This is a genomic window from Streptomyces doebereineriae, assembly GCF_031845645.1.
GTDB classification, from domain to species: domain Bacteria; phylum Actinomycetota; class Actinomycetes; order Streptomycetales; family Streptomycetaceae; genus Streptomyces; species Streptomyces canus.
In genome coordinates, this window is the sequence record NZ_JAVREZ010000008.1 from 337,520 (window position 1) to 393,476 (window position 55,957).

Here is a 55,957-nt window from a genome sequence, read left to right on the forward strand (position 1 = left end):
GGGCCGGCGGGCGGGCGTTGGGCCAGGGCGAAGGCTCGGCGCAGCGCCAGGGGGAGGTCTCGGGCGTGCTGGATGTCGTACGTCGCCTTCACGGCGGATGCCGCGAGGCCGATCAGGTCCCCGGAGAGCATGGGGTCCTGCTGGAGGTGGCGGCGGTCCTGTTGGCCTGCTGTGACGACCAGGGGGGTGCGGGAGCGGCGGGCGTTGAGGAGGCCGATGAGACCGTTGGCGAGGCCTGCGGCGATGTGGAGACTGACGAAGGCAGGGCGGCGGGTGGCCCTGGCGTAACCGTCCGCCATGGCCACGACCGAGCCTTCGTGGACGCCGAGGACGTATGCGGGAGCATCTTCTGCTTGTGCGAGTGCTGCCAGGAAGGGGAGTTCCGTGGTGCCCGGGTTGCCGAAGATGCGGTCCACGCCCTCGTCTCGGAGGATGTCCAGAACGGCGAGGGCGGGGCGCTGACCCATGGGGGGCTCCTCGTGGGGGCGGGGACCGTGGCGGGTACGCGGATCAGCGTCGGGGAGTCGGGGGGTGAGGGGCAAGGGGGGCGTGTCGCTCAGCGGTATGGCTCGCCTTGGAGCGGTTGCGCTACAGGGATTCGACGCCGGGCAAGCCGTGATGGCCTGCCCGGCGTTCAGAGCGTCCGGGTCACGGTCACGCGTCCCCGAACCGCTCCCCCCTCTCCGCCTTCTCCACCAGCAGTGCCGGCGGTGTGAATCGCTCCCCGTATCGGTCCGCCAGTTCACGTGCGCGGGCCACGAAGCCCGGCAGACCGCCCTCGTAGCCGTTGATGTACTGCAGGACTCCGCCCGTCCAGCCGGGGAAGCCGATGCCGAAGATGGAGCCGATGTTGGCGTCGGCGACCGAGGTCAGCACTCCCTCCTCCAGGAGTTTGACCGTGTCCAGGGCCTCGGAGAAGAGCATGCGTTCCTGCATGTCCTTGAACGGCACCGTCCCGAAGGGGCTCTCCGAACCCGCGCGCGTGAAGTGTTCCCGCAGGCCCGGCCACAGGGAGGTGCGCCTGCCGTCGTCGCCGTAGTCGTAGAAGCCGCCGCCCCCGCTGCGACCCGTGCGGCCGAACTCGTCGACCATGCGGTCGATGACCGCCTCCGCGGGGTGGGGTGTCCAGGTTCCGCCCGACTCCTCCACCGCCTGCTTCGTCTCCTTGCGGATCTTGCGCGGGAGCGTGAGCGTCAACTCGTCCATCAGCGACAGGACCTTCGCCGGATAACCCGCCTGCGCCGCCGCCTGCTCGATCGACGCGGGCTCGATGCCCTCGCCGACCATGGCCACACCCTCGTTGAGGAAGTGGCCGATGACGCGGGAGGTGAAGAAGCCCCGGGAGTCGTTCACGACGATCGGCGTCTTCTTGATCTGCCGGACCAGGTCGAAGGCCCGGGCCAGCGCCTCCTCGCCCGTCCTCTCCCCCTTGATGATCTCGACCAGCGGCATCTTGTCGACCGGGGAGAAGAAGTGCAGGCCGATGAAGTCCGTCTGGCGCTCCACCCCCTCGGCCAGCGCGGTGATCGGCAGGGTCGAGGTGTTGGAGCAGAGCAGCGCGTCCGGCTCGACGATGTGCTCGATCTCCTGGAAGACCTTGTGCTTCAGCGCCGAGTCCTCGAAGACGGCCTCGATGACCGCGTCGCAGCCCGCCAGGTCCTGGGGGTCCGCCGTCGCAGTGATGCGGGCCAGGAGCGCGTCCGCCTTCTCCTGGGTCGTCCGGCCGCGGGAGACCGCCTTCGCGCAGAGCTTCTCCGAGTAGGCCTTGCCCTTGGCCGCCGCCTGCGGGGACACGTCCTTCAGGACCACGTCGATGCCCGCGCGGGCGCACGAGTACGCGATGCCCGCGCCCATCATCCCGGCGCCGAGTACGGCCACCTTGCGGACCTGCCGGGGGGCCACGCCCTTGGGGCGGTTCGCGCCGGAGTTCACCGCCTGGAGGTCGAAGAAGAACGCCTGGATCATGTTCTTGGACGTCTGGCCGGCGGCCAGCTCGACGAAGTAGCGCGCCTCGATGACCTGTGCCGTCTCGAAGTCGACCTGGGCGCCTTCCACCGCTGCCGCGAGGATGTTGCGCGGGGCCGGGTAGGGCGCGCCGTTGGTCTGCTTGCGGAGGGTCGCCGGGAAGGCGGGGAGGTTCGCCGCGAACTTGGGGTTGGCGGGCGTGCCGCCGGGGATGCGGTAGCCCGGCTTGTCCCAGGGCTGCTGCGACTCGGGGTTGGCGTCGATGAAGGCGCGCGCCTTGGCCAGGAGTTCGTCCTGTGTGGTGGCCACGTCGTCGACCAGGCCGTTCTGCAGGGCGCGCTGCGGGGCGTACTGCGTGCCCTGGAGCAGAACCTTCAGGAGGGCGTCGGCAATGCCCAGGAGACGGACCGTACGGACGACTCCGCCGCCTCCGGGGAGCAGGCCGAGGGTGACCTCGGGACAGCCGATCTTGGAGCCGGGTGCATCGAGGGCGATGCGGTGGTGGCAGGCGAGGGCGATCTCGTAACCGCCGCCCAGGGCCGCGCCGTTGATCGCGGCGACGACCGGCTTGCCCAGGGTCTCGATGCGGCGCAGGTCGCGCTTGATCGCGAGGCCGCCGTCGAAGAGTTCCTGCGCGGTTTCGGGCGTGACCCGGATGAGGTCGCGCAGGTCGCCGCCCGCGAAGAAGGTCTTCTTGGCGGAGGTGATGATGACACCGCGGACGGTGTCCTTCTCGGCCTCCAGACGGTCGGTGATCACCGCGAGGGAGTCGCGGAACGCCTGGTTCATGGTGTTCGCGGACTGGTCGGGGTCGTCGATGACGAGGGTGACGACGCCGGTGCGGTCCTGTTCCCAGCGGATGGTCGTGGACTGAGTGCTCATGTGGAAGTGCTCCGTGTGATCCGTCGTGTCCGTGGGAGGGGGTCAGATGCGCTCGACGATGGTGGCGATGCCCATGCCGCCGCCCACACAGAGCGTGGCGAGGCCGTACCGCTTGTCCTGGCGCTCCAGTTCGTCGATCAGGCTGCCCAGGATCATGGCGCCGGTGGCACCGAGCGGGTGGCCGAGCGCGATCGCGCCGCCGTTGACGTTGACCTTGTCCAGTGACAGGCCCATGTCCCGCACGAAGCGCAGGACGACCGCCGCGAAGGCCTCGTTGATCTCGACGAGGTCGATGTCGTCGATGGTCAGCCCGGCCTTGGCGAGTGCCTTGCGGGTGGCGGGCGCGGGGCCGGTGAGCATGATGGTGGGTTCGGATCCGGAGACCGCCGCGGACACGATCCGCGCGCGCGGGGTGAGGCCGTAGCGCTCGCCGACCTCCTGGGAGCCGATCGCGACCAGCGAGGCGCCGTCCACGATGCCGGAGGAGTTGCCCGCGTGGTGGACGTGGTCGATCTTCTCGACCCAGTGGTACTTCTGCAGGGCCACGGCGTCGAAGCCGCCGAGGTCGCCGATGTCCGCGAAGGACGGCTTGAGCTTGCCGAGGGAGTCGGCGGTCGTGCCCGGTCGCAGGTGCTCGTCGCGGTCGAGGACGGTCAGGCCCGCGCGGTCCTTCACCGGGACGACGGACCGGTCGAAGCGGCCCTCTTTCCAGGCCGTGGCCGCGCGCTCCTGCGAGAGGGCCGCGTACTCGTCGACGTCACGGCGGGAGAATCCCTCGATCGTGGCGATCAGGTCGGCGCCGATGCCCTGCGGCACGAAGTTGACGGCCAGGTTGGTCATCGGGTCGTTGAACCAGGCGCCGCCGTCCGAGGCCATCGGCACCCGGGACATCGACTCGACGCCGCCCGCGAGGACCAGGTCCTCCCAGCCCGAACGCACCTTGGCGGCCGCCATGTTGACGGCCTCCAGGCCCGAGGCGCAGAAGCGGTTCTCCTGTACGCCCGCGACCGTGTCCGGCAGCCCCGCGGCGACGGCGGCGATCCGGGCGATGTCGGAGCCCTGGTCGCCGACCGGGCCGACGACGCCGAGCACGATGTCGTCGACCGCGGCCGGGTCCAGGTCCGGGAAGCGGGCGCGGATCTCGTGGATGAGTCCGACGACCAGGTCGATGGGCTTGGTGCCGTGCAGGGCGCCGTTCGCCTTGCCGCGGCCGCGCGGGGTGCGGATCGCGTCGTACACGTACGCTTCGGTGCTCACGGGGAAGCCTTTCGGGAGAGTCAGCTCAGGAGGGAACGGCCGATGATCTCTTTCATGATCTCGGTCGTGCCGCCGTAGATGGTCTGGATACGGCCGTCGGTGAAGGCCTTGGCGACCGGGTACTCGCTCATGTAGCCGTACCCGCCGTGCAGTTGGAGACAGCGGTCGGCGACCCGCTTCTGGAGCTCGGTCGCCCACCACTTGGCCATGGAGGCGTGGACGGCGTCCAGTGCCCCGTCGGAGTGGTCCTCGACGCAACGGTCGACGAACGTCCGCGTGACCGCGCACTCCGTGGCCATCTCGGCTATCTCGAACCGGATGTGCTGCTTGGTGGCGAGTGGCCGGCCGAAGGCCTCGCGCTCCTTGACGTACTCGGTGGTGATCTCCAGGAGGTGTTCGGCGGCGGCGATCGCGGAGACGGCGATGCTCAGCCGCTCCTGCGCGAGGTTGGTCATCAGGTGCCCGAAGGCGCCGTTGCGTTCGCCTAGGAGGTTCTCCTTCGGCACGCGCACGTCGTGAAAGAACAACTCGGCCGTGTCCTGGGCCTTCTGGCCGATCTTGTCGAGATTGCGGCCGCGCTCGAAACCCTCCATGCCGCGCTCGACGACCAGCAACGACAGTCCGCGGGCACCGCCCTCGGGCGTCGTCCTGGCGACCACGATCACCAGGTCGGCGATGATCCCGTTGGAGATGAACGTCTTGGAGCCGTTCAGCAGCCAGTGGTCGCCCCGGTCCTGCGCGTGCGTGCGGATGCCCTGGAGGTCGGAGCCCGCGCCGGGCTCGGTCATGGCGATGGCGGTGACGAGCGAACCGTCACAGAAGCCGGGCAGCCAGCGGCGCTTCTGCTCCTCGGTGGCGAGGGCGGTGAGGTACGGGCCGATGACGTCGTTGTGCAGCCCCAGGGCGAGGCCGGGAGCACCCGCGCGCGTGAACTCCTCGGCCAGGACGGTGGCGTAGCGGAAGTCGGTCGTGCCGCCGCCCCCGAACTCCTCGGGCACGGCGAGCCCGAGCAGGCCCTGCTTGCCGGCCGCCCGCCAGGCCTCGCGCGAGACGATGCCGTCCTTCTCCCACTGCTCGTAGTGCGGCAGCACCTCCCTGGCCAGGAAGGCGCGCACGGTCTCGCGGAACGCGTCGTGCTCGGGGGCGAAGAGCTGCCGCTTCATTCGGGGCCTTTCATTCGGGGCCTTTCAGAAGATCCGGTACGTCCCAGTCGCGTGCCACGTCCGCGGTGTCGGCGCCGGCCGTGGCGGGCCCCGTGCGGACGGCCGTGGGGGTTGCCGAGAAACGGGGCGCGGGCACGGGCTGGGTGATGCCGCCGTGGTCGGTGAAGGTGCCGCGGGCGGCGAGGTGCGGGTGGTGCGGGGCCTCGCGCAGCGACAGGACGGGCGCCACGCACGCGTCGGTGCCCTCGAAGACGGCCGTCCACTCGTCTCTCGTACGGGTCTTGAAGCGGGCGGTGACCGCCTCGCGCAGTTCGCCCCAGCGGGTCCAGTCCTTGCGTGCGTCCTCGAAGTCCGGCAGGCCGAGCAGGTCCAGGAACAGGTCGTAGAACTGCGGTTCCAGCGCGCCCACCGCCATGTACTTGCCGTCGGCCGTCTCATAGGTGCCGTAGTACGGGCAGCCGCCGTCCAGGAGGTTGGCGCCGCGCCGGTCCTGCCAGCCGCCGGCGGCGGTCATGGCGTGGATCATCGCGGCGAGGTGGGAGGTCCCGTCGACGATGGCGGCGTCGACGACCTGACCGGTGCCGGTCGCGCGGGCGTGGTGCAGGGCGGCGAGGACGCCGACGACGAGGTACAGGGAGCCGCCCGCGTAGTCGCCGAGGAGGTTGGCGGGGACGGCGGGGGGCCGGCCCGGTTCGCCGATCATGCCGAGGGTGCCGGTGAGCGCGATGTACGCGATGTCGTGCCCGGCGCGCTGGGCGAGCGGCCCTTCCTGGCCCCAGCCGGTCATCCGGCCGTAGACGAGGGCCGGGTTGCGCGCCTGGCAGTCTTCGGGGCCGACGCCGAGGCGCTCGGCGACTCCGGGACGGTTGCCCTCGATCAGGATGTCGGCGCGGGCGGCGAGGTCGAGCACGCGCGCGGGGCCGTCCGGGGCCTTGAGGTCGACGACCACCGAGCGTTTGTTGCGGTTGGTGATGTCGTAGGCGGGGTTGATCGACAGGGAGACGCCACCCGGGCGGGACACGTGGACGACGTCGGCCCCCAGGTCGGCGAGGAGCATGGCGGCGAACGGGCCGGGCCCGATACCGGCCAGCTCGACCACGCGTACGCCGGCGAGCGGGCCGGGCCCGGGCGTCGTTGCCGTTGTCATCCAGCCCCCATTGGCGTGACACAACTGATGTAACACCAGCGATGCTATGAACGCGTTCCAGTGGACACAAGACCTGAGCGAGCAAGCGCTTAGCCAATTATGGGCCCGGTCATCGGGCGTCGAGCTCCGCTATCAGCCGTTTCGGCGCGATCGCGCGGTAGCTCTCCTCGATCCAGTCGCACAGCAGGTCGGTCGCCGGGGAGCCCTTCTCCGCGAGCGGGACGCGCACCCAGCCGGCCTTGCCCAGGCCGTACCCGGCGGGCTCGGCGCCCGGGGAGGTCAGCGCGTGGGCGTGGGCCTCCGCGTCCTTGAGCTTCACCGTGACGCCCATCGGGTAGCTGCCGTCGCTCACACCCAGGAAGACGAAGACCTTCTTGTTGACCTTGGCGACGGTCTCGCCCCAGGGGAACTCCTCCGCGGCACCCGGCAGCCCCAGCGCGAACTCGCGCACTTTGTCCCACGTCTTCAGGGCGTTCCTGGGCACGGCCACCGTCCCACCTCCGGCCTCGTCGTCGGGCTCCATACTCTTCACGCTAGCCTCGGCCACCGACAACGGCGCGCGGCGGGATCCAGGAGTGTCATGAGCAGGCTGAAAAGGGCGGACCGTCCCTACGACATCGTGCTCTTCGGAGCGACCAGCTTCGCGGGAGCGCTCACCACGGAGTACCTCGCCGCACACGGCCCGGACGATCTGCGCTGGGCGATCGCCGGCCGCAGCGAGGACAAGCTCCGGGCGCTGCGCGAGAAGCTGCCGGAGGGCACGGACGTCGGCGTGCTCACGGCCGACGTCTCGGACCCGGAGTCGCTGCGCGCCCTCGCCGGGCACGCGCGCGTGGTCGCCACCACGGTCGGCCCCTATCTGACGTACGGCGAGGAGCTCGTCGCCGCCTGCGCGGACGCGGGTACGGACTATCTCGACCTCTCGGGCGAGCCGGAGTTCGTGGACCTGATGTACGTCAGGCACGACGCACGCGCGCGCGAGACCGGCGCACGGCTGGTGCACGCGTGCGGGTTCGACTCGATCCCGCACGACCTGGGGGCGTACTTCACGGTCCGGCAGCTGCCGGAGGGCGTGCCGCTGACCGTCGACGGTTTCGTGACCGCCGACGCCACCTTCTCCGGCGGAACGTTCGCCTCGGCGTTGAACCAGTTCGCGCGCGGCCGGCAGATGATCGCCGCCGCCCGGGACCGCGGACGGCACGAACCGCGCCTGGTGGGCCGACGGGCCACCGCACCGACCGGCACCCCGCGGTACGCCCAGGAGATCGGCGCCTGGGCCCTGCCCCTGCCGACCATCGACGCGCAGATCGTGCGCCGCTCCGCGAAGGCTCTTGAGCGCTACGGGCCCGACTTCCGCTACCGCCACTACGCGGCGGTACGGCGGCTGCCCATGGCGGTGGGCGGGGTCGCGGCCATGGGCGCGCTGTTCGCGGCGGCGCAGGTGCCACCCGCGCGGCGCTGGCTGTCCGACCGGGTCAAGCCGGGTGACGGGCCGAGTCCCGAGAAACGGGCGAAGAGCTGGTTCACCGTGCGCTTCGTCGGCGAGGGCGGTGGGCGCCGGGTGTTCACCGAGGTCGCGGGCGGCGATCCCGGATACGACGAGACGGCGAAGATGTTCGCCGAGTCGGCGCTGTCCCTGGCCTTCGACGACCTGCCGGAGACCGCCGGTCAGGTCACGACGGCGGTGGCGATGGGGGACGCGCTGATCGAGCGGCTGCGACGGGCCGGAATCACCTTCCGGGTGGCGTCGAGCCGGTGAGCCCGCGTCAGAAGGACCAGCCCGCCACCGTGTAGATCATCCCCGCGATCCAGCCGAGTCCCGCGAGCACACCGAGGACCAGCGCGGCGGTCACCGCGCGCTCGACGGGCCGGTTGGGGTCGGCGAGGGGCTTGGGAGAACGGTGGGTCATGCGGTGCGTCGTCATGCGGGACAGCCTGCCGATCGCACCGGGGTGCGCACATCCGTACAGGTACTCAGACGACGTACTCAGTCCCCCCTGGCTCCGTCCCCTCCTGGAGCGCGGTCAGGCGGTCGCCTCCCGCAGCGCCTTCCGGCACAGCGCGTCCGCCCTGCGGGTCGTCTCCGGGAGCCGATACGCGGGCGTGAGGGCGAGGGTGTGGGCGCAGGCGTTGTCGAGGCTCACGCGGTGGCCGACCGAGACGAAGACCGGCTTCACGGCCTCGCGGGTCCGCAGGGCCCGGCCCACCTCCTCCGCGTCCGCGAGCAGCGGTGCCCACGCGCCGCGCCGGGCGCCGGGATCGTCGTAGGTGAAGGCGAACGGGTTCTTGGCGACGCCGATCGTCGGCAGGCCGGTGAGCACGCCCAGGTGGCTCGCGAGGCCGAAGCGGCGGGGATGGGCGAGGCCGTACCCGTCGCAGACGACCAGGCCGGGCGGACCCGGCAGGGCGCCGAGGGCGGCGAGGACCGTGGGGATCTCACGGAAGGCGAGCAGGCCGGGGACGTACGGGAAGGAGATCCGCCCGACGGCCGTGGCCTCGGCGACGACGTCCAGGGTCGCCGCGTCCAGCACGACGGCCGCTGCGGCGACGACGTCCCGTTCGTCGTCGTAGGCCACGTCGACCCCGGTGACATGGCCGGTGCCGGGCGGCGGACCGGGCTCGTCGAGGACCGTCCTCGCCCTCAACTCGTCCTGGACCGCGCGGGCCTGCTCCTCGGTCGCGGGCCAGCCCGCGGGAATGTCTACGGTCGTCATGGTGGGACGAGGGTACGGCGAGGCGCGTACCCTCGCGATCATGTTCGTACTGGAGCTGACCTACACCGCCCCGCTCGATGCCGTGGACGCCGTGCTGCCGGCGCATGTCGCCTGGCTGGAAGAGCAGTACGAGCGAGGCGTCTTCCTGGCGTCCGGACGCAAGAACCCCCGCGACGGCGGAGTGATCATCGCCGTCGCGGAGGACCGCGCGCGGATCCAGGAGACCGTCGCGGGTGACCCGTTCGTCGCGGCCGGGGTGTGCGCGTACCGCGTCACCGAGTTCGCCGCGACGAAGACGGCCCCCGCGCTGGAGGAGTACCGCGAGACCCTGGACTGAGGGTCAGCTCTTGCCGCCCAGGGCACGCTGGAGCTGGCTCTTGTTCATGTCCGAACGGCCCTTGACGCCCTTGCGTTTGGCTTCCTCGTAGAGCTGGTCGTAGGTCGGGCCCTGGGAGCCCTTGCCGGACCGCTGGCCGCCCCGCTTGCCCGAGGACATGTCCTGGGTCGAGGTGCGGCTGGCGGTCTTGGACTCGCCGGACCGGGCGCGTTCCTTGTTGACCGTCCGGGCCGCGATCTCCTTGGCCCGTCCGGTGCTCTCGCCCCGGTCCTGGGCGCTCTCCTTGATGTGCTCGTACTGACGCTCGCGCTTGGAGCTCGAACCGGCTGGCATAGGGGATCACTCCTTTCGCCGTCGGCGACCGGGTACCCACATTCCGCCCCTCAGCCCTCCAGACGTGCCACCCGCCCCTTCTCCCCGGCCGCCCAGCAGCCGCCGTCGACCGTGCAGTCCACGGTGTCGTACGAGCCGGTGTCGACGGTCCGCCAGGTCCGGCCGCCGTCCCGGGTGAGGTCGGTGCCGGTGGGGCCGACCGCGAGAGCGGCGGTGCGGCTGTGCGGGAGCCAGGCCACTCCGGAGCGGTAGCCGTTCACCGGGACTGCGGCGGGCCGCCAGGCGGCGCCCCCGTCGCCGGTTCGGGCGGCGGCCTGCGGAGAGCTCTGGTCGGGGCGGTAGTCGCCGCCGACCGCGAGCCCGTGCGCGCGGTCGCGGAAGGCGAGCGCGAAGACCCCCTTGGCCGGGTCGCCCGCCGGGATCGGCGTGTCGGAGGCCGTCCAGGTCAGCCCCCGGTCGGCGGAGTGCAGTACACGCGCGCGTGCCGCCCCGCCGGTGGCCAGCCAGACGTCCCGCGGCCCGGAACTGACCAGGCACTGCCCGCTCGCCGCGAAGCCTGCCTCGCCGTCGAGCGCGGCCGGCATCCCGGTGTTCGGCAGCACCTTCCAGGAACGGCCGCCGTCGGAGGTCGACAGGATGCGGAACTTCCCGTCCACCGGGTCGCTCATGGCGAGGCCGTGGCGGCGGTCGAAGAAGGTGAGGCAGTCGTAGAAGGCCTTGGCGTCGGTGTTGCGGAAGGACTCGGTCCAGGTCGCGCCGCCGTCGTCGGTGCGGTACACGCGGGACGCCTCGCCCTCTCCGATGGCCAGGACCACCGCCCGGCGCGCGTCGAAGGACTCGATGTCGCGGAACTGGAGTTCGGCGGTGCCGGGCGGCGAGACGTTTCGCCAGCTCGCGCCACCGTCCGTGGTGCGCAGCACGGTGCCCTGGGTACCGGCCAGCCAGGCGGTGTCCCGGCTGACGGCCGACAGCCCGCGGAACCGCACCTCGGGGTTGCCGCTGTCCTTGAGCTCCCAGTGCGGAGTGCGGCCGTCGGGACCGTGCGCCTCGGCCGGTACGGCGGTCAGGGCGGCCAGCGCCGCCGCACAGGCCACCCCCACGGCGATGGTCCGGCTCGTCAGGCCCGTACGTCTCTTGCCTCGCATGTTCCCCAAGCGCCTCATGGCGGGCGAAGCTAGTCCACGCTCCCGGCGGCGTCCAGATGCCCTCGGCCGCCCGCCCGGTGATGCGGAGGTTGCCACAAGTGCCTCTCGGGGCACGGGAAGAGGACTGAATCACACCCGTGCATGAAGACGGTGACAGAGGTCACTCGACTTTCGTGTACACGGATTGGCTCATTCCGTCGTCTCTTCCAGTGCCCGTCCTCACCCCGAAGCCCCACCAGCCGTCACAAGGGAGCAAGGCGTTGTCCACCGTCATCGAGCAGCCCGTCGAGGCCCGTCTCGTCGCCGCGGCACCGCGGATGCCGAGCATTCCCGCCACACTGCACTACGACCGCTGCGATCCGTTCGCGGTCCGTATGACCTTCCCCGCCCCGGCCACCCTGGAGGGGGTCGAGGTCTGCTGGACCTTCAGCCGCGACCTGCTCAGCACCGGCCTGCACGAGCCCGATGGCCACGGGGACGTCCGGGTGCGGCCGTACGGCTACGACCGCACCGTTCTCGAGTTCCACGCCCCCGAGGGCACCGCCGTCGTGCATGTGCGCACGGGTGAGCTGCGCCGGTTCCTGGAGGCGACGAACGACCTGGTGCCGACCGGCCTGGAGCACCTCCAGCTCGACCTCGACCACGACCTGGCGGAGCTGATGCGGGACGCCTACTGAGGCGGGCCACCGAAGAGGGCGTGGAGCTCACCGTGGTCGAGCCCGTCGGCCGGCTCGGCGACGGGAGGGTGCCGCGTCCGGCCATGACGTTCAGCACGCCGTCGACGAGGAATTCGACGGTCCCCGGGTCGACGGCCCCGGGGACGAAGATCCCGTCGGCACCCACGGCGAGGTAGGCGGCGGCCCGCTCCAGGGGTGAGATCCTCCCCCGCTGCCCGAAAGGCGTGGGAGGTGCACACCCCCGGCGCCGCGCAGGAACGTGTCGATCCAGGCGTTCACGAACAACAGCACGCCTACGGCCCCCAGGGCCCGCACCCGGCCCAAGTGGTCACCGTCCGCGGCGCCCAGGGCCCAGGAGAGCCCCGCGCTGGTGGTGGCCGCGGCGGGGCGCCATGCGGTGTTCAGGCGCCGGCCGAGGCCGCCGCCACCGCCCCGCGCAGCTCGTGGACGACCTTCCGGAGCGCCGGGGCCGCCTGTCCGCTGCGCTCGATCAGCTCCTCGACCCGGGTGTCGTGCGACTCCTTGCGGGGCAGCAGGGTCCGCAGTCCGGCGGCGGCCGCGAGCGCGACGACGGCCGCGTCCCGGTCGGAGATGTCCACGGCCGGGGCCGGCCCCCGCAGGATCCGCCGTGCCTCCTCCTGGAGCGCCTCCACCGCGGCCGGACGCGCCAGGTCGTACTCGACCGTGGGGAAGAGCCCGAGGGCCCGCCTTTTCCGCGCCCGCAGACTTCCCCCGGCGGCGAGTTGTTCCCGTACGGCGTCCAGGGTGATCCGGGCGTGGAGCGTCACCCAGGACCGCCACCGGTGCGGCCGGGATTCGCGGACCAGTTCGAGAAGCCCGTCCAGGACGGCGTCGCCGGTGGACGCGTCCATGTCGACCGGTGTGGCGATGCCGTCGTCGTCGAGGAGCAGCCCGCGCTGGGCCAGCTCGGTGAGCGCACCGGCCCGGACCAGCTGGGGGATCTGGGTGACACCGGTGATCTCGGACTTCGAGGTGTCCCAGGCCAGCAGGTAGAGGTGGGCGGGCAGGGAGAGCGGGCCGACGGGCACGGGGCCTCCTGGGGTGCATTTAACTCGTTGACAGCCCTGCGGCCGCCTCGTACGTTGTACAACGGTTCTGTTGTCGTCGATCGGAGAAGGACGTTGCTCGTCTGAGGTCCTGAGACACCGTGTCACACACCTGAGGTGTGTGCGCTGCGTGCGACCTCGGCATACGAGCCGTTCCGACGAGCAGGGCCCTGTCCCCACCCTCCGGTTTCCTCTCGTCTCCCGTCGCTGCGGGTGTCTCGATACGCGTTTGCCCCTTCTCGCTTCGAGCAACCGCGGAGACTCGTATGTCTACTTCCATCACCTGCACCTCGCTCGCATTCTCCTGGCCCGACGGCACCCCTGTCTTCGAGGGCCTCGACGTCGCCTTCGGCTCCGGCCGGACCGGTCTCGTCGGCGTCAACGGGTCAGGAAAATCAACCTTGTTGAAGCTCATCGCCGGTGAACTCGCCCCGGCCGACGGCGCCGTGCGCGTGGCGGGCGAGGTCGGTTACCTGCCGCAGAACGTCACGCTCGACACCGGCCTGAAGGTCGACGAGGCGCTCGGCATCGCCGCGCAGCGCGCCGCCCTGCACGCCATCGAGGCGGGCGACGTGGCCGAGGAGCACTTCGAGACGGTCGGCGACGACTGGGACGTGGAGGAGCGGGCCCTGGCCACCCTGGGCGAACTCGGGCTCGGCCACATCGAGTTGGACCGCGGGATCGGCGAGGTCTCGGGCGGCGAGTCGGTGCTGCTGCGGCTGGCGGCGCTGCTGTTGCGCCGCCCGGAGGTCCTGCTTCTCGACGAGCCCACCAACAACCTCGACCTGTACGCCCGCAGGCGCCTGTACACGGCCGTCGCCTCCTGGCCCGGGGTCATGGTCGTGGTCAGCCACGACCGCGAACTCCTCGACCTGGTCGACCAGATCGCCGATCTGCGCTCCGGAGAGGTCACCTGGTACGGCGGCAACTTCTCCGCCTACGAGGAGGCTCTCGCCGTCGAACAGGACGCGGCGGAGCGGATGGTGCGGGTCGCCGAGTCCGACTTCCGCAAGCAGAAGCGTGAACTGGCCGACGCCCAGGTCAAGTTGGCCCGCCGCAAGCGGTACGGCCAGAAGATGTTCGAGCAGAAGCGCGAGCCGAAGATCGTCATGGGGGCGCGCAAGCGGTCGGCACAGGAGTCCGCGGGCAAGCACCGCATCATGCACGAGGAGAAACTCGCCGAGGCCAAGGACCGGCTCGACGAGGCGGCGGAGGCCGTGCGGGACGACGACGAGATCCGCGTCGACCTGCCGTACACGGCCGTGCCGCCGGGCCGTACGGTGCTGACTCTCATGGATCTGGAACTCGCCTACGGCGCACGGGTGAAGGGCGGCCTCGATCTGCGGGGCCCCGAGCGGGTCGCGCTGATCGGGCGCAACGGCGCGGGCAAGACGACGCTGCTGCGCACGATCGCCGGGGAACTGGAGCCGGTGTCGGGCGAAGCGACGGCACATGTCCCGCTCCGCTTCCTGCCCCAGCGACTGGACGTCCTCGACGGCGAGCTGTCGGTCGCCGAGAACGTGGCCCGGTTCGCACCGGGTGCCACCAACAACCGGGTGCGGGCCCGTCTTGCCCGCTTCCTGTTCCGGGGCGCCCGGGCCGACCAGCAGGCGTCGACGCTGTCCGGTGGCGAACGCTTCCGGGCGGCCCTGGCCGCGCTGATGCTGGCGGAGCCCGCACCCCAGCTGCTCATGCTCGACGAGCCGACGAACAACCTCGACATGGCGAGCGTGCGGCAACTGACGTCAGCCCTGGAGTCGTACGAGGGCGCGCTGGTCGTGGCCAGTCACGATCTGCCGTTCCTGGAGTCGATCGGCATCACGCGCTGGCTGATGCTGGACGGTGAGCTGCGGGAGGTCACTCCGGAGGACCTGGAGTTCCCCGCATAGCGTCCACGGCGGTGACGACGGCCGCCAGATCCGCGCCCGCCCGGAGCAGCGCCACGCTCCGGGCGGCGAGCTGGTCGAGTCGTCCCCGCAGGATGCGCCGGGCGTCCTCCAGTCCGTCGCGGCCGTCGAGGGAACCCATGACCTCGCGCACGGCCGGAATGCCGTAACCGCCGGCGCGCAGGGCGGCGACGACACGTGCGGCCCCGATGGCCGCCGGCCCGTAGCGACGCGCGCGCAGGGTGGTCACCCGCTCGGGGAGCACGAGCCCCTCCTGCTCCCAGAACCTGAGGGTGGAGGACCGCACGCCGAGCGCCTCCGCGAGCTGCGTGATGGTCATGGGGTCGTCGTCCCGGCCGTCCTCTTCGGCCTGGATGCCCTGGAGCGCCCGCTGGGCGCGCAGTGCCTCCTCGCGTTCCCGCGCGAGCCGGGCGTGGACCCCGTCGACCGCCGCGGCCGCCTCCTCGATCGTCGCCGTCCGCAGCTCGGCGAGCAGGCGCCGGGCCTCGACGGGGCCGACGGCACCGGCGAGTCCTCGATAGGCGCGCAGAGCGTGCACGTGGAGCGCCGTGTAGGAGCGGTAGCCGTTGTCCGACCGCACGGCCGGCGGAATCACCCCGAGTCGCTCCAGGTCGCGCACCTGCTGCACGGAGTACCCGGACTCCCTGGCGACGTCGACGGTGCGCATCGTTCGGCCAACCCCACATAAGCACTTGAAGGTCACGCTTGAACCATGAGTATGGAGCAGATCATCGCGACCGTGCGCGGCTTCGAGGGGGCGCTCGTTGTCGTCCCGGAGCCGGGTGGGGACTTTCCCGAGATCGCGTGGGGCGACGCGTTCTTCTACTACGCCCCCGACGGCCGGATGCCCCGGACCACACAGCCCTACGGCACGATCGTCACCAAGAACTACCCCGACGACAGCGCGTCCGACCTCGACCCCCCGGGCCGCTGGCGGGTCAACGTCCATGTCGGCCGGACGGCGCTTCCGGAACTCCTCGCGGGGCGGTACGACCTCGCGGCGGCCGACGTGGTGCTGCCGCACCCGGTCTACGGCCCCCTCGGCTGGATCTGCGTCGTGAATCCCGGCGAGCGGACGACCGGGACCGTCGTACGACTGCTGCGTGAGGCCCACGAGGCGGCACGCGCGCGTGCGGCGCGGCGGCACTCGTGAGCCGTGGAGCGTCTCAGGAGGGCCACAGCCTGACTACGGGGGTTTTGTCGACACGGACCGGCGCTGCATGATGGCTGACCGGCGCCCGTCACGGATGCCGCCCCTGTCCCGCCGATACGGAGTTCCCCTCGTGCCCAGCAAGAAGGCCCTCGTCCGCCGCCCCAGCCCGCGCCTCGCCGAAGGTCTGGTGACGCACGTCGAGCGGGAGAAGGTCGACGTCGACCTCGCGCTCGAACAGTGGGAGACGTATGTCGAGGCCCTGCGCGCGCACGGCTGGGAGACCGTCGAGGTGGACCCGGAGGACGACTGCCCGGACTCGGTGTTCGTCGAGGACACCGTGGTCATGTACAAGAACGTCGCGCTGATCGCCCGCTCCGGCGCGGAGTCCCGGCGCGAGGAGACCATCGGCGTCGAGGAGGCCGTGGCGCGCCTGGGCTGCTCGGTGAACTGGATCTGGGAGCCGGGCACCCTGGACGGCGGCGACGTGCTGAAGATCGACGACACGATCTACGTCGGCCGGGGCGGTCGTACCAACGCGGCCGGTGTCCAGCAGCTGCGGGCCGCCTTCGAGCCGCTCGGGGCCCAGGTGGTCGCCGTACCGGTGAACAAGGTGCTGCACCTGAAGTCGGCGGTCACCGCGCTGCCCGACGGAACCGTCATCGGGCACATCCCCAAGGTGGACCGGCCCGCGCTCTTCCCGCGCTTCCTGTCCGTGCCCGAGGAGGCCGGGGCCCATGTCGTCCTGCTCGGCGGCCCCAAGCTGCTCATGGCGGCGAGCGCGCCGAAGACGGTGGAGCTGCTCACCGACCTCGGTTTCGAACCGGTTGTGGTGGACATCAGCGAGTTCGAGAAGCTCGAAGGCTGTGTGACGTGTCTCTCAGTTCGACTGCGGGACCTGTATGCCTGATCGGGCGTGCGCGGCATTCCAACGGCCCCGGACCTGCGGTTCCCGGGGCCGCTTGTCATGCCCGGGGAACACCGCTGATCAGGGATCTTTACGGGGCTCTTAACCTACGGTGTCGTAACCTACGGTTTCGTAGCCTACGATTCCGTAGGTTCCCGGCGCCGCTCGCCGATCCCCCTCAATTGTTCGCCGCGTCCCCCTGGAGTACCTGTGACGATCACTTCCCCTCACCTCGGCAGCCCGTCCTCCGCCTGGACCGACGCGCGACTGCTGTACGCGCTGGAGGAAGTGGTCGAGCAGGAACTCAACCGGCACCTGAAGGTCACCAAGGACTGGATGCCGCACGAGTACGTCCCGTGGAGCGACGGCCGCAACTTCCCCGGTCTCTTCGAGGACGGCGAGGCCTGGGAGAAGGGCCAGTCCAAGGTCACCGAGATCGGCCGGATCGCCCTCGTCGTGAACCTCCTCACGGAGGACAACCTCCCCAGCTACCACCACGAGATCGCCTCGCTCTTCGGCCGCGACGGCGCCTGGGGCACCTGGGTGCACCGCTGGACCGCCGAGGAGGGCCGGCACGGCATCGTGATGCGCGACTATCTGCTCGCCTCGCGCGCGGTGGACCCGGACCAGCTGGAGCAGTTCCGGATGGCCCACATGAGCGAGGGCTTCGAGTCGGACAACCGCCACTCGATGCTGCACTCGGTGGCCTACGTCTCCTTCCAGGAGCTCGCGACCCGCGTCTCGCACCGCAACACCGGCCACCAGTCCGGGGACCCGGTCTGCGACCGCATGCTGGCCCGCATCGCCACCGACGAGAACCTGCACATGGTCTTCTACCGGAATCTGCTGAAGGCGGCCTTCGAGCTGGCGCCCGACCTGACGATGATGGCGGTGCGCGACGTCATCGTGAACTTCCGGATGCCCGGCCACGGCATGCCCGGCTTCGAGCGGGCCGCCGCGCAGATGGCGATCGGCGAGATCTACAACATGCGCATCCACCACGACGACGTCATCCAGCCCGTCCTGCGCTACCTGAAGGTCCTGGAGATCGACGGTCTCGGCCCCGAGGGCCTCAAGGCCCAGGAGGAACTCGGCCTGTACATGGCCGGCCTGGACGCGGAGGCGTCGAAGTTCGACGAGAAGCTGGCGGCGCGCAAGGCGCGGATGGCGGCGCGCGCGGCAGGGGCCTGACGCCGGTCCGGCCGGCCCGCCGAATATCCGGTGCGGGCCGCCCGCCGCCCGGGGCATCACGCGGCCATGCATGACGGCAGCAAGGATCAGCGGGCCGTCGGCTTCCTGCTGAGAGGGCGGGGCGGCTGGATTCGAACCTGCGTTGCGTGCAGCACGTTGATGCAGCGGCAAGCCGAGAAGGGGCGCGCGCCTTGCCTGCGTCGTGTGCTCGGCGCACGCTGGTCGTATGGGTGCTCACGACGGTGGCCCTACGCTCATCGGTTCCGTGCAGCGTGCCCTCCGCCTGCTGGAGGCGGTCAGCGCGCACGAGAACGGTGCGCCGGCGAAGAAACTGGCACGTGAGACGGGGCTGCCCCTGGCCACCACCTATCACCTGCTGCGGACGCTGGTCCACGACGGATACGTACGGAAACTGGACGACGGCGGGTTCGTCCTGGGCGACAAGCTGCAGACGCTGCACACCACGAGCCGCGGGCAGGCGTTGCTCAGCCGCGTCCGCCCCACGCTCGCCGCTCTGCGGGACGACCTCGCGACCGCCGCCTACCTCACCTTCTACGAGGAGGGCGAGATTCGAGTCGCCGAGATCGTCGACGGCCCCCAGGCGCCCCGTGTCGACCTCTGGGTGGGATTCGAGGACGCGGGACATGCCACCGCGTTGGGCAAGTCCGTGCTGCGAGAGCTGGATGACGCCTCACGCAAGGACTACCTCTCCCGGCACGCCCTCGCCGACCTCACACCACGGACCATCACCAGCCGTCCGGAACTGCTCCGTCGGCTCGACTCCTCACCCGTGGCCCCGGCCGTCACGGACCTGGAGGAGTATGCCCTCGGTACGGTCTGTGTCGCCGTGCCCGTCTACAACGGGGACACAGTCGGCTCGCTTGGCGTCTCACTGCGGGCGGACCGGCTCTCGCGACTCGAGGAGATCCTGGCGCGGCTGATCCCGGCCGCGAGTCGCGTGACCAGGGGTCTCTCGCTCACTATCTGAAAACCCCCTCCTTGTGGTGCCCGAGCCATACCTCTTTCCTGGATGAAAGAGACATTTCAGCAACCCCCGCACAAGGTGAGGACTACGGACGAAGCATGAGTCAGGTTCGAAACCGCGGCGGCGACCGTGTCGTCGCACAGTTGGCCGCCGGTATACCCGCACTGCCCGTGCTGATCGTCTCCGTCATCGTGCTCGTCGCCGTCGTGTGCGGAGCAGGGACGATCTGGCTGCCACTGCTCGCGGCCGGGCCGGCGCTGGCCGCCACCACCGGCGGGCCGCGCGGAGTCCTCTGGGTCGGCCTCCTCGCCGCGGTACTGGGGGCGACGCTCGGAACCCGGGACGGCGTTCCGGGACATGAGCTGACGGCCGTACTGTCCGCCCTGGCGGCCGTCACGCTGGCAAGTGGCCTCGCCAGCGCGTTGCGCGGGCGTCGTGAACGGGTGCTCGCGGCCGTCCGCTCGGTCGCGGAGGCCGCCCAGCATGCGCTCCTCAAGCCCGTACCGGCGACTGTCGGCCCGTTCCAGGTGGCCGTTCGCTACAGCGCCGCGGCGGCGGAGGCCCGTATAGGCGGGGATCTCTACGCGCTGGTGCCCACCCCGTACGGGGTCAGGCTGATCGTCGGCGATGTGCGCGGCAAGGGGCTGCCGGCCGTGGGGACCGCCGCACTCGTAGTCGGTGTCTTCCGTGAGGCCGCCTACGACGAGCCCGATCTCCTCGCCGTCGTCGGCAGGATCGAGCGGAGCCTGGCGCGCAACCTTGGTGCTGACGACTTCGTCACCGCCGTGGTCGCCGGGTACCCGCAGGCAGGCCATCTGGAGGTGGTCAACTGTGGCCACGCGCCGCCGCTCCTGGTGCGCGAATCCGGCGCCGTCGTGGCGGTGGAGCCCGCCCATCCGGCCCCGCCCCTCGGGCTGCGCGCCCTCACGGACGAGACCCCCAGCCTCCAGGTGCTGGCTTTCGCCGACGGGGATCAGCTGCTGCTCTACACCGACGGGGTCACCGAGGCCCGCAACCACAGCCGTGAGTTCTACCCGCTCGCCGAAGGGCTGGCCCGCCACGTGTCCGACGAGCCGGCCGGGACCCTCACCGCGCTCCATGACGAACTGCTGACGCATGTGGGCGGCCGACTGCACGACGACGCGGCGCTGCTCCTGCTCCGCAAACCGGCCGCTTCCGCAAGCGAAGCCGCCGTTCCCGAAGCGGTGTCGGACGCCGGTCGCGGCAGCGGCAGCAGCGGCTCACGCTCCGTCTCGTCCCAAGCCCGGGCCTCTGCCGCGGGGTCGGTCGACGGAAGCCAGGCTGCCGAGAAGACCGAAGGAACGGCGGACCCAGGTTTCCCCGTCGCCGCCCTCATAAAGCCCGAATAGAACGCCTCACTGAGGTGAGAAACCCCTGGTCAACGACTTAGGGTCGGCTCATCGGTTTTCCACCCGCCTGATCGCCAGCCGTTCCTTCTCGGAGAGGCCGCCCCAGACGCCGAAGCGTTCGTCGTTGGCCAGGGCGTACTCGAGGCAGGCCGAGCGCATCTCGCACATGCCGCAGATGCGCTTCGCCTCTCGCACCGAGCTGCCCGGCTCGGGAAAGAAGAAGTCCGCCCCGGTCTGCGCGCACAACGCCTGCGCCTGCCAGGCGGGGTCGGTCGGGGTGATGGTGTCGATGTGCATGGCCGAGATCGTGCCGCGCAGCGAAAAACGTTCGATCAACGCGCGATCAACGGCCCCGTTCATGACCGCCGGTCGCCTCGATGCTCCTCCGTCCGTTACGGGGGTGCACGGCGGCGCGCGGAAACGGTTCATCCGACGGTTCGCGGCGTCGTCCCGGCGGCGATTGTCAGTGGACGGTGCAAGACTCGGCAGTGCAGGCAACGGGACCCCTCAGAGGAGGGCAGAGATGCTCACGACCCGTTATGTCACCGGCGCTCCGAACTGGCTCGACCTCGGCACCCCGGACATCGACGGCGCCACCACCTTCTACGGCGGCCTGTTCGGCTGGGACTTCCAGCCGGGCCCGCCCGAAGCCGGCGGTTACGGCTTCTTCCAGCTCGCCGGCAAAACCGCCGCGGGCGGCATGCAGACCACGCCGGAGCAGGGCCCGCCCTCCTGGACCGTGTACTTCCAGACCCCGGACGCGGACGCCACCGCGAAGGCGGCCGAGCAGGCGCACGGCTCGGTGCTGATGCAGCCCATGGACGTGATGGACCAGGGCCGCATGGCGATCCTCGCCGACAAGGCGGGCGTGCCCTTCGGCATCTGGCAGCCCAAGCAGAACAAGGGGCTCCAGGTCACTCAGGAGCCGGGCTCGCTGTGCTGGGTCGAGCTGTACACGGCCGACCTGCCGATGGCCGCCTACTTCTACCGAGCGGCTCTCGGCCTGGAGACCTACGGGGTCGACTTCCCGGGCGGCACATACACGACCGTGCTGCCGGACGGGCAGGGCGAGGACGCCATGTTCGGCGGCATCGTCCCGCTCGCCGACGACCCACTGGAGGCGCGGGCCGGGGCGTACTGGATGCCGTACTTCGAGGTCACGGACACGGACGAGACGGTGGCGAAGGCACAGGAGCTGGGCGGCAGCATCCGGCTGCCCGCCACCGACGTGCCGGGGGTCGGCCGGGTCGCCAAGCTGGCCGACCCGCACGGCGCCCGCTTCGCGGTCATCAAGAGCGCCCCGCAGCAGACGTGACCGGGGCGGGGGATCACGCCGAGGCGCGGCGGATCAGCGTGGTCGGCAGGACGACACCGGCCGGGGTGGCTCCCCCGCTCCTGCGGTCGAGGTCTCGCAGCAGCAGGCGGGCCATCAACCGGCCCATCTCCTCGATGTCCTGACGGACCGTCGTCAGCAGCGGATCGGTCTGTTCGGCGACCGGCAGCATGTCGTCGAAGCCGATCACCGCCACGTCCTCGGGCACCCGGCGCCCCCGCTCGCGCAGCACGCGCAGGGCGCCGGACGCGGTGAGGTCGTTGGCGGCGAACACCGCGTCCACGTCGGGGCACCGGTCGAGGAGTTCGCGCATCGCCCGCTCCCCGCCGGCCGGGGTGAAGTCGCCCCGCACGACAAGCTCCGGGTCGGCGTCGCCCATGACGTCCCGGTAGCCGTCGAGCCGGTCCGCGGCGGAGGTCTGGTCGAGGGCGCCGGTGATGTGGGCGACACGGGTGCGCCCGAGTCCGACGAGATGCCGCACGGCCTCGCGGGCACCGCCCCGGTTGTCGCTGTCGACGTACACGACATCCGTCGTTCCGTCGCTCCACCCGGGCCGGCCGCCGAACACCGTCGGGACACCGGCCCGTTGGATCAGTTCCGGCAGCGGGTCGTCGAGGTGCAGCGAGAAGACCAGCGCGCCGTCGACGTGGCCTCCGGCGAGGTAGCGTCCGACGCGGGCGTGGTCGTCGCGGCCCTCGGTGAGCAGCAGGACGAGTTGATTGTCGTGGGCGGTCAACTCCTTGCTGATTCCCCGGAGTTGCAGCGCGAAGAAGGGGTCCGCGAAGACCCTGGTCTCCGGTTCGGCCACGACCACGGCGACGGCGTCATGGCGCCGGGTGACGAGACTGCGGGCGGCCTGGTTGGGGACGTAACCGAGCTCTTCGACGGCCCTGCGCACCCGCTCGACGAGCGGCTCCCTGACCCCGTCCCCACCGTTCACCACCCGGGACACGGTGGCCCGCGACACCCCGGCCCGGGCCGCCACGGCCTCCAGTGTGGGGCGCGGCGCTGTGTCGCTCACTTCGGGCTCCTCGTCGGCGGGTGCGGATCAGGATAGCCCCGGACGAGGGGACGGGTGAGAGCGCTCTCGAGGTGGGTGGAGGGGGCTTGCGCACCGGGACGCGCGCGAGGTGAGGACCACCGCATGTCAAGCCCCGCGCACTGGCTGCTCACGCCCGGGATCAGGGCGGGCAGCGTGTTCTTCGGGGGCTACGGCGCTGATCACGACCGGCTCGTGGAGTGCCGTCTCAGCGCGGAGAGCGTCGGGTCCGGCGCCGAGGGTGGCCTGGTCCGTCCCGACGGCGGTGCGCTCGGGCGCCGCCGTACCGTCTCCCGAGGTCCGCGTCTCTACGTCCAGGACACGGCCGCCCTGGACTGGTCGGTGCCGGACATCTCGTGACGGGAGTCAAGCCAGCAGATCCACCCGCCGCCCGATCCCCTCCAGCTCGGCACGCCCGTACGCCGTCCAGGCCAGCGCGAGGTCCTGCCAGGGCATGCCCACGGGGGCGTAGACCGTGCGGTCCGTGTCGGTCGTCCGGCCGGGGTGCTCGGAGCGCGCCACCTCGCCGAGGGTCGCGTCGGCCGCCCTCAGCACACCCACGCGCGCCGCGAGTTCACGATCGTCGACCACCAGGAGCGCCGCGTCCAGTAGATCGGCGGCCAGTTCCGCCTTGCCGGGCTCGTCCACACCCAGGCTCGTGAAGTGCTGCCCCGGCCTGGTGTCCCGCAGGTGGAGCAGTGGTTCCCTCGACCAGGTCGCCGACAGGACGATGTCGGCGGCCACGGCGACCTCCGCGGCGCAGGACACCACACGCCCACCGTGTCGCGCGGCGAACTCCGCGGCGCGATCGGCGGACGTGTCCTGGACGACGAGGGCGCTGCGGGGTCGTAGCGCCGCAAGGCCCCGCACCATCAACTCGGCCTGTGCGCCCGCCCCGATCACTCCGACGACGTCTCCCCGGCCGGCGAGCAGATGTGTGCCCAGGGCGGCCGCGAGGCCTGTTCGCCAGGCCGTGACCGTCGCCGAGTCCAGCAGTGCCAGCAACTCGCCGTCGGCGCCGCTGTGCAGGCAGATCACCCCGCGCAGGGCGGGCCGGGCGGCGGGGAACTTGGCGTTGACCTTCACCGTGTACGCCGCAATGCCGGGAAGCAGGCCCGGGATCAGCGCGGTGGCCGTACCGGGGAACGGGAGGTCCGTGCGCACCCGTTGTCCCGCGATCGGCACCCCCTCCGCGTGCCGGAAGCCGTCCCGGAGAGCGTCGATGCAGGCCTCAGGCTCCAGCACCGCTTCCAGATCACCACGTGTGAGAAGAAGAGTCACCCGTCCATGATCCGTCAGTGCGCGTGCCCGGCCTGGCGCTCCGTGTGCTCGTGCGGCTCGTAACCGGGGATCGTGCCGTCCGTCTTCTTCACCAGGAACAGGCCCACCATGCCCATGTCGGAGTGGCTCTGCACATGGCAGTGGTACATCCACGCGCCCGCCCCGACCCCCTCCCCCGCGATCACCTGGAAGCCGAAGGAGTCCGCCGGGCCCACGATCTTGTTGTCGATGACCTGGCTCGGGTCGTCGGGGCCGGTGAGCATGCCCGTGCGGTTGTCCGCCCAGCGGTGACCGTGCATGTGGAAGGTGTGGTAGTACTCGCCGTGCGTGATCATCACGAACTCGACCCGATCGCCCACCGTGGCCTCGAAGTTGGGCCCCGAGTGAGCGGGCTTGTTGTTGATGAGCATGTCGTTGAAGACGATCGTGTGGGTCGCGTCCGGGAGGACATCGCCCTTGCGGCGGACGATCACGGGTCCGTAGAGGCCCTTGCGGATGCCGCCGGTTCCGTGTTCCGTGCCGACCACGTGGTCGTGGTAGTGCCAGTAGCCCGCACTGCCGGCCCGCCAGGTGCCGTCGCTCCGGCGGCCCGGTACATGGGTGCGCCAGGTGTAGGTGCGGGTGCCGCCCGGTTCGACGTCGCTCTTGTTCAACTTGGTGCCGTCGCTGGAGGTTTCGTAGTCCAGGCCGTGGACGTGCAGGCTCGCCCTGACGTCCATGGTGTTCTCGAACTCGATGTGCAGGGTGTCGCCCTCGTTGAGCTCGATGAGCGGACCGGGGACGGTCGCCTTGCCCTTCTCGAGGCCGTAGCCCATCTGTCCGTCGGCGAGCTTCTCGGCGTACAGCTTGATGCGCTTGACCTCGCCGCCCGGGGCGGCCGTCGCCGGGCCCGCGTCGCTCCGGGCCTCCGGCGCGAGAGACAACGATGTCGCGACGGCCGCACCGCCGAGCAGCACCCGCCGGTTGAACCCACGTCTGTCCAGTGCGCCCATGCAGAACTCCCCACCGTGATACGGGTTTTGCGGAGACGTGCCTGTGATGAACCTGTGAGACGGTACCGGCCTCGGAGCCGTTTATCCACACTCAGGACAAAGTTCGTCCGATCCCGGTCATAGGTATTGGCGAGTGACGCAAAGGGGTCTAGCTTCCATGGCGCTGTTGCTGTGACCGAGGAGGTGCCCATGCACTTACGAGGGTTGAGCGCGAGAAGCGGAGGAAGCACGAGAAGACGGGTCTGGACGGCCACCGTGACCGCGGGGGTCGTCGCCGCCGGGCTGATGTCCGGACCGGCGGCGGGGGCGCTGCCGGCTCCCGATCCGTCCGCGACAACGATGTCCGTCAAGTCGCCACCGGGCGGCGCCGATGTACGGGTGCTGGTCTTCTACGGGTCCGCGGCCGCCGGGGACGAGTCACCGGTCGTCAACGCCGGGATCGCCGCCGTCGAGAAGATCGGGCTGTCCGGTCCGCTGAATCAGCGGTTCGAGACCGAGGCCACGGACGACGCCAGGGTCTTCACCGACGAGAAGGCGCTGGGGAGTTACAACGCGATCGTCTTCCTGACCGGCGGCGGCGATGTCCTCGACCCCGACCAGGAAGCCGGCCTGGAGGCCTACATGGAGGCGGGCGGCGGCTTCGTCGGCATCCATGACGCGGCCCGCGCCGAGCCGTACTCCGACTGGTTCACGGGCCTCGTCGGTGCCCGTCCGGCCGCCGCCGGCCCGACGGCCGTCCAGCGGGCCACCGTTGAGGTCGGCGACCGTCAGCATCCGGCGACCAAGGATCTGCCGGTGCAGTGGAAGCGTCCCGACCAGTGGTTCAACTGGACGAAGAACCCGTCCGGTGACGTGCACACCGTGGCCCGGGTCCGCGAGTCGACCTACCAGCCCGGCGCGAGCGCCAACGGCTGGGACCACCCGGTGAGCTGGTGCCGGGACTACGACGGCGGCCGGTCCTTCTACACCGGCATGGGCGGCACGGTGGCCTCGTACGACGAGACCGACTTCCGGACCCATCTGCGCGGTGCGCTGCTGTGGACCTCGCGGCTCGCGCAGGCCGACTGCAAGGCGACCATCAACGGCAACTACAAGGCCGAACGCCTCACCCAGCCCAACCAGGCGGGGCAGAGCGACCAGATCGGCGAGCCGCACGGCCTGGTCACCGCCCCCGACGGGCGCGTCCTGTACATCGGCCGGGGTGGCGCCGACTCCTCCCAGCCGGTGATCACCGACTGGAACAACCCGGACATCGGCAAGGGCAAGGGCCAGATCCACGTCTACGACCCGGCGACCAAGAAGGTCACCCTGGCGGGCGAGTTGCCCGTCTTCGGCAACAAGGGCGGCGGCGACGAGCTGGTGAAGGTCGAGGAGGGGCTGCTCGGGATCGAGCTCGACCCGCGCTTCGAGCAGAACGGCTGGGTGTATCTGCACTACACCCCGCACGCACAGCTCAACCGTGACACCCGGATCGCCGAGCGGCGGGTCTCCCGCTTCACCCTCGACCTCGCGACGAACAAGCTGGACCTGAACAGCGAGAAGGTCCTGCTCAAGTGGCCGGTCCAGGTGCACAGTTGCTGCCACTCCGGCGGCGGGATGTCCTGGGACTCCAAGGGCAACCTGTACATCGCGACCGGCGACAACAACTCCAGTGGCTTCAGCGGCGGTTACTCCGGAAACAACCCGCAGCCGAACTTCAAGGGCGTCTCCTTCGCGGACGCGCGCCGCACCGCCGGCAACACCAACAACCTCAACGGCAAGATCCTGCGCATCCACCCGGAGCCCGACGGGACGTACACGCTGCCCGAGGGGAACCTCTTCACCGGCAAGGAGACCGACGAGGGCGGCGGCAAGACCCGCGGCGAGATCTATGTCATGGGCGTCAGGAACCCGGCCCGCATCTTCGTCGACAAGAAGACCGACATCCTGTACGCGGGGTGGGTCGGCCCGGACGCGAGCGCGCCCTCGACGACCTGGGGCCCGGCCAAGTACGACACCTTCGCCGTCATCACCAAGGCGAGCAACCGGGGCTGGCCGTACTGCATGGGCAACAAGCAGCCCTACCGGGACCGCAACCTGCCGGATCCCAACCAGCCGCTCGGCTGGTACGACTGCGACCACCCGAAGAACGAGTCGCCCAACAACGACGGTCTGGTCAACCTCCCGCCCGTCACCGGCAACAACATCTGGTACTCGCCCCAGGGCGGCGCCCCGGACTACCCGCGCGACACGAACGGCATCCCCTCCTACAAGCAGGAGGACGCCAAGTACCTGCTGCCGTGGCTCAAGGGCGGCGGCCAGGCCGCGATGAACGGGCCGGTCTACCGCTACGACACCGCCTCGGCCACCAGCACCGTCAAGTGGCCCTCCTACTGGGACGGCAAGTGGTTCGTCGGCGACTTCTACGACGCCGACCAGCCACGCAACGCGGTCATCACCGATCCGAAGAACCACGGGGACGGCGGACTGCCCGTCCACTCCGAGTCGCTCAAGAAGATCGTGCCGATCGGCAACGACGGCATCAAGAACCTCATGGACTGGAAGTTCGGTCCGGACGGCGCGCTGTACGTCCTCGACTACGGGCGCGGGTTCTTCACCTCGGACGCCAAGTCGGCGCTGTGGCGGGTCACTTATCAGGGCGGCGGGCCCACTCCGGCCGCCGGCCAGTTGGTACGGGGAGGACAGTGATGCGCCGACAAAGACCTCTGACCGTCCTGCTGGCCGCTCTGCTGATGATGCTCGGCCTGCAGTCGGCATCCACGGCACAACCCGAGCGGACAGACGCAGCGGAGCAGGTCCTCACCTGGACCGCCGGCGACGACATCACCAAGTACAACTCCGCCCCGGCGACGGCCGTCGCGGGCACGGCCACGATCGTCTTCGAGAACAGCACGGCCACCGGCAACACCACCGGTATGCCGCACACGTTGACCTTCGTGACCAGCGACCCCGAGTTCAACAACGACGTCGAACTCAACATCCTCGCCAACCCGAACGACGACATGGGCGGCCGCCACACCGCCGAGGTCACGCTCACCCCTGGCCGCTACTTCTACCACTGCACGATCCCGGGCCACGGGCAGATGCAGGGCATCCTCGTGGTGACCGAGGGCAGCGGCGAGGACACCACCGCGCCCTCGGCGACGGCCCAGGTGACCGGCACGCAGAACGCGCAGGGCCAGTACGTCGGTTCGGCGAGCGTGGCGGTCACGGCGACCGACGAGGCCGGCGGCTCCGGCGTCGACCGGATCGAGTACGCGACCGGGGACACGGGTGCCTGGCAGCCGTACACCGCCCCGGTCGTCTTCGACCAGGTCGGCAGCCACACGGTGCGTTACCGGGCCGTCGACAAGGCGGGCAACGTCTCCGCGGAGAAGAGCGTCGACTTCACGGTCGTCGCCAGGCCCTCCGACGACACCGCCCCGCCGGACACCTCGGCGACGGTCAGCGGCGAACAGAACCCCGACGGCACGTACCTCGACATGGCGACGGTGACCGTGTCGGCCTCCGACACCGGATCCGGGGTCAACACCATCGAGTACGCGGTGAACGACGGGAGTTGGCAGCCGTACACCATGCCCGTGATGGTGCATCAGGTCGGCACCCACACCGTGCGCTACCGGGCGACCGACAAGGCGGGCAACGTGGCCGCCGAGAAGAGCGTCCGGTTCACGGTGGTCGCGACGGCCCCGCAGGACACCACCCCGCCGGTGACCGGTGTGACCGTGGACGGCACGCGCAACTCCGACGGGGCGTACGTGGGCAACGCCAAGGTGACCGTGAGTGCCACGGACGAGGGCGGTTCGGGTGTCGCGGGCACCGAGTACTCGATCGACGCCGGACCCTACCTGGCGTACACCGCGCCCGTGGTCGTCGACCGGGCGGGCACCCACACCCTGGCGTACCGGGCGACGGACAAGGCGGGCAACACCTCCGCCGCGCGCACGGTGACCTTCACGGTGGTCGCCAGTCAGGTCCCGGCGCCCAACTGTGCCGAGTTGGACGAGCGGTTGACGGTGATCGTCGGCACGGTCGACAGCGGGGTGCCGAACCGGATCACCAACAGCCGGTGCCGGATCAACGAGTTGATTGAGGACGAGAAGGAGTGGACGTCCCACGCGCTGTTCCTCAAGCACGTGAAGACCGTCCTGGACAAGCTCTTCAGGGACGGGGTCGTCGACGAGCGCGAGTACGACGCCATCGACGCGGCGGCCCGTGAGTCCGGCATCGGCAAGCCGGGGCAGACCGAGGGCTACCGCACGATCCTCGACGGCAGCGCGGCGTCCTTCGCCAAGTGGCAGCAGGTGGGCGGCGGTTCGTTCGCACCCAACGGCGACGGATCGATCACCTCGGGCACCACGAAGGACGGCCTCGGCATGCTCTGGTTCCCGGAGCGCAAGTACGGCGACTTCTCGCTCAAGCTCCAGTGGCGGGACGACGCCCCGGGCACCGGGAACGCCAACTCCGGTGTGTTCGTGCGGTTCCCGTGGGTCCACGACCACCCGGAGGAGCCCCGGCCGGAGTGGGCCGCCATCAAGTACGGCCACGAGGTGCAGGTGCTCGACCGGCCCGACGGCGACATGTACAAGACCGGTTCGGTCTACGGCTTCGACCGGGTGGGGCTCGCCGGTGCCGGCGTCACCCAGAAGGGCACATGGAACGACTACGAGATCCGTGTGGTCGACCAGCACTACTCGGTCTACCGCAACGGCGTGCTCATCAACGAGTTCGACAACATCGGCGGTCAGGACTTCTACCCGGCCCGCTCGGACGACCCGGGCACGGACGGGCGGCGGTTCGCCTCCGGCTACATCGGACTCCAGGTGCACAGCACGACGGACGTGGTCTCGTACCGGGACATCAGGATCAAGGAGCTGTAGGACCGGGCTTCCTGGCCCTGCTCGGCTGTACCCGCTTGGGCTCCCCCGGCATCTTCGGATACTCGGGCGGGTACGGCAGATCACCTAGCCCGTGGTCGTGCTCGTCACGGCGGGCCAGGTCCAGCAGGGCCTCCAGCGAGAACGCGTGATCGTCCATGTCCGCGTGCACATCGCCGAGTTCGGCGAAGCGCGCGGGCATGGTCGCGATGTCGAAGTCCTGCGGGTGTGCCTCGCCGACCTCCTCCCAGCGCAGGGGTGCGGAGACGGGGGCGTGCGGGCGGGGCCGTACCGAATAGGCGGAGGCGATCGTGCGGTCGCGGGCCGTCTGGTTGTAGTCGATGAAGATGCGCTCCCCCCGCTCCTCCTTCCACCATTTGATGGTCACGTGGTCCGGCATCCGGCGCTCCATCTCACGCCCGACCGCGATCGCGGCCCGCCGCACCTGGGTGAAGGTCCAGCGCGGTTCGATCGGCACGAAGACGTGCAGGCCGCGTCCGCCGGAGGTCTTGGGCCAGCCGCGCAGACCACCGAACTCCTCGAGCACCGACCGCAGTTCATGAGCCGCGCGCACGGCGTCGTCGTAGTCCGTGCCGGGCTGTGGATCGAGGTCGATGCGGAGTTCGTCGGGGCGGTCGACGTCGTCGCGGCGGACCGGCCAGGGGTGGAAGGTGAGGGTGCCGTACTGGGCGGCCCACAGGACGGCGGCCTCCTCGGTCGGGCACATCTCGTCGGCGCTGCGCCCGCTCGGGAAGGTGATGTGGGCGGTCGGGATCCAGTCGGGCATGTTCTTGGGCGCCCGCTTCTGGAAGAAGTTCTCGCCGGTCACACCGTCCGGGTAGCGCTCCAGGGTGGTGGGGCGGTCGCGCAGGGCGCGCAGGATGCCGGGGGCGACGGCCTGGTAGTAACGGGCGAGGTCCAGCTTGGTGAAACCGCGCTCCGGGAAGAAGATCTTGTCCGGGCTGGACAGCCGTACGGTCCGGCCGCCCGCCTCCAGTTCCACCGCGTCACCCATGCGAGCCACGGTAAGCGAGCCCCGCATATCAGGCATTTCGGGGCAAGCGCGTGCAGAATCAGGACCATGGATCTGCCGGTGATGCCCCCCGTGAAGCCCATGCTCGCCAAGTCGGTGGCGAAGATCCCGCCGGACATGCACTACGAGGCGAAGTGGGACGGGTTCCGGGCCATCGTGTTCCGGGACGGGGCCGAGGTCGAGCTGGGCAGCCGTACCGGCAAGACGCTGACCAGGTACTTTCCCGAGCTGGTGGAGGCACTGCGGGAGCGGCTGCCCGAGCGCTGCGTGATGGACGGGGAGATCGTGATCGCGCGGGAGGGCCGGCTGGACTTCGACGCGCTGACCGAGCGCATCCATCCGGCGGCCTCGCGGGTGCGGACGCTCGCCGAGCGGACGCCGGCCTCCTTCGTCGCCTTCGACCTGCTGGCCCTCCAGGACGAATCACTGCTGAACGCCCCGCTGACCGACCGCAGGAAGCTGCTCACGACGGCTCTGTCCGGGGTCACGGCCCCGGTGCACGTCGCACCGGCGACCACGGACATCGACGTGGCCCGCCATTGGTTCGAGCAGTACGAGGGCGCGGGCCTGGACGGTGTCATCGCCAAGCCGCTCACCCTGCGCTATCTGCAGGACGAGCGCGCCATGTTCAAGATCAAGCACGAGCGCACGGCGGACGTGGTGGTGGCGGGCTACCGGCTCCACAAGAGCGGCCCTGTCGTCGGCTCCCTGCTACTGGGGCTCCACGACGAGGCGGGCACCCTTCAGCACGTCGGCGTGTCCGCGGCCTTCCCCATGAAGCGGCGCGCCGAGCTGATCGAGGAACTGGAGCCGCTGCGGATGGAGGACCCCTCCGGGCACCCCTGGGCGGCCTGGGCGGAGGCAGCCGCGCACGAGAGCGCCCGGCTGCCCGGGGCCCCGAGCCGCTGGTCGGGGAAGAAGGACCTGTCATGGGTGCCGCTCAGGCCGGAGCGGGTGGCGGAGGTGGCGTACGACCACATGGAGAACGGCGTACGGTTCCGCCACACCGCCCGCTTCCGCCGCTGGCGGCCCGACCGGACGGCCGAGAGCTGCACGTACGCGCAGCTCGAGGAGCCGGTGCGCTACGACCTGGACGAGATCCTGGGCTGACGCGCCGGGTCAGGGCCGCATCAGCACCTTGACCGCGCCCTCCTGCTTCTTCTGGAACATCTCGTAGGCGTGCGGGGCGTCCGACAGCGGCACGTGATGGGTCGCGAAGTCATCGACGCCGAGCGGGTCCTCGTCCGTCAGATACGGGATGATCTCGTCGCTCCAGCGCCGCACGTTGGCCTGGCCCATCCGGATCTGGATCTGCTTGTCGAACATGGTGAGCAAGGGCAGCGGGTCGGCCGTGCCGCCGTAGACTCCGGTCAGGGAGAGCGTGCCGCCGCGGCGCACCAGTTCGATGGCGGTGTGCAGGGCGGCGAGCCGGTCGATGCTGAAGCGCTCGGCGAACGGCCCGCTGAGCTTCCTGGGCAGCAGGGCCGAGGCGTTCTGGGCGAGCCGGGCGGCCGCGCTGCCGTGGGCCTCGGTGCCGACGGCGTCGATGACGGCGTCCGGGCCGCGCCCGTCGGTCTCGTCGCGGATCGCCTGGACCAGCTCCTTCTCGCTGTCGAAGCTCCTGAGGTCGTACGTCTCCACGCCCCGCGTGCGGGCCCGCCGCAGCCGTTCGGTCACCAGGTCCACGCCGAAGACCCGCCCGGCGCCGCGCACCTGCGCGACCCGGCAGGCCATGTCGCCGATGGGGCCGAGACCGAGCACGGCGACACTGCCGCCCTGGGGGATGTCCGCGTAGGCGACGGCCTGCCAGGCGGTGGGCAGCACGTCGGAGAGGTACACGAAGCGGTCGTCCGGCGGGCCCTCGGGAACCTTGATCGGCCCGAACTGGGCCTGCGGGACCCGCAGGTACTCGGCCTGGGCGCCCGGTACGGCGCCGTAGAGCCGGGTGTAGCCGAACAGGGCGGCACCCATGCCCTCGCTGGTGATCTGGGTGGTCTCGCACTGGGTCGGCAGCCCGGTCATGCACATCCAGCAGTTGCCGCAGGCGATCTGGAAGGGCACGACGACCCGGTCGCCCGCCGCGAGGTCCGGCACCCCGGCGCCGACCTCCTCGACGATGCCCATGGGTTCATGGCCGAGGATGTCACCCGGCGTCATGAACGGGGTGAGCACCTCGTAAAGATGCAGGTCGGAGCCGCACAATCCGGTCGAGGTGATCCGGATGACCGCGTCCGTCGGTTCCTTGATCCTCGGATCGGGCACCTCCTCCACCCGTACGTCCCGCTTGCCCTGCCAGGTCACAGCCTTCATCGCCGGGCACTCCCTCCGTCACTCGCGTGTCGGTCCTGGGTAGGCGCCCCGGGTACCCGAGGCGCCTCCGCCGAACCGCGATCCAGGGCCGATCGGCGTACTCGACGCGACTAATCAGAAACGGACGGGTATGGCCACCAATGAACTTATAAGCGCACAATCAAAGACACGAGACGGGTGGGCATGGTGGGCATGGCGGATACGGAACACAGGGGACGCGCGCGACGCGCCCGTACGGCGGCGGCACTGCTGACCGCCGCCGGCCTCTTCGCCGCGGGCTGCACGGGACACGGCACGCCCCGTGCCCCGGCCGACGACGGACGCGGACAGTTCCGCACGGATCAACCGAGCGCTTCACCATCGAACACACCGGAACCGAGCGAGGAGACCGACCGTCCCTCCGTGCTCGCCGTGAAGATCGACAACGTGCGGGCGGCCCGCCCGCAGACCGGAATCGACTCCGCCGATATCGTCTACGCCGAGCAGGTCGAGGGCGGGCTCAGCCGCCTCATGGCGGTGTACGCGACGAAGCTGCCGAAGGCCGTCGGCCCGGTGCGCAGCGCCCGCGAGTCGGACCTGGAGCTGCTGCGGCAGTTCGACGACCCGACGCTCGCCTTCTCCGGTGCCCAGGGCAAACTGATGCCCCTGATCAACGGGGCGCCGCTGGTGGCCCAGACCCCCGAGAAGGCGTCCCGCGCCTACTTCCGCGGTGCCGACAAGGTCTTGCCGCACAACCTCTTCCTGCGCCCGGAGCGCCTGCTGCCCGCCGCGCCGGGCGCCTCCGCGCTGACCACCGGTTTCCACTACGGCCCCGCGCCCGCCGGCGGCACCGAGGACACCTCGGAGACGGTCCGCTTCCCGGCCGCCCGCTTCACCTTCACCTGGTCGCAGAGCCGCGCACGCTGGCTGGTCTCGATGGACGGCACCCCGGACGTGACGTCCGACGGAAAGCGGCTGGCCCCGGCCACGGTCGTCGTGCAGTACGTGAAGGTGCGCAAGTCCGCCTTCCACGACTTCCTCGGGAACAACACGCCGTACACGGTGACGGTGGGCTCGGGCAGGGCGAAGGTGCTGCGCGACGGTCGCGCGTACGACGTGAACTGGAAGCGGGCGAAGGCCACGGACGGAACAGAGTTCACCACCAAGGACGGCTCTCGGGTGAACTTCGCCAAGGGCCAGGTGTGGATCCTCTTCGCGAAGGCGTGATCAGGGCTGGGTGACGAGGGGTTCGGCGGGATTGCGGAGCCCCTCCGCCGCGTCCGCGACCCGGCGGATCAGCTCGAAGAACTGGCCCTGTTCCGCGGCGGAGAGCGGGCCCAGGAAGACCTGGTTCATCCGGGCGGTGCGCACGGTCAGCTTGCGGTGGGTGCGCACCCCGTCGTCGGTCAGGCGCAGCAGGAAGCGGCGGCCGTCCTGGGGGTCGCGGACCTTGTCGAGCAGCCCGCGCCTGCCGAGCCGGCTGATGACCTCGGCGATGGTGGACCGGTCGAGACCCACCCGCTCCCCCACCGTGCGCTGATCGAGCCCCGGTTCGGCGACCAGCGCGTTCAGGACCGCGAACTGCGGCGAGGTGATCTCCTCGGAGACCATCGTGTTCCACAGCAGGTAGTGCGCCTGCTGGAGCCGCCGGGCGAGGTGCCCGGGGTGGGTGGTGAGGTCCACCGCGGCCATGTGCGCTCCCGAGTCATTTGGTTGGTGCACTGAAGAGTAGTGAGCCTTGACGCCAGGCTGCCACAGTGGCAGCTTAAGAGAAACATCGCTGAAATAGTCAGTGCACTGAGCAATGGACGGATGGGTCACGCGGATGGACAAGGGGCTGTCTCTCACCCAGCAGGACATCGACCGGGAAATCGCCGCCGAGCGCGCCGCCTACGAGAAGCGGCTCGCGGACGGCGCTCCCGTCGAGCACCAGCCGCGCCGCGACTACGCGCCCTACCGGTCCTCGGTGCTGCGGCACCCCAAACAGCCGCCGATCAGCATCGACGTGTCCAAGGACCCGGAGCTGGTGGAGCTGCGGTCGCCCGCCTTCGGGGAACGGGACATCACCGAGATCGACAACGACCTGACCCGGCAGCACACCGAGGAGCCGATCGGTGAGCGGATCACCGTCGAGGGGCGGCTCCTGGACCGCGACGGCCGTCCGCTGCGCGGGCAGCTGGTCGAGATCTGGCAGGCGAACTCGGCCGGCCGCTACGCCCACCAGCGCGAGCAGCACGACGCCCCGCTGGACCCGAACTTCACGGGCGTCGGCCGCACGCTGACCGACGACAGCGGCTTCTACCGCTTCACCACCGTCCAGCCGGGCCCGTACCCGTGGCGCCAGCACGTCAACGCCTGGCGGCCGGCCCACATCCACTTCTCGATCTTCGGCACGGCGTTCACCCAGCGGCTCGTGACGCAGATGTACTTCCCGAGCGACCCGCTGTTCCCGTACGACCCGATCATCCAATCCGTGACGGACGACGCGGCCCGCCAGCGGCTCGTCGCCACCTACGACCACAGCCTGTCCGTGCCGGAGTTCTCGATGGGCTACCACTGGGACATCGTGCTCGACGGACCGCAGGCCACCTGGATCGAAGAAGGACGCTGACCAGCCATGACGAAGATCGACACAAGCCGCCCGGAGACCGTGCTGCCGACCCCGTCGCACACCGTCGGTCCCTTCTACGGCCACGCCCTGCCCTTCCCCGGCGGCGGCGACATCGCGCCCATCGGCCACCCGGACACCATCGTGCTCCAGGGCTACGTCACGGACGGCGAGGGCAACCCGCTGCCGGACGCCTTCGTGGAGCTGTGGAGCGCCGACCCCGACGGCAACGTCCCGCAGGTCGACGGCTCGATCCGGCGCGACCCCGCGAGCGGTGGCTACCTTGGCCGCAACGGCGTGGAGTTCACCGGCTGGGGCCGCATCCAGACCGACGCCAACGGCCACTGGACCGCACGGACACTGCGGCCGGGCACGCGCGGCCGGAGCGCGCCCTACATCAGCGTGTGCGTCTTCGCGCGCGGGCTGCTGGTGCACCTGTACACCCGGATCTATCTGCCGAGCGACGAGGCGGCCCTGACCGCAGACCCGCTGCTGGCCCGGGTACCGGCGGAGCGGCGCGACACGCTGATCGCGCGTGAGCAGGGCGATGGCACCTACCGTTTCGACATCCGCCTTCAGGGCGAAGGCGAAACGGTCTTCCTGGAGTTCCAGTGACTTCTCCCGATCCGGACACCGGCCTGCTCGCCCCCGGGTGGACAGGCTCCCCCGCCGCCGCCGCGACCGCCGACGGCGCCTACCTCCAGGCGCTGCTGGACGCGGAGGCGGCACTGACCCGGGCGCAGGCCGCGCTGGGCCTGGCCCCGCCGGAGGCGGCCACCGCGGTGACCGAGGCGGCCGACGCGGGCCGTTTCGACGTACGGTCCCTCGCCGGGCGTGCGCGCGGCGGCGGCAACCCCGTCATCCCCCTGGTCGCCGACCTGACCGAGGCGGTCGGCGAGACGTACGGCCCGTACATCCACCGGGGCGCCACCAGTCAGGACATCCTGGACACGGCGACGATGCTGGTGGCGGCACGCACCCTCGGCCTGCTGCTGGCGGACCTCGACCGCGTCCAGCGGGCCCTGGCCCGGCTCGCCGCCGAGCACCGGGACACCGCGATGCCGGGACGGACGCTCACCCAGCACGCCGTACCGACGACATTCGGTCTGAAGGCGGCCGGGTGGCGGGCGCTGGTGCTGGACGCCCGGGACCGGGTCGCAGTCGTAAGGGACTCCCTCCCCGTCCAACTCGGCGGCGCCGCCGGGACTTTGGCGGCCTTCACGGTGTACGGCGCCGAGGACACCCAGGCGCTCACGGCAGCCTTCGCCGCGGAGCTCGGTCTCCGGGCTCCGCTGCTCCCCTGGCACACCCTGCGCACCCCGATCGCCGACCTCGCCGGATGTCTCGCCTTCACCGCGGGGGCGCTGGGCAAGATCGCCGCGGATGTGCTCGTGCTGGGCCGTACCGAGATCGCCGAGGTCGCGGAGGGCGGCGGGGGCGGATCCTCGGCCATGCCGCACAAGGCGAACCCTGTACGGTCCACACTGATCGCCGCTGCCGCCCGGCGCGCGCCGCAGCTCGCGGCCACGCTGTACAGTTCGCTCGCCGCCGAGGACGAGCGGCCGGCCGGGGCCTGGCACGCCGAGTGGGAGCCGCTCAGGGATCTGCTGCGACTGGTGGGCGGAGCCGCCCGGGACGCCGCCGAACTGACCGAGGGGCTGCGGGTCCACGCCGACACCATGCGGGAACACCTCGATCTCACCCACGGGTTGATCGTCTCCGAGCGGCTGTCCGCCGAGCTGGCACCCGTGCTGGGCCGCGCCCGCGCCAAGGCACTGCTGACGGAACTCGCCAAACGGACGTACGCCGAAGGTGGCTCACTCGGTGAACTCCTGTCCCAAGAGCCCGAGTTGAAGGACGTCGACCTCGACGAGCCGACCGACCCCGCCCGCTACACCGGCTCCGCCGGAGCCCTCACCGACCGTGCTCTGGAGCGACCTTGACCGAGAAACTCCTCAACCACCGTGCCGAGGGCCCCGCTTCCGCTCCCCCGCTGCTGCTCGGGCCGTCGCTCGGGACGTCGTACGCCCTGTGGGACAAGGTGGCGCCCGAACTGTCCATCAGCCACCGGGTGGTCCGCTGGGACCTGCCCGGGCACGGCGGTTCGGCGGCCGGTCTGATCGGTCCCGGCGCCACCGTGGGTGGCCTCGCCGACCTGGTGCTGGCGCTCGCCGACTCGCTCGGCATCGAGCGGTTCGGGTACGCGGGGGTGTCGCTCGGCGGTGCGGTCGGCCTGCACCTGGCCGTACATCACCCGGAGCGCGTCGAGTCGCTGGCGGTGATCTGCTCCTCGGCCCACTTCAACGGCAGCAAGCCGTGGGAGGAGCGGGCCGAGCGGGTCCGTCGGGAGGGGCTGGAGTGGCTGCTGGAGAGCGCGAACTCCCGTTGGTTCGCGGGTGACTTCAGCGTCCCGGAACTGATCCGCGACCACGCCGAGGCCGATCCGTCGTCGTACGCCGCCTGCTGTGACGCCCTGGCCTCCTTCGACCTGCGCGACCGGCTGGCCGAGATCTCCGCGCCGACCCTGCTGATCGCCGGCCGTCAGGACCCGGCGACCCCGCCGCCCCATCTGCGGGAGATCGCCGACGCGGTGCCGCGCGCCACGCTCGTCGAACTCCCGGGGGCCTCGCACCTGGCACCGGCCCAGTGCCCGGAAGCCGTCCTCACCAGCCTGCGCGCACACCTCGGCGGGGGTGCCAGGCGGGGCATGGAGGTGCGGCGCGAGGTGCTCGGGGACCCGCACGTGGACCGGGCCCAGGCCCGGCAGACCCCCTTCACCGCCCGCTTCCAGGACTTCATCTCACGCTACGCGTGGGGCGAGATCTGGACCGACCCGACGCTCAGCCGCCGCGAACGCAGCATGATCACACTGACGGCACTGGTCGCGCACGGCCACTACGACGAACTGGCCATGCATGTGCGCGCGGCGCGGCGCAACGGGCTCACGCCGGAGGAGATCGGGGCCGTACTGCTCCAGACGGCCGTCTACTGCGGGGTACCGGCGGCGAACTCCGCGTTCGCCACGGCGCAGCGGGTGCTCGCCGAAGAAGAAGGGTGACCCCAGCGGTAGCAGCTTCGAGAGCAGCGCATGCTCCCCTCGTGTGCCTACGGTGGGAGCATGTCCACGATTCTGATCACTGGTGCCACCTCAGGTCTCGGCCGCTACGTCGCCTTCGAACTGGTCCGCTCCGGCCACACCGTCCTCGCCCACGGTCGTGACCCGGGCCGCACCGGGAGTCTGGTGGCGGAGCTGCGGTCCGAGGGGCAGGCCGAGGGCTTCGTGGCCGACCTGGCGTCCCTGGCCCAGGTGCGCGATCTGGGCGCGAGGGTCGCCGAGGCCCACCCCGGACTCGATGTCCTGATCAACAACGCGGGCGTGGGCGCGGGTTCGCCCGGCTCGGGCTGGGAGGTGAGCATCGACGGTCACGAACTGCGCCTGGCGGTCAACTACTTGGCGCCTGTCGCCCTGACGCGTGCACTGCTGCCGACGCTCAAGGCGAACACCCCGTCCCGGATCGTCAACGTCGGTTCGGTGGGGCAGGAGCCGGTCGCCCTCGACGACCCGGAGTTCACCCGCGGCTACGCCGGCTTCGCCGCGTACTGCCGCGCCAAGTTCGCCCTGGCGGCCCACACCTTCGGCCTGGCCGAGGAGTTGGCGGACACGGGAATCGCGGTGAACGTCCTCCACCCTGCGACGTTCATGGACACCGCGATGGTTCGAGAGGGCGGGGTGGCCCCGTGGTCCACGGTCGCCGACGGTGCTCCGGGAGTCCTGGCCCTGGCCACCCAGGACGTGGGCACGGGCCGCTATTTCGACGGGACGAGTCCGGCGCGGGCGCACGAGGAGACGTACGACAAGGACGTACAGAAGCGCCTGGGTACGCTGACGGACCAACTGCTCGCGCTGTAGCTGGTCACCGCAACCCACGCCCCGTCTCCAACACCTCCCTGGCCTGCGCCACCAATCCGTCCGCCCCGCACGAACGCGCCAGCGCCAGGCCCCGGTTGAGCTCCGCCACGGACCGCGCCGCGATTCCGTACTCCACCCGGGCCGCCGCGTGCTCGTACTGGCAGGGAGAGGCCTCCAGATAGGCAACCGCCTGCGCGGCCAACCGCACCGCCCGCTGCCCGGTCTCCAGCGCGGCGGCACACCGCAACGCCTCACCGATGGCCGTGTCCGTACCGAGCCGCTCGGCATGCCGCCGGACATCCGTGGCCAGCTGAGCGGCGCGCACCGGGTCCTCACCGGCGAGCGCCCGGGCGAGATCGACGGCCCACGGCACCAGCACCGGGTTGTGATGCCCCCGCACGGCCGCCGCCTTCTCCGCCGCGTCCAGTTCGTTGATGCCGTCCTTGGTCCGGCCGACGGCCAGCAGCAACCGTCCCCGCACGGACCGGGGGTCGGGCAGCACGATCGTGGACGGATACGGCGGCGTGAACCCGTACTGCTCGGCGATCGCCCATGCCTCCTCGACATGCCCGCGCGCGAGCAGCGTGTCGACGAGGTTGCAGGTCGCCGACCAGTGCAGCGGCAGCCCCCGTCCCACCCGCTCGGCGAGCCGGAGCGACTCGCGCAGGGAGGTCTCCGCCTCCCGGAGCCGTCCTCGCCGGCGGTGGGCGAGACCGACGTAGGCATGGGCGAGCGCGAGGTGGCCGCCGCTCCAGCCGGCCGACTCGTAGGTGCGCAGGGCGTCGGTGTAGAGGGCCTCGGCGCGATCGAGACGGTCCGTGAAGGCGTAGGCGCTGGCGAGCATCAGCGGCAGTTCGAGGCCCCACTCGGTGTCGGTCCAGCCGAGTCCGGGTGCGAGGCGGCCGTTGACGAGGGCGCGGTCGCACGCTTCGGCGATCTCCTCGGCGCTCTCGCCGTGGGCCATCGCGTCGAATCCACGCAGGATGAGCAGGGCCCGCTCGGAGTTGTCGCGGCCGGTACAGGTGGCAGCCAGGGCGGCGAGGCGCTCGGAGCGCGCCGGGGAGGTGGCCTCACCCGGGTAGAGCCCCTCCCATGTGTACTGCACGGCTTGCAGGCGGAGTCTGGCAGGACCTTCCTCGTGCCGGGCGGCCTCCGCCTCGACCGTGCGGATCGCCTCCTCCAGCTGGTTGTTGTGCATGAGCGCCTGGGAGAGGCGGACAACCGCGTCCACCCGGGCGGAGCCCGCCAGGCCGGGCATGGCAAGCGCGGTCTGGAGGTGGCCGATGGTCTTGGCGGGGGCGGTCAGGAGGGTGGCGCAGCCGAGTTCGAAGAGCACACGCGCGTGGACCTCGGGTGCCGGGGGCTCCACCAGGGCGCGCTCAAGACAGCGGCGGGCCGCGTCGGGGGCGCCGACGAGGAGGTGCTCGCGGGCGGCCTCACGCAGTTGCTCGACGAGTTCCTCGTCGTCGTCCGGGTGGACCTTGAGCAGGTGCCGGGAGGCGGCCGCGGCGCCGAGCCCGGAGTCGGTGACGAGTTGTGCGGCGATGCCGTGCATGGCGGTGCGCAGGGCGTCGGGGATGGAGTCGTAGACGGCGGTGGCGATCAGCGGGTGGACGAACTCCAGCTCGCCGTCCACCGTCCCGGAGTCGGTGAGGATACGGGCGTCGCGCAGCAGTTCGGCGCAGAGCGCCGCCTTCTCCGGCTTCAGCGTGGCGAGCCGGGCCACCAGGCCGACGGAGATGTCGGTGCCGAGGATCGCGGCCGCCCAGGCGAACCGGGTGGCGTCGATGCCGAGTTCCTCGAGGCGGGAGACGAGGCCGCCGCCGCGGGCCGAGCGGTTCAGCTCCCGCAGTTCGTTCGCCGAGCCCTCGCCGGGCTCCATCCCGCTGTCCCGGACCTTGGCGAGGAGTTCGACGCTCTCGTACGGGTTGCCGCCGGTCACGGCCCACACCTCGCGGCAGAACGGGGCGTCGGCGTGCTCACCCAGGGTGGCGCGGGTGAGCCCCGCGGTGGCGTCCGGGGTGAGGGCACTGAGGTTGGTGACGGGGCGGCCCGCGGCGGAGGCCACCGTCTCCAGGAGGCGGGCGCTCTCGGCGGTGGCCTCGCCGGGGCGGCGCGCCACCACGACCAGAACGGACAGGTCGTCCAGGCGCTCGACGAAGGCGGCGAGCCAGCGCAGGGTCTCCTGGTCGGCCCAGTGGGCGTCGTCGACCATCAGCACGAGCGGCCAGTCCCGGCGGGCCAGCCGGCGCACCGCGGCGACCAGCCCGTCGCACACGCCCTGCGGGTCGGCCTGCCGCTCCCCCGGGTCCGCTATGCCGAGAGCGGGGCCGGCGATGTCGTACCAGTCGCCGAGGTACTCGCGGGCCTCCTCGGGCATCAGCGACAGCAGGGCGGGCTGGAGCAGTTGTCGTACGACGTTGAAGGGGACGGACCTGAGGGTCTCGCCGCCGCGGGCCGACCAGACCGTGCAGCCGCGGGCCTCGGCGATACGGCGGGTCTCGGCCAGCAGGGCGGTCTTGCCGAAGCCCGCCTCCCCGCGGATCACCAGCACGCTGCCCGAGGACGTGCGGCCCGCGCACAGGGAGTCCACCACCCGTTCGACGGCGGTGAGTTCCTCGTCGCGCTCCCACAGCGAGGCCGGGGCGGCCGCAACCGGCCGTACCTCCGTCATCCCGCTACCTCCCCAAGTCGCCCGGACGACGTACAGATCTCGAGCGTAGCCGTCCGCGTGCGGAAGGGGAGGGCGGTCGGGGCAGCTCTTGCCTTCACGGGTGACCTCGGGTACGGGCAGGCGACGCGCCCTGCCCGTGACCTGCCGTCAACAGAGCTGACCATCAGTCAGTCATTCCCATCGGGCGAATTGAGCGGTATCGGCCGACGCCCCTCTCATCCCTCTTTCACCGAGGGCTCATACGGTGGGGGCATGACGCAGGAGACTCCCCCCGGGTGGTACCCCGATCCCGGGCAGACAAGTGACGGTCCCGCCACCGAGCGCTGGTGGGACGGCAAGGCGTGGACGGAGCGGACCCGGCCCGCCGGATCGGCCGCCGCATGGGGTCCCCCGGAACAGGTCGCGAGCCCCGGGGACCCCGGAGCGTACCCGGCCTATCCGCCGTATCCCGTGCAGCCGCCCGCCGGGTCGCGGCGCGGCCGTATGGGCATAGCCGTGGCGGTGGCCGTAGTGGTCCTGGCGAGCATCGGCGTGGGTGTGTACGCGCTGGCCGACAACGGCAGCGGCAACGGCGGCACCGCCGACTCGCAGGGGCCGGGGGGCCAGGGCGGGCCCGGCGGCACCGGGGGCCAGGGCGGACCGTTCGGCGGCAACGGAGGGTCCGGCGGCTCCGGCGGCAGCGGGGGTTCCGGGGGCGCGTCGCCCTCCCCGCAGGGGTCCGAGGCGCCGAGGATCGAGAGCGGTTCGGTGACCGACTCGATCGACGGGATCAGCCTGCCCATCCCGGACGACTGGTACGGCCAGGAGATACAGGTCGGCGCATCCGTCACCTCGAACGACTCCTACGCCTGCCCCGGCGACGCCGCCGAGAAGTGCACGAAGGGCGGTGCCTACTCGGCGCCCGCCCTGGCGCTGCGCACCAAGGGCAGCACGGCCGAGCAGATCGCCAAGGCCGACATCGAGGCGAACGCCGAGCAGTCCTACGGCGGCAAGACCTACGGCTCGATCACCTCGCACGACGTCCTCGCCTCCAAGGCGGTGACCGTGGCCGGGCAGAAGGGCTACATGGTCCGCTGGAAGGCGGTCACCAGCAAGGGCTCCGACGGCTATGTCGAGTCCCTGGCCTTCCCGTCCCCGGCGAACCCGCAGCAGATCGTGGTGGTGCGGTTCGGTGTCGACGTCGAAGAGGGCCAAGCCGTGATCGATGACATCACCAAGGGGATCAAGGTGTCGACGGGCGGTGGCAGCGGCCAGGACGTCTGACGGCCGGCCCCCGGACACCGGTCGGCCGGGTGGGGGGCCTCTCCGCTCGAGAGGAACCCCACCCGGCCGGGGGGTGCGCGCCGCCCCCGTCCCCACGGTGCGGCGCGAGCAGGTCACCGTCCAGTCATCCCGTGGACGGGGGCCTGGGTCTCAGGTCAGGCCGAGTGCCGGCAGTACGGCCGCCTCCACGAAGCGGACCAGGTAGTCCGGGTCGGCGTACTCCCCGTCGATGACGGGCCGGGCGCGGATGACGCCGAACATCTGGGCCGGGATGTACTCCAGCGCCGGGTGTCCGGCGGCGATCTCACCCCGGTCGACCCCACGCTGGAGAATGTGCCTCAGTGCGGCGATCTCCGGGTCGATCAGTGCCTCGCGAAGGGCCTGCGCGAGCTCCGCGTCCTGCGTGACGGCGTGGCCGAGCGCCTGGAGGAGCTTGGTGTCGTGCATCGACCACCGGCCCGCGGCCCGGGCGGCCTCGCGCAGATCGTCGGCGAGTGATCCGGTGTCGATCCCCTCGAACTTCGACCTGCGGCGGGAGCGCAGGGCGGCCACCACGAACTGGGGCTTGGTCTTCCACTGCCGGTAGAGGGTGGACTTGCTGCAGCGGGTGCTGCTGGCGACGCCCTCCATGGTCACGGCTTCATATCCGCATTCACGGATCTGTTCGAGCACAGCGTCGAAGAACTCCTGCTCACGCTCGGGCGTGATCTTGGAGCGGCGCGAGGCGGCGACCGTCTCCGGTCCGTCCGCGGCCTGCGACGTCATCAGCTCATCCCCTCATCCGCCTCGGCGGCCGGCCTGCTTCGAGGCCGACGCGTTTCATTCCCGGATTCCAGTGTGTCGTATGTCTATCGATACGCCAGTGTACCGGTACCCGTTCGTATCGGTACACTGGCGTATCGGTACGAAGTCGTATCGATGAGTTTCGGAATCCGGACGGGTCACCAAGTTGTTCAGATTTCAGTAGCCGCACCACCATCAGTGAAGGGGCCGGGGGATGAATGCCCGCACCGAGCCTGCAGAAGCGAAGCCGAGCGCCATAGCGCGGCCGCCGCTCGTCCGTGAGCTCCTGCTCGTCGTAGGACTTTTCCTCGTCTACAAGTTCGGCCGGCAACTGGTCACGGGCCACACCACCGAGGCCTACCGCAACGCCGGCCGCGTGTGGCACTGGGAACGCGTCCTGGATCTGCCCGGAGAGGGCTCGGTGCAGTCGCTGCTGCTGCACGGCGACACCCTCGCGCACCTCGCGAACACCTACTACGCGACCGTCCACTTCCCGGCCACGGTCGCCTTCCTGGTCTGGCTGTACCTCAGGCGCCCCGCCCACTACGTCTGGGCCCGCCGCGTCCTCGCCCTGCTCACCGGCGCCGCCCTGGTGCTGCACCTCCTCTTCCCGCTGGCCCCGCCGCGGATGCTCGCGGCGGCCGGCCTGGTCGACACCGCGAAGGTCTACGGCCCCTCCGTGTACGGCCCGCCGCAGACCGACACCCTCTCCAACCAGTTCGCCGCGATGCCCTCGCTGCACTTCGGCTGGGCCCTGATGGTGGCGATCGGCCTGATCGTGGCCACCCGCTCCCGCTGGCGCTGGCTGTGGCTGCTGCACCCGCTGGTGACCCTGCTGGTGATCGTCGGCACGGCGAACCACTACTGGATGGACGCGGTCGTGGCGACGGCCCTGCTCAGCATCGCCCTCGCGGTGATCCACCTGCCGCACCGCACGGCGACCACGGCAGGCCGGGCACAGGAGAAGCTCGCCCCGGCCGAACCCCAGGAGAACGTCCTGGTCGGAGCCGGCCGATGAACGCCACCCTGCTCGCACTCGCCCTCTCCCTGCTCTCCTCCGTCGCCTACGCGGCCGCCGCCGTCGCCCAGGAGCGCCTCGCCTCCCGAAACCCCGGATCGGGTGTGCTGCGGATGCTGAGCTCGGGCGCCTGGTGGGGGTCGGTCGCGCTCAACGCGGCGGCCGCCCTGCTGCACGTCGTCGCTCTCAAGTACGGCCCCCTGACCGTGGTCCAGCCGCTCGGCGCTCTCACTCTGGTCGCCGCGGTGCCGCTGGGCGCGCGGATCGCGGGGCGCCGGGTCAGCGCGACGGAGTGGCGCGGCACCGCGTACACACTGGCCGGCCTCGCCGCGATCCTCGTGGTGGCGTCGGGGTCCGCGCCCGGGAAGGTGCTGAGCACGTCCGAGGCGGTGGCGGTGGCGGCGGTGACCGCGGCCCTGATCGGTCTGCTGGCCCGCCCCGGCGCCCGGCCCGGTATACGGCACGCTTCGGCGTCCGGGGTCGCCTCGGGAGTGGCCTCCGCGCTCACCCAGACCGTGACGGTGGCCGCGACGGACCGTTCCGAGTCACTTCTCAGCGTTCAGGTGATCGGCGTGGCCCTGCTCGTCGCGGCCTTCGCCGCGGGCGGACTCCTGCTCTCCCAGACCGCCTACCGTGACGGTCTGGGCGCCCCGCTGGCGGTGGTGACCCTGGCAAACCCGGTGGCCGCCGCGGTGATCGGCCTCTCCCTGCTGGGCGAGAGCCTGCGGGGCGGCGCGGCGGGTGTGCTGCTCGCACTCGCGGGAGCGGGCCTGGCGGCATGGGGTGTGGTGCTGCTGACCCGGATGTCCCCGGTGCCGGTGGACGACGACCACCCGGTGGCGGCGGTACTGGCACTGGAGCCGTCGACGGCGTCCGTGGAACCGGCATTGCGGGAGATGTCCGTGGAACCGGCGCTGCGGGAGATGAGTGTGCCCCGGCAGCCGGAGCCGGGGCACCTCACACCGCTGTAGGGATTTCCAGCGCTGCAGGACGCTCAGCCGAACCCGCGGGCGTCCTGCTTCAGCGCCGTGTCGACCGTCAGCGCGGTGGCGACGACCAGGCTCAGCAGCGGCTCGGGCAGCTGGTAGTGGATCTGCAGCACGTAGTTGTCCGCGGTCGTGAACATCGTCTTGGCGAGCCCCTCCCACGTCTTCGTGATCCGGGCCACCTCGTTCTCGGTGTGGTCGACGATCGCGAAGTTCCAGGCCCGCCAGTTCTCCGCCTTGATCGCGCCGACCTTCTGCCCGTTCACCATCATCGCGAAGTTGATCTTCCCGATCATGTTCTGCTGGACGATCTCACCGACCGGCGAACCGTCCGGGCGCTCCACGATCACCCGCGACTTGAAGATCTTCCCCGGCCGGGTCAGCAGCATGACCGGCTGCCCGTGGGCGTCGCGGATCTCCAGCCTGATCTTCATGAACTGGTCGATGCTCCAGAGGAACCGCACGATCTTCCGGAAGGCGCTCTGCCCGACCTGGGTGACGGAGCCGACCTGGTTGCCGTTCTGATCCATGACCTTGTACTCGTTGGTCAGCTCGATCAGCTTGGCCTTCTGGTTGACCACGAGCACCGGCTCGGAGAACAGCGTGCCGCCGCCGGGGCCGCCCGCGGTGACCCCGGCCTGCTGCTGCACCTGACGCTGCACGCGCTGGTCGGGACCGGCCGACTGCTGAGGTATCTGCGGTGCCTGCTGGACCGGCGGGGCCTGCACGGCCTGAGCCTGGGCCTGCCCCGCCCCCTGCTGGTCCTGGTGCGTGTGCTGCGTCCACTGCGCCCCGTCCCAGTAACGGAGCGTCTGGGACGCTCCGTGCGGATCGGGGTACCAGCCTGCAGGTGTGTTCGAATGCGTGGTCACCGGGGCACACTACCCCGGGACCACTGCGATCCGGCCAGGTGAACGACCGCTCCTGCGGCGGCTTTACCTGGTGATTACGGCCGGGTCGCTCACTCCGGTACGCCCGTTCTCGACATGTCCGGCGAATCGCCTCAGGAACGCCGGGTCGGCCTCGGAGGTGACCGTGAGGTCGTACCAGCGACGGCTCCTGCCGAGGCGGAAGGTGTGCCGGGCGGTGGCACCGGGACGCACGGTGAAGGTCCTCGCGGGGTCGCCGTAGCCGCTCACGGCCTTCAGACGGACCGTGCCCGAGCCCTTGTTGGTGAACGTCAGCTCGACGTCGTCACCTTCGTGGCGGGCGGTGACCTCGGGACCGGCGGTCCCGTTCGGCCCCTTGAAGACGCGCAGGAAACCGGCCGGGCCGTGCACGGTCAGGTCGTACGACCCCTTCGAGTACGCCGAGTTCCAGATGTCCGAGACGGTCTTGCCGGCCTCGGTGGTGTAACTCCAGGGCCCGTCGGTGCGGTTGCCGGAGGTCACCAGGAACGCGGCGCCCGCCTTGTCGCCGGAGGCGAAGGTCAGCGTGAACCTGCCGCTCGCCGCGTCCACCGAACCGTCCACGTGCGGGGCGTACTTCAGCGGGCGGGCGGGGCGCAGGCCACGCTCCTGCTTCGGCAGGGCGCCGACGGCGGGCGGGACGGGCACGTAGTCGGGATGGCGCTCGCGGTCCGGCGGCTCGTAGCCGTCGGTGTCCGGGAGGGCGACCGGCTTGGTGTCCTTGCGGGAGAAGTCGAAGGCCGAGGTCAGATCGCCGCAGACCGCGCGCCGCCAGGGCGAGATGTTGGGCTCGTGGACACCGAAGCGGGTCTCCAGGAAGCGGATGACCGAGGTGTGGTCGAGCGTCTCGGAGCAGACGTAACCGCCCTTGCTCCAGGGCGAGACGACGAGCATGGGCACCCGCTGGCCGAGGCCGTAGGGGCCGGCCGGGTGGCTGCTGTCGCCCTTGAACAGGTCGAGAGCGGGGTCGACCGTGGACTTGCCCTGGGCGGCCGAGCCGGGCGGGAAGGCGGGGACCACGTGGTCGAAGAAGCCGTCGTTCTCGTCGTACGTGATGAACAGGGCGGTCTTCGCCCACACCTCGGGGTCCGAGGTGAGCGCGTCCAGGACCTGGGCGATGTACCAGGCGCCGTAGTTCGCGGGCCAGTTGGGGTGCTCGGTGAAGGCCTCGGGGGCGACGATCCAGGAGACCTGGGGCAGCTTTCCGCCCTTCACGTCGGCCTTCAGCTGGTCGAAGTAGCCCTCGCCCTTGGTGTAGTCCGTACCGGTGCGGGCCTTGTCGTACAGCGGGTCGCCGGGCTTGGCGTTCCGGTACTGGTTGAAGTAGAGCAGCGAGTTGTCCCCGTAGTTGCCTCGGTAGGCGTCCTGGATCCAGCCCCAGGAGCCGTTCGCGTCGAGGCCGTCGCCGACGTCCTGGTAGATCTTCCAGGAGACGCCCGCCTGCTCCAGGCGCTCGGGGTAGGTGGTCCAGCCGTAGCCGACCTCGTCGTTGCCGAGGACGGGGCCGCCGCCCTGGCCGTCGTTGCCCGTGTAGCCCGTCCACATGTAGTAGCGGTTCGGGTCGGTCGAGCCGATGAACGAGCAGTGGTAGGCGTCGCAGATGGTGAACGAGTCGGCGAGGGCGTAGTGGAACGGGATGTCCTCGCGGGTCAGGTACGCCATGGTCGTGGAGCTCTTGTTCGGGACCCATTTGTCGTACTTGCCCCCATTGAAGGCGGCATGTCCGTCGTTCCAGCCGTGCGGGAGGTCCTGGATGAACTGCAGGCCCAGGTCGTCGGCGTCGGGGCGGAACGGCAGGACGTCCTTGCCCTTCGCGTCCTCCTGGTGCCAGACGGACTTGCCGTTCTGCAGCGTCACCGGGCGCGGGTCGCCGAAACCGCGAACACCCCTGAGCGAACCGAAGTAGTGGTCGAAGGACCGGTTCTCCTGCATCAGGACGACGACGTGCTCGACGTCCTTGATCGTCCCCGTGCGGTGGTGGGCCGGCAGCGCGGCGGCGCGCTGGATGCTGCTCGACAGGGCGGTGAAGGCCGTGGTGGCACCCGCGAGTTGGAGGAATCTGCGCCGGTTGACGTCGGACATGGGTGAGGGACCTCTCAATCCTGCGCACCGATGGCCGGAACGTGACGGAAGGTGCGCGCAGCGAGTGTTCCAAGTGCAACAAACGCCAGGGAAGGGTCCGGTGGCGCTGATGTGAAAGTCGCGGGTACGGGAGGTGGTCGGCTGCAGCGCGTCCGCCCATTGCGTACTGCATCACGAGACACCGTCTCGCAATATTGACCGTTCCGCGGACGTCTCCTATGGTTGAGGCACTTCTCGAAAGGACGGGACCAGCATGAGGCCAGTCCCTCTGATCGGCGTCCTGCTCGTGTCGTGTGCCGGCCGCCGGACCTACGACGAGCCGCTCAGCTACTTCCCGCCCCGGGAGGGACTGCGCCCCGGCACGGCTGTCGGCGAGCCTCAGACTCCGTTCTGAGTGCGGTTCGTCGCCACGCGACGAGCCCCCGCCACACCGAGCGTTCGCCGTCCGTCGACGTTCTTCGTCCGTCGTGTCTTCACCGACGGGCGTTCCCCTCACCATCTTCGAGGAGTGCATCACCGTGACCACCACTGTCGGCCTTCAGCCGGTCTCCGGGCCGTCCGCCTGGCGTGGCGACGAGCTGTCGAAATCCACCGAGTGGATCCACGTACTCAGCGACGCCGAGCGCACCGAGCTGGAAGACCTGGGACGGCGCTTCGTCGCCGACGACCCCGACCTGCGCACCGTCACCGCCGCCGACTACCCGTTCGACGCCTGTCTCGCCCTCAACGACGAGTGCGCCCACCAGATGGACGCCGGCCGGGGCTTCATCCTGGTGCGCGGCCTGCGCACCGAGGAGTACGGCGACGCCGTTTCCGGGGCCATCTTCTTCATCATGGGCCTGCACCTCGGCCGGCCGATCGGGCAGAGTCAGCGGGGCGACCTGCTCGACCACGTCATCGCCACGTCGAACAAGACGATGTCCGACGAGGGCGCGCTGCCCTCCCGCATCCGGGACCGGCTTCCGTTCCACTCGGACAGCTCCGACGTCGTCGCCCTCATGTGCCTGCGCGGCGCCAAGGAGGGTGGCGCCTCCAGCCTGGTCAGCGGCACGACGATCTACAACGAGATGCTGCGCCGCCGGCCGGACCTCGCCGCGCGGCTCTTCGACACCTACCACTGGGACTGGCGGCGTCAGGACCCCGACTCCCCTGAACTCACGTACACGTCGCCGATCATCAGCCACGTCGACGGCATCTTCAGCACCTACGCGGGCAACTCGATGATCTTCAGCGCCCAGGAGTACCCGGGGGTTCCCCAGCTGACGCCCGATCAGGCCGCAGCCATCACCCTCTTCGACGAGATCTCGCAGGAGCCCGGTCTGCCGATCGACATGGACTTCCAGCCGGGGGACGTGCAGTGGCTGCTCAACTACGCCGCACTGCACTCGCGCACCAGCTACATCGACCACCCGGAACCGGAGCGCCGCCGCCACCTGCTGCGTCTGTGGCTCAAGCGCGACGTCGGCCGGGCGCTGGCCCCCCGGTTCGGCAAGCACGTCGTCGTGATGGGCGAGCCCACCGCACCCCTGGTGCCCGGCGGCCGGTTCCGCATCGCCGACGCCGTCACCGTCAACGACGACTGGGGAGTGTGACGCCGCGCCCAGCCGTACCTTGGCGGGCTGACCCCGCCGGGGAAAACCAACGACCGCCGCAGCCAGAGCAACATCTGGCTGCGGCGGTCGTCTGCCACAGCGGGGTTCGGCACGGCGCTTGCGCCCGCTCTACGCCGGCAGCTCGGTCAACAGCCGGCGGTAGATGCGCGCGTAGGCGGTCAGCTGCCCCAAGGACAGGGCATCGCGACGGGGATCGCCGGCGGCCGGCTTCGCCTGCGGGCCGAGGCGCACGGTGTCGACGCCGCGGGCACGCAGCACGACGCCGTCGGTCGATCCCGTCCAGCCGGTGATGGGCGGCGGCTGCGCACCGAACTCGTCGAGCCAGGCCGCCCGGGCTGCCGAAACCACTGGGGCATCGGCAGGCGTCGCCGCGGCTGCCGCGACCGGCTCGGCCTCGACCTCGAACACGCAGTCGCGCAGCACCGATTGGGCACACCGTGCCCGCAGCCGGTCGGCCAGCTCGGCCGCCAGCACCTTCGGCTCCACCGGGTCACCGGTGACGACGTACAGATCGATCCGCAGTCGGGCCGGCAGCAGGTCCGGCTTGTCCGGCCACCCGCCGCTGATCGCGCCGATGCCGCACGCCCGGCCGGTCTGCCCCGCCCGCGGGTCGGCGGCCAGGTAGTCCGTGCGCCAGCGGACCAGTTCGTCCAGGACGACGCCGGCCGAGGCGACGACTCCCCCGGGTGGTGTGGCCGACTCCGGCATCATCGCGGCGCCGGAGCGGCCGGTCACCCGGACGGTCAGATAGAACGCTCCCGGCTCGTGCCACAGCAGCGTGGGCGGGCCGCACTTGGCGACGATCGCCGAGCGCGGCAGCGGATACGCCTCGGCGTAGGCCTCCAGGCCGGTCGTCCCGCCACTGCGGCGGTGCGTACCGGAGCCGGCGAGCAGCAGCCGTCCGGCGCCCGCCTCGGCGAACGCGACGAGCGCCGCCGCCGCCGGCCCGCGGGCCACCCCGAGACCGAAGCCGGCCACCACATCGCCGTCCACGCCGAGCGGGGCGACGGGCGCGTCGTTGCCGGTGACGAGGTGGTTGTGCGCACCGCCGTCGTCCAGTGACGTGTCGAGGTGGGAGTACAGCAGCGGACCGGCCCCGTGCGCGGCGACCAGGCTGCCGCCCGCGGGACCGTGCTCCAGTACCTGCCACTCGACGTGCGGCCACCGGCGCGCACACCAGGTGCGCAGCCGGTGGGCCGCCGTCCGCTCCTGCCCGCGAGGGGCGGGAGCGGTGTCGAGCAGGCTCAGGACGTCAAGCAACTGCTGTCTCAAAAACGTCCCCAGTCGTCGGACGCCGGACGCCACACGTCGATGTTGCGCGGGTCGGCCGGCATCCTGCGGGCCCGGTGCGTCTCGTGCTCCTCCGGCGTGAACACCCGGTGCCGGTCGCACAGTTCGAACCGCGGGCCGAAGCGCGTGTCGTGCAGGTAGAACGCGATCGACGTCGACGCCGAGTGGTTGACGATGTCGGAGGCGATCGGCGCGCCCTTGTACAGCGCGCGGGCCCGCATCCGCATGACGTGGTCGAGGCTCTTCATCGCGAAGCACAGGTGCGCGACGAAGTGCTCCTTGTTGTTCTGCACCGCGAGGCTGTGATGGTGGCGGTCCTCGCCGCGGAAGAACGTGGTCGAGCCGACGACGTAGTCCGAGGGGATGAACCGCAGGACCCTCTGGTAGAAGTCCTGCGTCTCCTGGTACTTCGTCGTGGCGATGAAGGGGTGGACGAGGTCGAGCGGCCGGATCTCGATGTGCGGCGGTTCGGCGTACTCCTGGAACTCGGTGAACAGCTCGATGATGAGGCCGTTGGGGTCCTTGACCGCGAAGCCGTTCTCGCACAGCGCCTGCTGGCGCTCCTGCAGTTCGAGGACCTCGAGGCCGGCGTCGAGGACGCTCTTGTGCAGCTGCTCCAGGACCTCCTCGCTCTCCACGCTGTAGCCGACCGCGGTCGTCCACCCGTCGGTGCGCTCGGGAGCGTTGATCAGCTCGATCGCGTGGTGCTCGATGTCGGCGCGCAGGTAGGCGTACTCGTCCGTACGCTGCTCCAGCTGGAGCCCGACGTGGTACTCGAGGAAGTCGATCGTGGCCTGCATGTCCGGAACCTCGATCCGGGCGTACTCCATGCCGTACGGGGCGTGCGGGCGGGTGCTCACGGGCGCTGTCCTTCCTGAGGTGAGCGAGGGGCGCTCGGTGTACTCGAACGAGGTGATGGCCTGCCGGTCGATGACCGGTCGCCAGCGCGTGTGCACGAAGCTCTCGTGGCTCTCGCTGCCGAGATAGGCGAGCAGGTCGTCGTGACTGTCGAAGTCGACGGCCATGGTGTGGGTGAAGGTCCGGTCGCGGGTGCTGACGTTCTCGCCGAGGACGAAGCCGCGCATGGCCGGGTACCGGTCCGGGAAGGTGCGCAGCTCGGCCAGCACGGACTCGCGCGTGGCCTGGTCGACCGAGTCGGCGAAGCGGAAGGACAGGGTGTGTCGGATCATCGGGTCACCGTCCGTCGCCGGCTAGAGGATGAAGCTGAGCCGGGCGCCTGCCGCCAGCGACTCGTGGCCGAGGATCGAGCGCCGCAGCCGGAAACGCAGTCCGTCCTCGGTCGGCACCAGTACGTGCTCGTACCAGCCGACGTAGGCGTCGAAGTGGCCGTCGCGGGCGCGGTGCACGACGAAGGAGGCCGCGACCCGGAAGGAGTCCTCTGTGTGCTCGGACAAGCGCACGTTGGACACCAGCCGGTGGGTGCGCGAGTGCGGGTTCTCGGCGTGCGCCTTGCGGGACTTCAGGCGCTTGACCCGGGCACGGATCAGGTCCCAGTCGTCGTCGACGAAGGAACCGGTCTCGTGCGGCGACCAGCCGGGGCGGTAGTCGGTCGTGGGGATCTCGTAGCGGGCACCGGGCTCGAAGAGGGCCAGCCAGCCGTCGTAGTCCCAGTGATCGAGGATGTCCGCCTCGGCGTAGAGGAAGTCCTCCACCTCCGGGCGGGTGATGACGCGTCCCTGGCACTGCACGGAGTGGGTGTTGGTGATCGTGGTCATCGCATGTCCCTGCCTGCGAGGAAGGACGCCGGTCGCTCGCCGTGGACCTGGAGGCCGTCATCGAGCCCGACGGCGTCGATCCAGTGCCGCCAGAAGCCCCGCATCGCACCTTCGTCGGTCGACCTGCCCTGTACGCCCTTGACCTCGTCGGCCATGCCGCGTGACATGTCGCTGTAGTCCAGCTCGGGCACAGCGGTCCCCGCCGTGGCCTGGATGCCGCGCTGGACCGCCTCGTACGCCTCGATGTCGTCCGGCGTGGCGAGCCCGCCCGGGCCGACGAAGCTGACGACCGTCTTCATGCGCAGGGCGCGCGCGGCCGGGTCCTCGTCGCGCGGGACCAGTTGCCAGGCACGCACGTCGGTCTGGTCGGGCGCCACCGGCTCCAGCTGCCGGATCGACAGCCCCTCGATGTCGAACAGGAGCAGGTTCGGGAACACGAACAGGATGTGGCTCTCGTCGGCCACGTAGTGCGCCCGCTTCTCTCCCAGCCGCTCGGTCATCTCGGCCCGGTGCTGCTCGGTGCGCACCCGCTCGTCCTCGCCGAAGCGCGGTTCCCAGAGCATGCTGATGCGCCCGCCGTGCCCGGTCAGGACCAGCAGTCCGTGGCCGTTGCCGAGGTTGTACGCGTACTGATTGTCGTCGGTGACGGCGAAGCCGCTCTCGCGCAGGTAGCCCACGAATGTGTTGTGGGTCGGTGCGAAGTGGTAGCCGTCCATCGCGTTCTCGACGGCGAGTTTCCAGTTGCCCCGCACGCTGTACTGCTGGGTGCCGGGCAGCGTGGTCATGCCGCCGACGTGCTGCTGTTCGATCATCGTCATGTAGTCGGCTGCGTCGCCGAGGTGCTCGAGCAGCGGCGGGACGTCGGGGTCGAACGCGACGAAGACGTATCCCTCGTGGATCTCCAGGCGCGGGACACCGCGCAGCCCCATGGAGGCCTTGAACTCGTCAGTCGACTCGTACGCGTCGGCGTCGGGGATGGCGGCCAGGTCACCGTTGTTGCGGAATGTCCAGGCGTGGTAGAAGCACTGGAAGAGCCTGGTCGAGCCCTCGTTCTCGCGGCACAGCACCGTGCCGCGGTGCGGGCAGGAGTTCAGGAAGGCATGCACTTCGCCGGCGGTGTCCCGGCAGAAGATCAGCGGCCGGCCGCCGAGGGTGCGGACCTTGAAGTCGTTGGGGTTGGGGATCTCGGTCTCGTGGCCGAGGTAGAGCCAGGTGTGTGTCCATACCCAGCCGCGTTCCCGGGTGAAGATCTCCGCGCTGCGGTAGGCCTCGCGGTTGACCCGGAAGGTGAGCCGGTCCCAGTCCTCGACGATCATCGGTGCTGGGACGGTCCGGGGGTTGCTTCCCATTACGGCGTATGCCTCTCACAAGTCCCGACCCGAGTGGCGTGTTGTGAGACGCCATCTCGTATGTCGCGCCAGCTTCCCTTAGCACGGGCGGCAGTGTCAAGCAATCGCCTGATGGTTGACACCCCGGGCCTGCGCCGTCATCATCCATTCCACATTAGAAGACACCATCTCGCATTCCGTGCGACCGTGTGAAGGGCAAGAAGCCCGTGCCGTATGTCATCACTCAGGCATGCCTCGACGTCATGGACAAGTCGTGCATGGAGGAGTGCCCGGCCGACTGCATCTACGAGGGCGACCGGATGCTCTACATCCAGCCCGACGAATGCGTCGAGTGCGGGCGCTGCGAACCCGTCTGCCCGCAGATCTCGATCTTCCACCACGAGGACCTGCCGGCCGAGGCCGAGCAGTCCCAGCGCGTCAACGCCGAGTTCTTCACCCTCGAAATCGCCGGAGCCGAACCGCTCGGATCGCCCGGGGGCGCACGCAAGGTCGGCAGGGTCGGCCGCGACCACCCCGAGGTGGGAGCGTGAGCGGCTTGCCGGCCGTCCCGGGCGCCGGCCCCGATGTGTCCGTCGACCTACTGATCATCGGTGCCGGTCCGGCGGGGCTGTACGGCGCGTACTACGCCGGCTTCCGCGGCATGAGCGTCGCGGTCGCCGACGCCCTGCCCGAGGTGGGCGGGCAGATCACCGCGCT

The 55,957-nt window shown here is 70.6% G+C and carries 54 protein-coding genes (2 of these 54 cut by a window edge); 27 read left to right on the forward strand and 27 right to left on the reverse strand.

What is annotated here, in order from left to right:
* The 6 genes from RNB18_RS24765 to RNB18_RS24790 all read right to left on the reverse strand — a co-directional run.
* Positions 1-467: the beginning of a thiamine pyrophosphate-binding protein gene (locus RNB18_RS24765; protein WP_311716302.1), read on the reverse strand. It extends 1,162 nt beyond the left edge of the window; only the first 467 of its 1,629 coding nucleotides appear in the window; it begins with the start codon at positions 465-467; its stop codon lies beyond the left edge, outside the window.
* A 187-nt stretch (positions 468-654) separates the two neighbouring features.
* On the reverse strand, positions 655-2,847 hold the full coding sequence (locus tag RNB18_RS24770) for a 3-hydroxyacyl-CoA dehydrogenase NAD-binding domain-containing protein (RefSeq protein ID WP_311716303.1): 2,193 nt from the start codon (positions 2,845-2,847) through the stop codon (positions 655-657).
* A 42-nt stretch (positions 2,848-2,889) separates the two neighbouring features.
* The gene (locus RNB18_RS24775) at positions 2,890-4,104 is read right to left on the reverse strand and encodes an acetyl-CoA C-acetyltransferase (RefSeq protein ID WP_311716304.1); all 1,215 of its coding nucleotides are present in this window, start codon (positions 4,102-4,104) and stop codon (positions 2,890-2,892) included.
* A gap of 20 nt (positions 4,105-4,124) precedes the next feature.
* Positions 4,125-5,267 (reverse strand): acyl-CoA dehydrogenase family protein, encoded by a 1,143-nt coding sequence (locus tag RNB18_RS24780; RefSeq protein WP_311716305.1) that lies wholly within the window; start codon positions 5,265-5,267, stop codon positions 4,125-4,127.
* 10 nt (positions 5,268-5,277) lie between these two features.
* Positions 5,278-6,414, reverse strand: a complete 1,137-nt coding sequence (locus tag RNB18_RS24785; protein ID WP_311716306.1) for a CaiB/BaiF CoA transferase family protein — start codon at positions 6,412-6,414, stop codon at positions 5,278-5,280.
* A gap of 109 nt (positions 6,415-6,523) precedes the next feature.
* Positions 6,524-6,937: an MmcQ/YjbR family DNA-binding protein gene (locus RNB18_RS24790; protein ID WP_311716307.1), complete on the reverse strand. Its 414-nt coding sequence runs from the start codon at positions 6,935-6,937 to the stop codon at positions 6,524-6,526.
* Between the two features lie 57 nt (positions 6,938-6,994).
* Between RNB18_RS24790 and RNB18_RS24795 the strand changes: the two genes are divergently transcribed.
* Complete coding sequence (locus tag RNB18_RS24795; protein ID WP_311716308.1) at positions 6,995-8,173, forward strand: saccharopine dehydrogenase family protein; 1,179 nt, start codon at positions 6,995-6,997, stop codon at positions 8,171-8,173.
* A gap of 7 nt (positions 8,174-8,180) precedes the next feature.
* Here the strand turns inward: RNB18_RS24795 and mmpA are convergent, their stop codons facing one another.
* Complete coding sequence (mmpA, locus tag RNB18_RS24800; RefSeq protein WP_086723806.1) at positions 8,181-8,339, reverse strand: morphogenic membrane protein MmpA; 159 nt, start codon at positions 8,337-8,339, stop codon at positions 8,181-8,183.
* A gap of 99 nt (positions 8,340-8,438) precedes the next feature.
* A complete protein-coding gene (locus RNB18_RS24805; protein ID WP_311716309.1) occupies positions 8,439-9,128 on the reverse strand; it encodes an endonuclease V in 690 nt (229 codons plus the stop codon).
* Between the two features lie 40 nt (positions 9,129-9,168).
* On the opposite strand from RNB18_RS24805, the gene RNB18_RS24810 reads away from it, so the two are divergent.
* On the forward strand, positions 9,169-9,465 hold the full coding sequence (locus RNB18_RS24810) for a YciI family protein (protein WP_311716310.1): 297 nt from the start codon (positions 9,169-9,171) through the stop codon (positions 9,463-9,465).
* A 3-nt stretch (positions 9,466-9,468) separates the two neighbouring features.
* Here the strand turns inward: RNB18_RS24810 and RNB18_RS24815 are convergent, their stop codons facing one another.
* Entirely contained in the window at positions 9,469-9,798 is a 330-nt protein-coding gene (locus RNB18_RS24815) for a hypothetical protein (RefSeq protein ID WP_057610165.1), read from the reverse strand.
* A gap of 50 nt (positions 9,799-9,848) precedes the next feature.
* Complete coding sequence (locus tag RNB18_RS24820; RefSeq protein ID WP_311716311.1) at positions 9,849-10,943, reverse strand: WD40/YVTN/BNR-like repeat-containing protein; 1,095 nt, start codon at positions 10,941-10,943, stop codon at positions 9,849-9,851.
* Positions 10,944-11,203: 260 nt separating this feature from the next.
* Here RNB18_RS24820 and RNB18_RS24825 point away from each other — a divergent pair, with 260 nt between their 5' ends.
* Complete coding sequence (locus tag RNB18_RS24825) at positions 11,204-11,620, forward strand: spore wall synthesis regulator SsgD (RefSeq protein ID WP_266510441.1); 417 nt, start codon at positions 11,204-11,206, stop codon at positions 11,618-11,620.
* 401 nt (positions 11,621-12,021) lie between these two features.
* Here the strand turns inward: RNB18_RS24825 and RNB18_RS24835 are convergent, their stop codons facing one another.
* The gene (locus RNB18_RS24835; RefSeq protein ID WP_311716312.1) at positions 12,022-12,669 is read right to left on the reverse strand and encodes a GOLPH3/VPS74 family protein; all 648 of its coding nucleotides are present in this window, start codon (positions 12,667-12,669) and stop codon (positions 12,022-12,024) included.
* Positions 12,670-12,953: 284 nt separating this feature from the next.
* Between RNB18_RS24835 and RNB18_RS24840 the strand changes: the two genes are divergently transcribed.
* Positions 12,954-14,576, forward strand: a complete 1,623-nt coding sequence (locus RNB18_RS24840) for an ABC-F family ATP-binding cassette domain-containing protein (protein ID WP_311716313.1) — start codon at positions 12,954-12,956, stop codon at positions 14,574-14,576.
* Here the strand turns inward: RNB18_RS24840 and RNB18_RS24845 are convergent.
* Positions 14,545-15,261, reverse strand: a complete 717-nt coding sequence (locus RNB18_RS24845) for a MerR family transcriptional regulator (protein ID WP_311716314.1) — start codon at positions 15,259-15,261, stop codon at positions 14,545-14,547. The two genes, RNB18_RS24840 and RNB18_RS24845, sit on opposite strands and share 32 nt — an antisense overlap.
* A gap of 51 nt (positions 15,262-15,312) precedes the next feature.
* Between RNB18_RS24845 and RNB18_RS24850 the strand changes: the two genes are divergently transcribed.
* The 5 genes from RNB18_RS24850 (at position 15,313) to RNB18_RS24870 (ending at position 20,197) form a co-directional block, all read left to right on the forward strand.
* Positions 15,313-15,747 (forward strand): DUF6194 family protein, encoded by a 435-nt coding sequence (locus RNB18_RS24850; protein ID WP_311716402.1) that lies wholly within the window; start codon positions 15,313-15,315, stop codon positions 15,745-15,747.
* A 130-nt stretch (positions 15,748-15,877) separates the two neighbouring features.
* Entirely contained in the window at positions 15,878-16,654 is a 777-nt protein-coding gene (gene ddaH / locus RNB18_RS24855; RefSeq protein WP_311716315.1) for a dimethylargininase, read from the forward strand.
* A gap of 207 nt (positions 16,655-16,861) precedes the next feature.
* Positions 16,862-17,842, forward strand: coding sequence for an acyl-ACP desaturase (locus RNB18_RS24860; protein ID WP_311716316.1), 981 nt, complete (start codon positions 16,862-16,864; stop codon positions 17,840-17,842).
* 226 nt (positions 17,843-18,068) lie between these two features.
* Positions 18,069-18,830, forward strand: coding sequence for an IclR family transcriptional regulator (locus RNB18_RS24865; RefSeq protein WP_311716317.1), 762 nt, complete (start codon positions 18,069-18,071; stop codon positions 18,828-18,830).
* Between the two features lie 95 nt (positions 18,831-18,925).
* A complete protein-coding gene (locus RNB18_RS24870; RefSeq protein ID WP_311716318.1) occupies positions 18,926-20,197 on the forward strand; it encodes a PP2C family protein-serine/threonine phosphatase in 1,272 nt (423 codons plus the stop codon).
* A 48-nt stretch (positions 20,198-20,245) separates the two neighbouring features.
* On the opposite strand, the gene RNB18_RS24875 is transcribed toward RNB18_RS24870, so the two are convergent.
* A complete protein-coding gene (locus RNB18_RS24875) occupies positions 20,246-20,494 on the reverse strand; it encodes a WhiB family transcriptional regulator (RefSeq protein ID WP_266514717.1) in 249 nt (82 codons plus the stop codon).
* A gap of 226 nt (positions 20,495-20,720) precedes the next feature.
* Here RNB18_RS24875 and RNB18_RS24880 point away from each other — a divergent pair, with 226 nt between their 5' ends.
* Entirely contained in the window at positions 20,721-21,512 is a 792-nt protein-coding gene (locus tag RNB18_RS24880) for a VOC family protein (RefSeq protein ID WP_311716319.1), read from the forward strand.
* 13 nt (positions 21,513-21,525) lie between these two features.
* On the opposite strand, the gene RNB18_RS24885 is transcribed toward RNB18_RS24880, so the two are convergent.
* Positions 21,526-22,551 (reverse strand): LacI family DNA-binding transcriptional regulator, encoded by a 1,026-nt coding sequence (locus tag RNB18_RS24885; RefSeq protein WP_311716320.1) that lies wholly within the window; start codon positions 22,549-22,551, stop codon positions 21,526-21,528.
* A 123-nt stretch (positions 22,552-22,674) separates the two neighbouring features.
* On the opposite strand from RNB18_RS24885, the gene RNB18_RS24890 reads away from it, so the two are divergent.
* The gene (locus RNB18_RS24890) at positions 22,675-22,929 is read left to right on the forward strand and encodes a hypothetical protein (protein ID WP_311716321.1); all 255 of its coding nucleotides are present in this window, start codon (positions 22,675-22,677) and stop codon (positions 22,927-22,929) included.
* A 6-nt stretch (positions 22,930-22,935) separates the two neighbouring features.
* On the opposite strand, the gene RNB18_RS24895 is transcribed toward RNB18_RS24890, so the two are convergent.
* Complete coding sequence (locus RNB18_RS24895) at positions 22,936-23,850, reverse strand: ornithine cyclodeaminase family protein (protein ID WP_311716322.1); 915 nt, start codon at positions 23,848-23,850, stop codon at positions 22,936-22,938.
* 14 nt (positions 23,851-23,864) lie between these two features.
* Positions 23,865-24,842, reverse strand: coding sequence for a multicopper oxidase domain-containing protein (locus tag RNB18_RS24900; RefSeq protein ID WP_311716323.1), 978 nt, complete (start codon positions 24,840-24,842; stop codon positions 23,865-23,867).
* A gap of 189 nt (positions 24,843-25,031) precedes the next feature.
* Here RNB18_RS24900 and RNB18_RS24905 point away from each other — a divergent pair, with 189 nt between their 5' ends.
* Both RNB18_RS24905 and RNB18_RS24910 read left to right on the forward strand, forming a co-directional pair.
* Positions 25,032-27,530 carry a ThuA domain-containing protein gene (locus tag RNB18_RS24905; protein WP_311716324.1) on the forward strand — a complete coding sequence of 833 codons (2,499 nt, stop codon included), beginning with the start codon at positions 25,032-25,034 and terminating at the stop codon, positions 27,528-27,530.
* Positions 27,530-29,722, forward strand: coding sequence for an OmpL47-type beta-barrel domain-containing protein (locus RNB18_RS24910; protein WP_311716325.1), 2,193 nt, complete (start codon positions 27,530-27,532; stop codon positions 29,720-29,722). The genes RNB18_RS24905 and RNB18_RS24910 overlap by 1 nt, the downstream gene beginning before the upstream one ends.
* Here the strand turns inward: RNB18_RS24910 and ligD are convergent.
* Positions 29,709-30,734 carry a non-homologous end-joining DNA ligase gene (ligD, locus tag RNB18_RS24915; RefSeq protein ID WP_311716326.1) on the reverse strand — a complete coding sequence of 342 codons (1,026 nt, stop codon included), beginning with the start codon at positions 30,732-30,734 and terminating at the stop codon, positions 29,709-29,711. The genes RNB18_RS24910 and ligD overlap by 14 nt on opposite strands.
* 66 nt (positions 30,735-30,800) lie before the next feature.
* Here ligD and RNB18_RS24920 point away from each other — a divergent pair, with 66 nt between their 5' ends.
* Positions 30,801-31,862, forward strand: coding sequence for an ATP-dependent DNA ligase (locus tag RNB18_RS24920; protein ID WP_311716327.1), 1,062 nt, complete (start codon positions 30,801-30,803; stop codon positions 31,860-31,862).
* A 9-nt stretch (positions 31,863-31,871) separates the two neighbouring features.
* On the opposite strand, the gene RNB18_RS24925 is transcribed toward RNB18_RS24920, so the two are convergent.
* Positions 31,872-33,062 carry a zinc-dependent alcohol dehydrogenase gene (locus RNB18_RS24925; protein WP_311716328.1) on the reverse strand — a complete coding sequence of 397 codons (1,191 nt, stop codon included), beginning with the start codon at positions 33,060-33,062 and terminating at the stop codon, positions 31,872-31,874.
* A gap of 183 nt (positions 33,063-33,245) precedes the next feature.
* On the opposite strand from RNB18_RS24925, the gene RNB18_RS24930 reads away from it, so the two are divergent.
* Positions 33,246-34,268: a DUF3048 domain-containing protein gene (locus RNB18_RS24930; RefSeq protein ID WP_394817659.1), complete on the forward strand. Its 1,023-nt coding sequence runs from the start codon at positions 33,246-33,248 to the stop codon at positions 34,266-34,268.
* Here RNB18_RS24930 and RNB18_RS24935 read toward each other — a convergent pair whose 3' ends face one another.
* A complete protein-coding gene (locus tag RNB18_RS24935; protein ID WP_057610147.1) occupies positions 34,269-34,733 on the reverse strand; it encodes a MarR family winged helix-turn-helix transcriptional regulator in 465 nt (154 codons plus the stop codon).
* 145 nt (positions 34,734-34,878) lie between these two features.
* On the opposite strand from RNB18_RS24935, the gene pcaH reads away from it, so the two are divergent.
* Genes pcaH through RNB18_RS24960 form a run of 5 tightly spaced genes read left to right on the forward strand, consistent with a single transcriptional unit; the run spans position 34,879 to position 39,559 of the window.
* Positions 34,879-35,652, forward strand: a complete 774-nt coding sequence (gene pcaH / locus RNB18_RS24940; RefSeq protein ID WP_311716403.1) for a protocatechuate 3,4-dioxygenase subunit beta — start codon at positions 34,879-34,881, stop codon at positions 35,650-35,652.
* 6 nt (positions 35,653-35,658) lie between these two features.
* Positions 35,659-36,264, forward strand: coding sequence for a protocatechuate 3,4-dioxygenase subunit alpha (gene pcaG, locus RNB18_RS24945; protein WP_311716330.1), 606 nt, complete (start codon positions 35,659-35,661; stop codon positions 36,262-36,264).
* Positions 36,261-37,592: a 3-carboxy-cis,cis-muconate cycloisomerase gene (gene pcaB / locus RNB18_RS24950; RefSeq protein ID WP_311716331.1), complete on the forward strand. Its 1,332-nt coding sequence runs from the start codon at positions 36,261-36,263 to the stop codon at positions 37,590-37,592. Before pcaG ends, pcaB begins: the two co-directional genes overlap by 4 nt.
* Positions 37,589-38,707 (forward strand): bifunctional 3-oxoadipate enol-lactonase/4-carboxymuconolactone decarboxylase PcaDC, encoded by a 1,119-nt coding sequence (pcaDC, locus tag RNB18_RS24955; RefSeq protein ID WP_311716332.1) that lies wholly within the window; start codon positions 37,589-37,591, stop codon positions 38,705-38,707. The genes pcaB and pcaDC overlap by 4 nt, the downstream gene beginning before the upstream one ends.
* Positions 38,708-38,767: 60 nt before the next feature.
* Positions 38,768-39,559, forward strand: coding sequence for an SDR family NAD(P)-dependent oxidoreductase (locus tag RNB18_RS24960; RefSeq protein WP_311716333.1), 792 nt, complete (start codon positions 38,768-38,770; stop codon positions 39,557-39,559).
* Between the two features lie 4 nt (positions 39,560-39,563).
* Here RNB18_RS24960 and RNB18_RS24965 read toward each other — a convergent pair whose 3' ends face one another.
* Positions 39,564-42,233: an ATP-binding protein gene (locus tag RNB18_RS24965; protein ID WP_311716334.1), complete on the reverse strand. Its 2,670-nt coding sequence runs from the start codon at positions 42,231-42,233 to the stop codon at positions 39,564-39,566.
* 252 nt (positions 42,234-42,485) lie between these two features.
* Here RNB18_RS24965 and RNB18_RS24970 point away from each other — a divergent pair, with 252 nt between their 5' ends.
* On the forward strand, positions 42,486-43,496 hold the full coding sequence (locus RNB18_RS24970) for a DUF2510 domain-containing protein (RefSeq protein WP_311716335.1): 1,011 nt from the start codon (positions 42,486-42,488) through the stop codon (positions 43,494-43,496).
* Between the two features lie 150 nt (positions 43,497-43,646).
* Here the strand turns inward: RNB18_RS24970 and RNB18_RS24975 are convergent, their stop codons facing one another.
* Positions 43,647-44,261, reverse strand: a complete 615-nt coding sequence (locus RNB18_RS24975) for a TetR/AcrR family transcriptional regulator (RefSeq protein WP_311716336.1) — start codon at positions 44,259-44,261, stop codon at positions 43,647-43,649.
* A 232-nt stretch (positions 44,262-44,493) separates the two neighbouring features.
* Here RNB18_RS24975 and RNB18_RS24980 point away from each other — a divergent pair, with 232 nt between their 5' ends.
* Both RNB18_RS24980 and RNB18_RS24985 read left to right on the forward strand, forming a co-directional pair.
* Entirely contained in the window at positions 44,494-45,297 is an 804-nt protein-coding gene (locus RNB18_RS24980; protein WP_311716337.1) for a phosphatase PAP2 family protein, read from the forward strand.
* The gene (locus RNB18_RS24985) at positions 45,294-46,268 is read left to right on the forward strand and encodes a DMT family protein (RefSeq protein WP_311716338.1); all 975 of its coding nucleotides are present in this window, start codon (positions 45,294-45,296) and stop codon (positions 46,266-46,268) included. Before RNB18_RS24980 ends, RNB18_RS24985 begins: the two co-directional genes overlap by 4 nt.
* A gap of 23 nt (positions 46,269-46,291) precedes the next feature.
* Here RNB18_RS24985 and RNB18_RS24990 read toward each other — a convergent pair whose 3' ends face one another.
* Entirely contained in the window at positions 46,292-47,155 is an 864-nt protein-coding gene (locus tag RNB18_RS24990) for a phospholipid scramblase-related protein (protein WP_311716339.1), read from the reverse strand.
* Between the two features lie 63 nt (positions 47,156-47,218).
* Positions 47,219-49,273, reverse strand: a complete 2,055-nt coding sequence (locus RNB18_RS24995; protein WP_311716340.1) for a phosphocholine-specific phospholipase C — start codon at positions 49,271-49,273, stop codon at positions 47,219-47,221.
* 253 nt (positions 49,274-49,526) lie between these two features.
* Between RNB18_RS24995 and RNB18_RS25000 the strand changes: the two genes are divergently transcribed.
* Both RNB18_RS25000 and RNB18_RS25005 read left to right on the forward strand, forming a co-directional pair.
* Complete coding sequence (locus tag RNB18_RS25000) at positions 49,527-49,667, forward strand: hypothetical protein (protein ID WP_266510399.1); 141 nt, start codon at positions 49,527-49,529, stop codon at positions 49,665-49,667.
* Between the two features lie 124 nt (positions 49,668-49,791).
* On the forward strand, positions 49,792-50,865 hold the full coding sequence (locus tag RNB18_RS25005) for a TauD/TfdA family dioxygenase (protein ID WP_311716341.1): 1,074 nt from the start codon (positions 49,792-49,794) through the stop codon (positions 50,863-50,865).
* A 129-nt stretch (positions 50,866-50,994) separates the two neighbouring features.
* On the opposite strand, the gene RNB18_RS25010 is transcribed toward RNB18_RS25005, so the two are convergent.
* Genes RNB18_RS25010 through RNB18_RS25025 form a run of 4 tightly spaced genes read right to left on the reverse strand, consistent with a single transcriptional unit; the run spans position 50,995 to position 55,261 of the window.
* Positions 50,995-52,158, reverse strand: a complete 1,164-nt coding sequence (locus RNB18_RS25010) for a hypothetical protein (RefSeq protein WP_311716342.1) — start codon at positions 52,156-52,158, stop codon at positions 50,995-50,997.
* The gene (locus RNB18_RS25015; RefSeq protein ID WP_311716343.1) at positions 52,155-53,366 is read right to left on the reverse strand and encodes a Dabb family protein; all 1,212 of its coding nucleotides are present in this window, start codon (positions 53,364-53,366) and stop codon (positions 52,155-52,157) included. Before RNB18_RS25015 ends, RNB18_RS25010 begins: the two co-directional genes overlap by 4 nt.
* Positions 53,367-53,387: 21 nt before the next feature.
* On the reverse strand, positions 53,388-53,912 hold the full coding sequence (locus RNB18_RS25020) for an aromatic-ring-hydroxylating dioxygenase subunit beta (protein WP_311716344.1): 525 nt from the start codon (positions 53,910-53,912) through the stop codon (positions 53,388-53,390).
* Positions 53,909-55,261: an aromatic ring-hydroxylating oxygenase subunit alpha gene (locus RNB18_RS25025; RefSeq protein ID WP_311716345.1), complete on the reverse strand. Its 1,353-nt coding sequence runs from the start codon at positions 55,259-55,261 to the stop codon at positions 53,909-53,911. Before RNB18_RS25025 ends, RNB18_RS25020 begins: the two co-directional genes overlap by 4 nt.
* 188 nt (positions 55,262-55,449) lie before the next feature.
* Between RNB18_RS25025 and fdxA the strand changes: the two genes are divergently transcribed.
* Positions 55,450-55,791 carry a ferredoxin gene (gene fdxA / locus RNB18_RS25030; protein WP_394817660.1) on the forward strand — a complete coding sequence of 114 codons (342 nt, stop codon included), beginning with the start codon at positions 55,450-55,452 and terminating at the stop codon, positions 55,789-55,791.
* Positions 55,788-55,957, forward strand: partial view of an NAD(P)/FAD-dependent oxidoreductase gene (locus tag RNB18_RS25035; RefSeq protein ID WP_311716346.1) — the 5' portion only. It continues 832 nt past the right edge of the window; the window shows 170 of its 1,002 coding nt (coding positions 1-170); the start codon lies at positions 55,788-55,790; its stop codon lies off the right edge, out of view. Before fdxA ends, RNB18_RS25035 begins: the two co-directional genes overlap by 4 nt.

Coding starts and splice junctions, on each gene's coding strand:
- RNB18_RS24865 (WP_311716317.1), top strand. CDS start 18,069: ATGGGTGCTCACGACGGTGGCCCTACGCTCATCGGTTCCGTGCAGCGT.
- RNB18_RS24770 (WP_311716303.1), bottom strand. CDS start 2,847: ATGAGCACTCAGTCCACGACCATCCGCTGGGAACAGGACCGCACCGGC.
- RNB18_RS25015 (WP_311716343.1), bottom strand. CDS start 53,366: ATGATCCGACACACCCTGTCCTTCCGCTTCGCCGACTCGGTCGACCAG.
- RNB18_RS24905 (WP_311716324.1), top strand. CDS start 25,032: ATGCACTTACGAGGGTTGAGCGCGAGAAGCGGAGGAAGCACGAGAAGA.
- RNB18_RS24820 (WP_311716311.1), bottom strand. CDS start 10,943: ATGCGAGGCAAGAGACGTACGGGCCTGACGAGCCGGACCATCGCCGTG.
- RNB18_RS24925 (WP_311716328.1), bottom strand. CDS start 33,062: ATGAAGGCTGTGACCTGGCAGGGCAAGCGGGACGTACGGGTGGAGGAG.
- RNB18_RS24870 (WP_311716318.1), top strand. CDS start 18,926: ATGAGTCAGGTTCGAAACCGCGGCGGCGACCGTGTCGTCGCACAGTTG.
- RNB18_RS24900 (WP_311716323.1), bottom strand. CDS start 24,842: ATGGGCGCACTGGACAGACGTGGGTTCAACCGGCGGGTGCTGCTCGGC.
- RNB18_RS24845 (WP_311716314.1), bottom strand. CDS start 15,261: ATGCGCACCGTCGACGTCGCCAGGGAGTCCGGGTACTCCGTGCAGCAG.
- RNB18_RS24980 (WP_311716337.1), top strand. CDS start 44,494: ATGAATGCCCGCACCGAGCCTGCAGAAGCGAAGCCGAGCGCCATAGCG.
- RNB18_RS24970 (WP_311716335.1), top strand. CDS start 42,486: ATGACGCAGGAGACTCCCCCCGGGTGGTACCCCGATCCCGGGCAGACA.
- RNB18_RS24960 (WP_311716333.1), top strand. CDS start 38,768: ATGTCCACGATTCTGATCACTGGTGCCACCTCAGGTCTCGGCCGCTAC.
- RNB18_RS24810 (WP_311716310.1), top strand. CDS start 9,169: ATGTTCGTACTGGAGCTGACCTACACCGCCCCGCTCGATGCCGTGGAC.
- RNB18_RS24975 (WP_311716336.1), bottom strand. CDS start 44,261: ATGACGTCGCAGGCCGCGGACGGACCGGAGACGGTCGCCGCCTCGCGC.
- RNB18_RS24815 (WP_057610165.1), bottom strand. CDS start 9,798: ATGCCAGCCGGTTCGAGCTCCAAGCGCGAGCGTCAGTACGAGCACATC.
- RNB18_RS24805 (WP_311716309.1), bottom strand. CDS start 9,128: ATGACGACCGTAGACATTCCCGCGGGCTGGCCCGCGACCGAGGAGCAG.
- RNB18_RS24795 (WP_311716308.1), top strand. CDS start 6,995: ATGAGCAGGCTGAAAAGGGCGGACCGTCCCTACGACATCGTGCTCTTC.
- RNB18_RS24935 (WP_057610147.1), bottom strand. CDS start 34,733: ATGGCCGCGGTGGACCTCACCACCCACCCCGGGCACCTCGCCCGGCGG.
- RNB18_RS24910 (WP_311716325.1), top strand. CDS start 27,530: ATGCGCCGACAAAGACCTCTGACCGTCCTGCTGGCCGCTCTGCTGATG.
- RNB18_RS24995 (WP_311716340.1), bottom strand. CDS start 49,273: ATGTCCGACGTCAACCGGCGCAGATTCCTCCAACTCGCGGGTGCCACC.
- RNB18_RS24790 (WP_311716307.1), bottom strand. CDS start 6,937: ATGGAGCCCGACGACGAGGCCGGAGGTGGGACGGTGGCCGTGCCCAGG.
- RNB18_RS24850 (WP_311716402.1), top strand. CDS start 15,313: ATGGAGCAGATCATCGCGACCGTGCGCGGCTTCGAGGGGGCGCTCGTT.
- RNB18_RS24875 (WP_266514717.1), bottom strand. CDS start 20,494: ATGCACATCGACACCATCACCCCGACCGACCCCGCCTGGCAGGCGCAG.
- mmpA (WP_086723806.1), bottom strand. CDS start 8,339: ATGACGACGCACCGCATGACCCACCGTTCTCCCAAGCCCCTCGCCGAC.
- RNB18_RS24920 (WP_311716327.1), top strand. CDS start 30,801: ATGGATCTGCCGGTGATGCCCCCCGTGAAGCCCATGCTCGCCAAGTCG.
- RNB18_RS25000 (WP_266510399.1), top strand. CDS start 49,527: ATGAGGCCAGTCCCTCTGATCGGCGTCCTGCTCGTGTCGTGTGCCGGC.
- RNB18_RS24840 (WP_311716313.1), top strand. CDS start 12,954: ATGTCTACTTCCATCACCTGCACCTCGCTCGCATTCTCCTGGCCCGAC.
- RNB18_RS24880 (WP_311716319.1), top strand. CDS start 20,721: ATGCTCACGACCCGTTATGTCACCGGCGCTCCGAACTGGCTCGACCTC.
- RNB18_RS25025 (WP_311716345.1), bottom strand. CDS start 55,261: ATGGGAAGCAACCCCCGGACCGTCCCAGCACCGATGATCGTCGAGGAC.
- RNB18_RS24930 (WP_394817659.1), top strand. CDS start 33,246: ATGGTGGGCATGGCGGATACGGAACACAGGGGACGCGCGCGACGCGCC.
- RNB18_RS24985 (WP_311716338.1), top strand. CDS start 45,294: ATGAACGCCACCCTGCTCGCACTCGCCCTCTCCCTGCTCTCCTCCGTC.
- RNB18_RS24965 (WP_311716334.1), bottom strand. CDS start 42,233: ATGACGGAGGTACGGCCGGTTGCGGCCGCCCCGGCCTCGCTGTGGGAG.
- RNB18_RS24780 (WP_311716305.1), bottom strand. CDS start 5,267: ATGAAGCGGCAGCTCTTCGCCCCCGAGCACGACGCGTTCCGCGAGACC.
- pcaG (WP_311716330.1), top strand. CDS start 35,659: ATGACGAAGATCGACACAAGCCGCCCGGAGACCGTGCTGCCGACCCCG.
- RNB18_RS25020 (WP_311716344.1), bottom strand. CDS start 53,912: ATGACCACGATCACCAACACCCACTCCGTGCAGTGCCAGGGACGCGTC.
- RNB18_RS24890 (WP_311716321.1), top strand. CDS start 22,675: ATGTCAAGCCCCGCGCACTGGCTGCTCACGCCCGGGATCAGGGCGGGC.
- RNB18_RS24785 (WP_311716306.1), bottom strand. CDS start 6,414: ATGACAACGGCAACGACGCCCGGGCCCGGCCCGCTCGCCGGCGTACGC.
- ligD (WP_311716326.1), bottom strand. CDS start 30,734: ATGGGTGACGCGGTGGAACTGGAGGCGGGCGGCCGGACCGTACGGCTG.